Here is a 57,671-nt window from a genome sequence, read left to right on the forward strand (position 1 = left end):
CTCGACCACGCCCGCACAGAGCCTGAACAACACGTCCGGCAACATCGTCGCGGGCAACGACATCAAGCTCAACGTATCGGGCGCGATCACCAACAACCTGCCGCCGCCCGTGCCGGTACACGAGAACTACGGCAAGCACGAGCAATACTCGGGCTGCATGACAGCCGGCGGCTACAAGGAAAGCTACTGCGAGGGCTATGTCGACCAGCAGTCCGGCAGCTCGTCGGTGATCAGCGCGGGCAACAACCTGCAGATCAACGCGGGCAGCCTGACGAACATCGGCAGCCTGATCGCGGCCGGCAACAACGCGACGATCGCCGTCGCAGGCCCCGTCGTGAACGAGGCGCAGGTGCTGAACGCCTACTGGCACTCGCATTGGGTGCAGGAAACCGGCATGTTCAGCAGCGACAAGCGTCACGACATCTGGGCGTGCGGCACGCCGGAGCAGTGCAAGGCGCTGTACGGGAGCGCATACACGAGCACGGGCGGCACCATCGATCCGCCGACGCCGGTCGGCAACATCGCGGCGACGATCCAGGCGCCGAACCTGTCGATCTCGTCGAGCGGACAGATCCAGAACGTGGGCAACGTGATCGGAACGTATGTGTCGTTGACGGGCCAGAAGCTCATCAACGGGATCACGACCGCGAACACCTACACGCCGCGTGTCAATGCGCCGTCGCAGGTCATTTCGCTGAGCCCGGTGGACTTGCCGGGGCTGAACCTGTCGGTGCCTCGTGCCGTCGGTACCGGCAAGCTGCCGACACCTGTCGCGGGCGCTGCGTCGTACGTCGACGCGTCGCTCGGCGGTTCCGTGCTCGGCTCGCTCGGTCCGCAGGACTTGCTGAACAATCTGCCGTCGGCGCTGCAGCCTTCATCGACGCTGTTCTATTACAACCCGCAGGAAGAGGACCTGCTGTTGCAGCAGGCGGCGCTGAAGCAGACCGGCAAGTCGAGCTTCGTCGACGGGCTGACGTACGACAACGAGAAAAACCTGTCCGTGACGGCGCAGGAAAAGATGTACCTGTATCAGAACGCGGTCGACTACTCGAAGGCGCACGACCTGCAATTGGGCGCCGCGCTGACGCAGGAGCAGATCAACACGCTCGACAAGCCGATGCTGTGGTACGTCGAGCAGACGGTGCCGGACCCGTCGTGTCACGCGACGGGAGCGGCGACGTGCCCGACGATTACCGCACTGATGCCGCAGGTGTATCTGCCGCAGGACACGCAGGCAATGTCGGCGGGCGGCAACATCTCCGGTCATGACGTCACGCTCAAGTTCAATCAGGACGGTGACGGCAGCATTCTCAATACCGGAAGCATCACCGCATCGGGGACGCTGAGCGTCGACACGCACACGCTGACGAACCAGGCGAACCAGGTCAACGTCGGTGAAATCTGGCAGAAGGTCGATGGCGGATATCTGAAGACGACCGGGACGGTGGTGCAGCCCGGCGGGTTCATGAGCGCGGCGAACATGGAGTTGAATGTTCAGGCGCTGAATCAGATTGGTGGGGCGCTGCAGAAGCTGGCGGCCGACGGGACGATCGATCAGAGTGGGACCCAGCAGGCGCTTGCGGCGCTTCAACAGCAGCTCGGCGGCAATTTCACGCAAACGGCACTGAGCGACAACCTTCATCAGGATTTCGTGAAGGAGGGCGGCTCGTTCGGGATGACGCAGATCTTCTCGATGGTCGTCGCTGTTGCCGCGGCAATCATGATGCAGCCGGAAATATCCGCTGCGATCGCGTCGATGTCGGGCGCTGCCGAAGCGGCAACCACCGCGGCATTCATGGCGGCACAGCAGGGACTGACAGGTGCTGCCATTACCGCGGCCGCAAGTGCGGCAGGCGGTTCTCTGGCCGTTGGTGGATTGGCCAACACCATGATTGCAGTCGGGTTGAGTTCGTTTGCATCGAGCGCGCTCGGCCAGGTGGTCGCTAGCGGCAAGATTGATTTTGGCGCGAGCCTGAAGAATGGCCTGATCGGAGCCGTGACTGCCGGGCTGACGAACGGCATCACGTTTGACAGCGGTTCGGGCTCGTTCGGGTTCAGCGCGAATGCTGCATTCGAGGGAAGTGCGCCGTCTCTTTCGGCACTGGCCGGTGTGCAGAACACGGGCAATGCGCTGGTGCCGCAAGCGGGCGCCGCATCTGTGTCCCTGCCTGCCGCCGCGTTGGCAATGACGGCGGATGCGACGATTCAGGCGGGGGTGCAGACTCTGATTGGCGGGGGACGTTTCCTCGACAGTTTGCGAGATGGCTTCGTCCGGGATGCTGCAGCAACAGTCGCGTACGGCATTGGTGACACCACCAGTCCTTATTCCATTCAGAACGTCCTCGAACATGCCGTGCTCGGATGCGCATCAGGTGCGGCGACGGGGCAAGGATGCGGCGGCGGTGCTGTAGGTGCTGCGGCGAGTGCGGTAATTTCGCCGCTGCTCGTTTATGGGACGGCGAAGAATGGGGTTGACGGATCGGTACAGCAGGCGTTTGTAAGCGCGTTCGCGACCGCAATCGGCGGACTGGCGGCAGGTGTGGCCGATCAGAATGCCGAGGCGGGCATGGCTGCGGCGCAAAACAATGCCTTGAACAACGATTTGCAGCACGTCGACAAAGTCGTCGAGCTTATCGACAAGCTGAGGTCGAAAAACCAAACACTTGCGTCCGCGTACAGTGCGGACGATTTGCTGAAAGCCGCTGAGAACGTTTATGGCGCGAACGGTGGGCCGAATGGGATGCGCGTATGGGGCAGCCTCGCCGATGCCCAAGCCAACACTGCCGCGCGCGGCACGACCTTCTACAAGGACGCGCAGGGACAATACGTCGAGCAGTGGAAGGTTCCTGTCGGGGCTGAAGATGTTGCGCGAAGCGTGGTGGACAACGCGGCATATTCGTATGGTCCCGGCTACGCGGATGTCACGAAGGACAACCTTGGCCAGTTGATGTCGACGTACATCGCCAAGTTCGGCGCTGACACGTCAAATTTCCAGGGATTGGGTGAAGGTGCTGCCGGCTTGGGGCTGGCAGGGACATTGGGTAAAAAGAATGCGTCTGGCAGCTTCTCGATTATTGACTGGCAAGGCTATCCCAATGGTGTTCCAATGCCAGATGGGCCGTTTCAGTTGCTAGAAGGGGCAGAGTATGCGGCTGCACGCAAGGCAGCGAACGCTGCGAACAGTTCCATTCGTCAAGATCAGGGACTTGTTGGACAGCCGGTCGATGTGCATGAGGTGCAGCCTGTTAAGTTTGGCGGCAGCCCCACTGATCCGGAAAACAAAGTTGTAATTCCTCGAGATCTGCACCGTCAACAGGTTACGCCATGGTGGAATCGGCTGATGAAGGATATTAAGAACTGAGGGGCTGCTACGATAGCCTAGAGATCATGGATAGTAAGCGAATGGTAAATTGGAGCTGGAACGAAGGGGCGTCGGATCAAGCTATTTCAGAATTGATGGCTATGGTCGCGATTTCTCTTCCCGATGACTACTTGGCGTTCCTGAGAAGTCACAACGGAGGAGAGGGATTCATTGAGAGCGAATATCTTATGCTGTGGAAAGCGGAAGATATCGCTACCTTCAATATGGAATATGAGGTTGCTGACTATGCGCCAGGCTTGCTTCTCTTCGGTTCCAATGGTGGTGGTGAGGCGTATGCGTTTGATACTCGGGACAGTTCGATGCGGATTGTCCAGGTTCCATTCATCGGCATGGATCTCGCTGATGCTATACCGATAGCGGACAGCTTTACCACCCTACTGTCGGGGGCGCCACAATGAAATCGCGAAGATACGAGGAGCGTCCATTGGGAATGGAATTATTCGATGTGAAGCCCGTTATCGTTGGTGGAAATCCGAATGATATTTCCAATAAAGTGTGGCTCACGAGGCGGCAGCATATCGAGGCGGTTCGATATTGGAATAGAATTGTACGGGAATTAAAAGAGAGGAGTTAGGCGAAGCGTTGCCGGCCGACGTGTGGTGCACCTGATCTGTTGGCGGATCAGCCACCGATCAACGTACCGTTCTAAGGCGGGCAGCACACACGGAATCAGCGGACCGATCCGGCACGATTTCCGGCATGTAGCTGAAGCCGGTCGGGCGGAAGACCTCCCGTTCATACTTGGTTCTGAAATGGAAAACCTTGTTGAGGCACGTGTGTTCTTTGATCCAGTTCGTACAAGAGAGGTGATGATTGAGGGAACTCTTCCCCGAGTTATGCGCACCGTTTTCCTGGACGGACAACCGATCGGAAACATTGCTGCGCACAACATGTCCGATGTGGTTCGGGCATGGCTGGTGGGCTTGGCTGAGGAGGCTACCCCAGTAATCTCTCGTTCGCTTAGTTGGATTGAAAAGGCAATTGCATTGGATGAGGATTTCGGGGTGAACAGAGATCTTCATCGAGTTACGTTGCATTGGGCGAAAGCGATCGCCGAGTGGATGGATACCGGCTGGAACAGTGCCGAGTGGGAGAGCGCGAGAATCTTCGAAGAGGCCGCCTGGCGCAATGAAGCCCGCCCGTGGCCAATGAACGAGATCGTTCGAGATGGCCTTGATGACTATATGGCGTTCGCCTATCAAACGGGCGACGATGCTATGCCGGACGGTATGGAGGGCTTCGAAAACGGTATCTAGATGTACGAACATTGGGTCAACGACAAGCCTCCCAGTCTTGCGAAGACGCTCAAGCCACGCGAGTATGCCTATGCCCTGTGTCTATATGGCTGCCGTCCCGAGGTCGCTCACGCCAACGCTTACACGCCCGATGCTTTGTTCGAAGCGGGCCGACGTATGCTGAAGGCGAACCTCGAATCGAAATGGTTCGGTGCGGGGCAGTTCATACGCGGTGCGACGTGGCTCAAGATCGTCTACGGGAATCGCGACCCATCGCTGACACCGTTGCAAACCGTCCTGAAAGCATACGATGACATGCCGAACGTAAAACGACCGCATTTTGTCTCGGGCTAGTGAAGAACTCGGAACGAGGTGATAGCGACGAATAGCTCGTCCATAACGACAAGTCATTCGACTTTGCCTCATTTGTTGCTGCCAATCCGTCAGGTCGTGTTTCTGGACTTGACTACGTGAATGCCGTCTATAAGGCTCATGGGCTGGTGTACGACTTCGCCTTTCATTGTGAAAAATTAATCCTCCCGAATTTTAGGATTGTTGGCGGTGGGGTATTTGTTTCTGAATTGTTAAGCGATGAGGAGTGCGAGGGTTTGTTGAGCAAAGGGAGGGCCATTCATGAGATTCAGTTCTGAATAAATCTGCTTGAAATAACCGGGACGTTTGATGACCTTGATACCGGCCAGGCTGCCGAGCTCGCAAAATTGATCGTCGATGGCTGGAATATGAAATTGCAGAGGGAGTTTGGTGATGTGTCGGTGCCGGCACGGGTGATGTGTGATGATGAAATTCGGGAGGTTTTTGTGACGTTCGGATATCAAAAATAGACGGCAGGAAAGTGGTGATTTTCTGAGGAGTGGTTGGGTCGCAATTTCAAGCGGGAAATTGACTTTGCAGATCTCTATCTGACTGTCTGGAAAACCGGTTTTTAAAAAATTCAGTTTGGCTCACTACTCCGCGAGTACTTCGGCTTTTCTTTATCTGAAAGAAGCAATGTGTGGATACTGTGGATACGGCCCTTTGGGCGAACCGATTACATTGATGAAGCATCCTTCTTGGATGCGAGTCGCACCATTTGGTTCGGTCTGCGAGTCGGCGAAGGAGTAACTTCTCCAGTTGCTGAGGAGAACGGTAATGAACGAGCTGTAGAGTTGCCTGAAGCAATGAGCAAATTTTCATGGCAGTTGCTGGTGTAAATGAGGTGACTGGAAAATTGGTGATTGTGCTATTGAAAGAAGACTGAAGGACAGATTTGTGAAAAAAATTCCAACTACCGAGGAAGCGGCTAATCGGTTGAATCATGTCTTGGAGAGGCGTGCGTTCGATATTTCGAGTGGTGTGGTGGATAATTGTATTGCCAATATAGAAGGTGATTTGGGTGATCCATCCGGATGTCTGCGCACGTTAATGAGTTATGCGGAGGCATCGGCAATTTCGGTATGGTTCGAGACCGGCGATATTGCGGCCTTCAAGCAATGGTTCTATGTCCGTGCAAAGCTGGAGTATATTCTCTCGAAGTCGAAATATAATGAGCCTATTGGTGCGTTGGCATACGAACGCAGGGCGATTAATGGTATTTATTATTTGATTTCGGATCACGAGGGGTTGCTTAATTGGTATGGTGGAATTGATTCTGAATTTGACGTAAAGAGAATAAATAACCATAATGTATTTGATTTTTGGATGGAGCAGTTTTTTGTTGCGCTGCGTGGGGATTGGGACGTATTGAGGGAGCGCTGCGAGAGAGCGATTTCAAATCCTCCAAGGGGTGGTAGGGGGAGAAAATTTCTGGTCGATCATAGATTTTATTTGGCACTTGCGGAGGGGGACGTTAATGGGATGGAGGTCGCGCTTGGTGAATTGGTTTCGCCGAAATCAATTTGCAAGCGTGCATCTCTGGATGGAGGATTTTTTGCCGACTTAATTTGTGCTTCAGCGGTTATTTATAGCAAGCTTGCTTGGCGGAATGGTTATAAGGTGGATGTTGATAGTGCATACGTACCAAAGGAGTGGATGTCGGAAATTGGGCCGAAGGCATATGTCGATGAATTCGAGTTTATGTCGAAATATATGATTTGAGCGGGTTTTGTTTTCGTTGATGGATCGTCTGATTTTCAAGATGAATTTGAAACCCAGTTGGTCTTTCAGTATTGTTGATGCCGTTGGCCGCGGAGAGTCAAAGCAAGCGATGCGCATTCCACAACATTTGTCCAACGCATTATCGACAGCTGCGACATTGATGACGACAGAGGGTGAATTCCCGCCTGCCGTCCGAATAGACCTTCTTCAATTGGTCGAAGTGACCTGCCTGATTTCTTCGTGCTATTGCAATCTCGGAGAACGGCCCCGGTTGCTTTAGTTGAACAATGCCGCTGCTTGAACTCGCCGAATCCGGCCACGCTGAACCTAGCCGATGTCAGTATTGCAACCATTAAGCTGGGACCGAGCAGTGCGGCCGGAAACCAAGGGGGCGCATTCATGGCATGTAAGAATTGCAGTGGGATCATTCCGCCTCAGGCTAATGTCATCACCGGGAGGAAATAAAATTGAATCGGGTAAAGATTGAGTTGATGGAACTGAAGGGTGGACGGTATTTCCTCCTGGGAAGGGAATTTTCCGGAGTTGGCTTCGAAATTGCGCAGGATAAGAAGGTGCGTGCGATAGAGTTGGCGAATGGTATCGAGGCGGGGGGGTATCATCCACTTTGCGCTAGCCCTGGTGATCAACTTGACCAGGTTGATCTCACCGGAATGCTGTCTGATTACGAGGTGCCGTTGTATCAGGGGCATCCATTCAGTGGAATCGGATACGAATTTGATGATGGGGCGTGTACGCGGGAAGTCTTTCTGCGGAATGGCATCGTGTATTCAGAGGCCAGGTGGACCGAGGCCGGTCAGATGGTTTATTTTGATATTCCTAATGAGGAGTTTGGCGAGGTTTATGAGTGGTACTCGTCCGGTGAATTGAAGAGTGTAGATGTAACGACCAATTCCGAGTTTTATGGCGGGATGCGCTTTTCCGAGGATGGGGAGCTCGTAATTTTGAGTGCTTGTAATGGCTTTCTGGAAGCCGTTCCGCGGATAGCAGGAAAGGCTCGATTTTTTCCTATTTCTAATATTCATGATATCGAGAGACTGAAGATCTCGAGTGATCTAACTTTATTCGGAGGGGATATTGAAGGTGAATTCTTTTGCTATTTGATGGATGGTGGTGTTTTGAAAAAAGTTTCTGTGCTGAGGTTGATAAATGTAGGAGTGAATTTTTTGAGTTTGATTGATCTTCTGCATTTGCAGGAGTTGCATGTGGATGGGGTTGAGTTAAGAGGAATCAAGCACGGAAATGGCGAGTGCCTTGATGTTGGGTCATTTGTGAAACAGCACGGGTTATCCATTAAGGTTTTTGTGGATGGGCGCGAGGTAATGTGATTTTAATTATCGACGTTTCCTACAGGGGGCAGTGCGCATGCCGCAGGAATAATGATTAAATCATGGGAAAGTAGCGTGGTGGCAGAAAGGCTGACGGCTGCAGTTGACGGACTCTCGAGCTACATCCCCGGAAAATTCTATTTGCGTGAATTGCCGTTTATCATCGAGTTGCTGAGGTATATTGAGCATCCGCTCGAATGTATCGTCGTCGATGGCTATGTGACGCTTGGCGCCGACGAGTATCCAGGCGTCGGTATGCGGTTGTGGCAACACCTTCGTGGCAAGGTTCCGGTGATTGGCGTTGCAAAGACGAAATTCGTGGGAACCCCAAAAACGCAGAAATTTTGCGTGGTGGAAGTTCGAAGCCACTGTTTGTTACTGCTGTCGGAATCGATTTGGAGTCGGCGAAGAGCAATATTATGAAAATGGTCGGGAAATTTAGAATCCCGGATCTGATCAAAGCCACTGATAGACTCTCCCGAGATTCAGTGAACTCGTGATAGCGAGGTTCGACGGCGTTGGCCCGCGGTGCCAAGCACCGACCGCTGTGAGCGACCACCTTCACGACGCATCCGTGAGGATGCTCGGCTCGTCCGGGATCACGCGGATTAACCACATCGCCTGACCCCGCGTCCGGGCGAGAACGGGAATGCTTCGAGCGACAAAGCCCCTAGAAAACTCCCTCGATAAACCACCCTAAAGAAATCCCCCCCACTGCCGTTACCTTCCTCGGTAGCTAAAAAAAAGTATTACCAAAGCCATACAACCAAACCACACGACCAGATAACCGAGGGGGCGCCGGCCGGCGAAGCCGTGCGCAGTATCAGAAGATGGGATGCACCGATTCGATGGGGCGCGCAGGCACCGGGGGCTGGCGCGCGCTGTGTCTTTGCCTTGCCGCGGCATGCCTGCTGCTGCACGCGGTTCTCACCGTTGCGTGCGCGTTCCCGCACGACCACATCTCCACGCTCGTACCCGTCGCGCCGAATATCCGGCAACCGACGCGTCCCTCATCGCGCTTCCCCAACACATCACCCAAGCATTCACCGTCGCTCGAGGAGGCCCACACAACCCACCTGAAAAGTAACGCGATTCGAATCTAGACCACTAAAAAAACGCATCAAAAAAATCGAGGATTGAATTGAACAAGCATTCCCTTTGTCTGCTGACCGCAGCTGCAATTTCGGTATTCGTCGTCGCCGGTTGCGGCGGCGGCGACGGCTCGTCGAACGCAAGCAGCGGCACGCCTTCCAATACCGGCGGCGCCAATAACGCAGCCAGCGCACCGGCCGTCGCGTCCACACCGCTCGCAGCAGCCCCCGCAAGCGCCCCCGTCGCATCGTCGCAGCCGGTGACGGTCGGCGAGGCACTGCCCAGCCTGACGAACCCGCAAGCCGGTTCGACGGCCGCAACGGCGACCGGCCCGATCGGGATCTGGTCGGCATCCGGCAACCTCGGCTATTCGACGATCGCGTTGATCGACCCGCACAACAACCTGAGCACGCTCAATCTGCTCGGATCGTTCGTGATGTCCGACGATTTCACGACCCTGACCGTCAACGGTTCGACGTGGTCGATCGCGCCGGGTATCAACTTTGCAGGAACGAGCGGCACCGTCACGAAGATCGATTCGGGCTCCGGCGCATACAGCCCGCAGCAGACGTTGTCCGGCACGATCAGCCGCAACGGTACGGCGTCGAATTTCACGTGGACCTACAACGCCGCAAACGCGCTTGCCGTCACGCAGGACAGCGTGGTGGGCACGTGGGCGACGACCAACGCATCGTTCGCGATCGCATCGGGCGGTACGCTGACCGGCACGCTGAGCGGTTGCAATTTGAGCGGCACGCTGCTGCTTTCCACGTCTGGCTCGAACCAGAACATGTACGACATGACGGTGACGGCCTCGGCGTCGACGGGCTGCAAGCTTCCGGCCGGCGTTCCGCTGTCGGGCAGCGCCGCGATCATGTTCGTGCCCATCACGGGAACCAACGGCTTCAAGCGCTCGATCCTCTACGTGCTGCGCGCGGCTGATTACAGCTTCATCGCGTACGGTCAGGTGATCAAACAATAAACGCACGGTCGCACCGCACACGGCGCTTCGACGCGCCGCGTGTGGCGGCCCGATGAACACGTTCCGTCAACAACGAAAGCCACTGATCCAATGAAGAACTCATCCAAAGCCACCCTGGTCGGTTGCGGCCTGCTCGTGACGCTGCTGTCCGGCTGCGCCACGTTGCCGAATACCGACATGAAACCCGAGGCGCGTCAGAAGCTGCATTCGATCGCGATGCTCGACGTCACCGAGCCGAAGCGTGTCTCGGTCCTCAATCTCGGCGGCGCGGCGGGCGGGTTCGGCCTGATCGGCGCGCTCGCGCAAGTGGCCGTCAACGCGAGCCATACGAGCACGTACACGGATCACGTGGCGGCCAGCAAGATCGTGTTCGCCCCGGACATCGCGGAAGGCGTGGCGGGCCGCCTCGCCGGCAACGGCTATCAGGTCGTGAAGCTGGACGGCCAGAAGGTGAAGCTCGCCGACGACGGCAAGTCGGACGACTACTCCGCGATCCAGACCGACGCGGATGCGATCATGAACGTGTGGTTTTCGTCGTTCGGCTATATCTCGCCGCCAAGCCAGCCCGACTACATCCCGTGGGTGGTCATCCGCGCGCGCATTCTCGACGCGAAGACGAAGCAGGACCTCTATTACAAGACGTTCGCGTGCGGCTACGACGTCAAGGCGAACAGCGTCCACATCGACAGCGATTTCGCTTACACGTACGGCAGCTTCAGCGATCTCGAGAAGAATTTCGACAAGTCGGTGGAAGGGATCAAGTCGTGCGAGAAGTCGGTCGCGGACATGATAGGCCAGGATCTGGCGCGTACGCCGGCGCCGGCCGCTGCCGCTGCTTCCACTGCTTCGACGGTATTGACGACGACTGCGGCCACCGCGACCGCCGCGGCATCGAAATAACTTTGACGCGCCTGCAGGATCGTCGCGATACGCGTGGCGATTCCGGCAGTGCTTGAAGAAAAAGCGGGAAGGGAAGTGCTGCATGCAGCCGGGCGGTCGTCACGCCGCCCGGCTGCTCGCGAAAGCGACTGGCTTACTTGTCGCCGTCGCCCTTGATCTGCGGCAGTGCCGACGTCTCACCCGGCGTCAGCAGTCCGACTTGCGCATACACGCGCAGCTTGTCGCGCGTATCGGTGATGTCGAGGTTGCGCATCGTCAGCTGGCCGATCCGGTCGCGCGGCGAGAACGTCGACGCCACCTTCTCCATCGACAGGCGTTCCGGCTGATACGTGAGGTTCGGCGACTTCGTGCTCAGGATCGAGTAGTCGTTGCCGCGGCGCAGTTCGATCTTCACTTCGCCGGTGATCGCGCGGGCGACCCAGCGTTGTGCGGTTTCGCGCAGCATGATTGCCTGCGGGTCGAACCAGCGGCCTTGATACAGCAGGCGGCCGAGGCGGCGACCGTTCTCGCGGTACTGCTCGATCGTGTCTTCGTTGTGGATGCCGGTGACGAGACGCTCGTACGCGATGTACAGCAGCGCGAGGCCCGGGGCTTCGTAGATGCCGCGGCTCTTCGCCTCGATGATGCGGTTCTCGATCTGGTCGCTCATGCCGAGGCCGTGGCGGCCGCCGATGCGGTTCGCTTCCAGCAGCAGCTCGACCTGATCCGTGAACTCGACGCCGTTCAGCGCGACCGGCTGGCCGGCTTCGAAGCGCACCGTCACTTCCTCGGCGGCGATCTTCACGTCGTCGCGCCAGAACGCGACGCCCATGATCGGGTTCACGATCTTGATGCCGCTTTCGAGGCTTTCGAGATCCTTCGCTTCGTGCGTCGCGCCGAGCAGGTTCGAATCGGTCGAATACGCCTTCTCGGCCGACATCTTGTACGCGAAGCCGGCCTGGTTCATGAATTCGGACATTTCGGCGCGGCCGCCGAGTTCGTCGATGAACGTCTGGTCGAGCCACGGCTTGTAGATCTTCAGATCCGGGTTCACGAGCAGGCCGTAGCGGTAGAAGCGCTCGATGTCGTTGCCCTTGTATGTGCTGCCGTCGCCCCAGATGTTGACGCCGTCTTCCTTCATCGCGGCGACGAGCATCGTGCCCGTCACGGCGCGGCCGATCGGCGTCGTGTTGAAGTACGTGACGCCGGCGGTCGTGATGTGGAACGCGCCGCTTTGCAGCGCCGCGATGCCTTCGGCGACGAGCTGCGCGCGGCAGTCGATCAGGCGGGCGCCGGCTGCGCCGTATTCGATCGCGCGTTTCGGGATCGCGTCGTAATCGTCTTCGTCGGGCTGGCCGAGGTTCGCCGTGTATGCGTACGGGACGGCGCCCTTCAGTTTCATCCAGTGCAGCGCGGCGCTGGTGTCCAGGCCGCCGGAGAAGGCGATACCGACCTTCTGGCCGGTCGGGAGGCTTTCGAGAATCGTGCTCATAGGAATTACCGTGGATTGAAGCCGGTGGGATCGTATTTCGCGGAATATGCGAGTATCGGCTGTCCGGGAAGTTGGGGCAAGGGCTGATTTTGGTGCGGAACCGTCGTCGCGCCTGTCGCGGCGGGCCTGACGGGCGGTTAACCGGCTGGAGAACGCCGTGCCGGACGGCGTTGCATCGCCGCCGAAACACGCGCCGGCGAGCCGGGCGGCGACGGGATTTCCGGGGCCGGATCGACGGTCGACCCGGGGCGCCGTCACGAGCGCGTCGCCTTGTCGCGTGGAAAGTTATTTGAAAGAAAGGCGCGCGAAGCCGGAATTTCAGATATTCCATGACCGCGCGGTATCGAGCAGCCGCTCGCGCAACTGGTCGACTTCGCCGGCCAGCTTGGCCGTGATCGACACGTAGCCGGACAACTGCGGCGGCGGCGCGTCGTGCGGCGGCTTGGCCGGCCGGCGGCGGGGCGCCAGCCGGCTCGGCGTGCCGAACTTGAGCGCGCGGCTCGCGCCGACCAGCGTGTCGCGGATGCGTCGGTGCACGCCCTTCATCTCGACGCGCATGTATTCGCGGGCCGCCGCGTCGTCGTCGGCCGGCAGCGCGCTCGACAGGATCTCCAGATAACCGATGCACAGGCGCAGGCTGCGCTGGATCGCCTCGAGCTGCGTCATCGATGTCTCGCATTCCTTCGACACCGACGGCATCAGCGAGCGCAACTGCACGAGCAGCGCGCTCAGCGCGGCCATTTCCTTCAGGTGCGCGTCGTCGCTCACGTGGCGGTCGCCCGCGAGCCGTGCATGCACGGCCGCGCACGCGCGCAGCGCGTCGGCGAGCTTGTAGCGCCACGAGTAGGTTGCGTAGAGCGGCAGCGCGAACGAGAACGCCAGCGCGATCGCGATGCCGACCAGCACGTTCACCGCGCGCCACAGGCCGTCGACGATCTCGTTGTCGCCGTGGCCGGCGACGATCACCATCGTGATCGCCGACAGCAGCGCGATGTAGCCGGCCTTGCCGATCGCGTGATACGCGCAGATACCGCAGCCGACGGCCATCAGCAGGTAGATCGCGAACGGCGCGTGCAGGAACGAGTAGAGGAGGATCAGCCCGAGCCCCGCGAGCGCGCCGATCGACGTGCCGAGCGCGCGCTCGGCCGCCTTCTTGCGGATGTTGCCGTGGTGCTGCAGCCCGCCGACGACGATCAGCACGGTGATCGTCGACCATTCGCCATGCGGCACGTTCAGCCCGGTGGACAGCGCGATCGAAACGAGAATCGCGAGCGCGACGCGCGCCGCGTGGATCAGCTTCGCGTGCCGGTAGCGGCGATACGGGTCGAGCAGCGGGCGGAGCGCGTGGCGTACGAGCGGCGGCAGGCGGGTCGGGAGCGGGGCGGTCATGACGGAGCGGGAGTGGCGGGAACGCGCACGGCGGCGTGCGCGGGCCGGCGCCGCGCCGCATGCGCAGCAGACGTAACGCTAGCCGAACGCGCGCGGGCTGTCCACGCCGGGCCGCCGGGCCGGGCGGCGGGCGGCCGCATCAGGTCACGCGGCAGGTCGGAGCGGATCGCGTCAAGCGTCTGCCGCGCTCGATTGCGCGTCCAGCACGCGGTTGCGGCCGCTGGATTTCGCGCGGTACAGCGCTTCGTCGGCGCGCCGCAGCAGCGCGGCCGCGTTCATCCGGCCATCGGCGGCGGTGGCCGTGCCGATGCTGGCCGTGACGCGCCCGTACGGGCTCTTCACGTGTTCGATGTCGAGCCCCGCGATCGCGCGCCGGACGCCTTCGGCGACGGTTGCCGCGCCCGGCGCGTCGGTGTCGGGCAGCGTGACGACGAATTCCTCGCCGCCGTAGCGCGCGACGTGGTCGCTGTCGCGGCGCAGGTTGCGCGTCAGCGATTGCGCGACCTGGCGCAGCACGTCGTCGCCGGCCGGATGGCCGTAGTAGTCGTTGAACGCCTTGAAGTGGTCGACGTCGACGAACAGCACGGACAACGGGCGGCCGCTGCGCGACGCGCGCTGCGTCTCCTTCGCGAGCACCGTGTCGAACGTGCCGCGATTGTCGAGGCCCGTCAGCGAATCGGTGTGCGCGAGCCGGTACAGCTTCGATTCGGCGTCCTGCCGGCGCTTCAGCTCGCGCGACAGCGCGAGCGAGCCCCACGCGATGAACGCCGTGAACAGGCCCATCAGCACGACGGTCCAGATCGCGCGGTGGTGCCACGACGCGTAGACGTCGATCTCGGCCGGCGCGACGTCGACGATCAGCGGCAGGCCGGCGAGATGCTTGTAAACATAGATGCGCCGCACGCCGTCGACGGCGCCGACCCCGGTCAGCTCGCCATGGCGGCTGCGCTGCGCGTCGATGAACAGCGGCGAATCGTGCAGGTCGAGGCCGACCACCCGCGTGTCGTAAGGCAGGCGCGACACGAGCGTGCCGTTGTCCTCGACGATCGCCGCGCTGCCGTGCCGGCCGACCGCGATGCCGTCGAGCAGCGCGCGGAAATAGTCGATGCTGAGCGTGCCGACGACGATTCCGCCGAACGTGCCGTCGGGCCGGTTGATCCGGCGGCTCAGCGCGATGGTCAGCGCGCCACCGCGCAGCCGCGACGCGTACGGCCGGCTGATGTAGAGGCCGGGGGCGAGCCGGTCGCGATGCACGGCGAAATAGTCGCGGTCGGCGAAATTGCCTTGCCGCGCGGGCGAATCGGTCGAATCGATCGTGATATTGCCGTGCGCATCCATCACGAAAATCGAGCCGAGATAGGCGCCGGTCGCCGCGCGGTCGAACAGCAGCCGATGGCGCTGACGCGGCGGCAATGTCGTCAGTTCGGGATCGGCCATGCCGTCGACGACGTTTTGCAGCGACAAATCGTAGAGTTCGATATTGCGCGCGATATCGCGTTCGATCAGCAGCATCAGGTTGCGCGCATTTTCGACCGCATGGTCATACGCGTCGCGTCGCGCCTCGATTAATAGCGACGTGGAAAGTCCCCAACTGAACATCAGCAGGACGATGCCCGCCACGAGTACGCCGCGGGGCGACAGAATGCGTGCCACGAGCGACGCGGTATGGCGGCGCAGCGTGGCGGGCAGCGGGAATGACTTCATCCTCGGGGGAGCGGGCGGCGGCTACTCGCATCGTTGGCGGTTCCGCGCGCGGATTATTTCGAATTAGGCGTCATTATCCCGCGAATTCGGGCATTTCGTGTGCACATGCAAAAGATGCATGTGGAGAGCGCGATTCGGCAGCGATTACGCATCGTTACCGCATGGTGCGCCGGCGGCTTGATTTGAATCAGTTAACAGTGTCGGTCTTTTGTCTGATTAATCGCATAATCATCAGTCGAATTTGCCTATTGCCGCGATATTCGGCGGATCGGGACAGTATGAAGTGCCGGCTCGCGAGAAATGAAAACCGAATGACCCGACGGCAATCGTGGTTTTTGCGACGGTAAGCAAAACGACGCCGGCCAGTGCGGCAACCCGCTGATTCCGCGAAATCTCCGGCGTGGCGGCGGCCGGCGCAACCTCGGCTGCCCCCTATCGAATCAGGTAGAATCCGCGCTTCGCCGCAGGCGCCCGCCGCGCAACGCGTATCGGGGCCGCATCGAATGCATCGCAGGACGCGCACCGCGCTCCGATTCCGCATGCGCCGGCTACGGATGCCGGCCCGCTCAACGTTCGTCTCGTTTATGTCCGCCATTCCGAATTCCGACCCACCCGGTTCGTCCGCGAACCCACCCAAGCTTCATCGCGCGCTGAAGGCGCGCCACCTGACGATGATCGCCATCGGCGGCTCGATCGGCACGGGCCTGTTCGTCGCGTCCGGCGCATCGATCTCGCAGGCCGGCCCCGGCGGCGCGATGGTCGCGTACATGCTGATCGGCCTGATGGTCTACTTCCTGATGACGAGCCTCGGCGAGATGGCCGCGTTCATGCCGGTGTCGGGCTCGTTCGCGACCTACGGCGCGAAATACGTGGACGAAGGCTTCGGCTTCGCGCTCGGCTGGAACTACTGGTACAACTGGGCGGTGACCATCGCGGTGGAACTCGTCGCCGCGCAACTCGTGATGCACTACTGGTTTCCGGACGTGCCGGGCGTATGGTGGAGCGCGGCGTTCCTCGCCGTGATGTTCCTGCTCAATGCGCTCACCGTGCGCGGTTTCGGCGAAGCCGAATACTGGTTCGCGCTGATCAAGGTCGTCACGGTCGTCGCGTTCATCGGCGTCGGGCTGCTGATGATCTTCGGCATTCTGAAGGGTGCGCCGGCGAACGGCTGGGGCAACCTGACGATCGGCGACGCGCCGTTCGCGGGCGGGCTGCCGGCGCTGATGGGTGTCGCGATGATCGCGGGCTTCTCGTTCCAGGGCACCGAGCTGATCGGCGTCGCGGCCGGCGAATCGGAGCATCCGCGCACGACGATCCCGCGCGCGGTGCGCCAGGTGTTCTGGCGGATCCTGCTGTTCTACGTGTTCGCGATCTTCGTGATCGGCGTGCTGATTCCGTATACCGACCCGAACCTGCTGAAGACGGACGTGACCGACATCGGCGTGAGCCCGTTCACGCTCGTGTTCCGCCACGCGGGGCTCGCGTTCGCGGCCGGCGTGATGAACGCGGTGATCCTCACGGCCGTGCTGTCGGCCGGCAACTCGGGCATGTATGCATCCACGCGGATGCTCTACAACCTCGCCACCGAAGGCCGCGCGCCGAAGGTGTTCGCGAAGCTGTCGCCGGGCGGCGTGCCGCGCAACGCGCTGTATGCGACCACCGCCGTCGGCGCGCTGTGCTTCTTCACGTCGCTGTACGGCGACAAGACCGTGTACCTGTGGCTGCTGAACACGTCGGGGATGACGGGCTTCATCGCGTGGCTCGGCATCGCGGTCAGCCACTACCGGTTCCGCAAGGGCTACGTGAAGCAGGGTTATTCGCTCGACCAGTTGCCGTACCAGTCGAAGTGGTTCCCGTTCGGCCCGCTGTTCGCGTTCGTGCTGTGCCTCGTGATCGCGCTCGGCCAGGATTACCAGGCGCTCCTCGCGAACCGGATCGACTGGGCCGGCGTGACCGCGACCTACGTCGGCATTCCGCTGTTCGTCGTCGTGTGGCTCGGCTTCCGGTTCCTGAAGAAGAGCCGGTTCGTGCGCTACGAGGACATGGAGATCGCGCCGTGGATCGCCGCGAATCGCGGCGCGCGGCGGCAGCCGGTGGCGAACCGCGAAACCGTGGGCTGACGCCGGCGCGGCAGGTTGCCGCGTGACGGGCGACGAAACGGGAAGCCGCGCGCTTCCCGTTTTTTTTGCCCGGCTTTTGCCTGCGCGGGGTCAAAGCCGGTTATATTGCCCGACCCTACCGGGCCGTGGCCCGGCCGGCGCGACAGGCGCGGCGCGGATCGGCATCCGGCGCGCGCGGCGCGCGGCGGCCGGCGAGACGCCCGGCGTTTTCATCGCTCCAGCCGGGCCGGCATGGCCCTGCAGAGCGCGCAACCCAGAGGAATTCATGAGCGCATCACCCGCCGAGCGGAAGGCCGGACCCGTTTCCATCGTGCGAATCGAAGCCGCGATCAACGCGTGGCGCGAAGTGTATCCGCCGGCGCCGGACGGCGAGGACGGCTACGCGCTCGACGCCGGCAGCAACTGCCTGGCCGAGCTGTACGGCACGATGATCTGCTATCAGTTGCCCGACGTACCGCTCGACTCGCTGAGCCACGAGCAGCGCGACGCGCTGTATGCGACCGAGGTGTGACGCGGTCGGCACGATGCCGCGGCGCGGCGTCGGTGAACGAACGGGAAGCCTCGCGGCTTCCCGTTTTGCTTTGCGCGGCCCCGGACGTCGCCGCGAGCACGACGCTGCTCGAGCCGGGATCGGCGCCGGCTGAGGTATCGTGACGGGATCGGGAAGCAGGCGATCGAGGAGGCCGGTACGGATGGCCGGCGAGGGCGACCGTTGCGGGCGCTGTCCGCGCGGTGCCGGATGAGCGTCCGTTGCCTGTCCCGGGAGGATTCGAACATGGAGTTGAGACACCTCCGCTACTTCGTCGCGGTGGCCGAAGAGCGGAATTTCACGCGGGCGGCGGAACGGCTGCATATCGCGCAGCCGCCGCTGAGCCGGCAAATCCAGCAGCTCGAGGAGGCGCTCGGCGTGCCGCTGTTCGAGCGCACCGCGCGGCCGCTGAAGCTGACCGATGCCGGGCGCTTCTTCTATTCGCATGCGGTGCAGCTGCTCGCGCAGACGACCGAACTCGAATCGATGACGAAGCGCGTCGGCAAGATCGAGCGCAGCATGTCGGTCGGTTTCGTCGGCTCGACGCTGTACGGGATGCTGCCGAAGATCATCCGGCGCTTTCGCAGCGAATATCCGGCCGTCGAGCTGAGCCTGCACGAGATGTCGACGATGGACCAGATCAAGGCGCTGAAGGAAGGGCGCATCGACGTCGGGTTTGGACGCATCCGCCATGAGGATCCGAGCGTGCGGCGCGTCGTGCTGCGCGAGGAGCGGATGATCGTCGCGCTGCCGGTCGGCCACGTGCTCGACAGCGCGAAGCCCGTGCTGTCGTTGCACGATCTCGTCAACGACACGCTGATCATCTTTCCGAAGGCGCCGCGCCCGAGCTACGCGGACCAGGTGCTCGCGGCTTTCCACGATCGGGCATTGCAACCGCGCAAGATCTACGAGACGCGTGAACTGCAGATCGCGCTCGGCCTCGTCGCGATGGGCGAGGGCGTGTCGGTCGTGCCGCACAGCGTGTACGGGCTCAAGCGCGACGACATCAGCTACAAGCCGCTCGACGATCCGAACCTCGTGTCGCCGATCATCATGAGCATGCGGATGCTCGACGAATCGGAGGACATCCGCGCGATGCAGGCGCTGATCTACCGGCTGTACGACGAAGCGCAGATGGAGTACCTGCCGCCGCAGCCCGAGTGAGCGCGGGGGCAAAAGGGGGCTTAGGCTTGCTTGACGCCGCGCGCGCCGGCAGGCCGCCATGCCCGGATTCGATGCGGCCGCCGCCGCGCGGCCGCTTTCATGCAGACGATCGACACATGACCGATATCGTGACCGAGGAGATAACCGTCGAGACGCCGCAAGGGCGTCTCTTTGCGAAACGCTGGCGTGCGGGGCCGGCGCGGCATGCGGCCGCGCCGATCGTGCTGCTGCACGATTCGCTCGGCTGCGTCGATCTGTGGCGCGACTTCCCCGCGCAGCTCGCGAGCGCGACGCAACGCGACGTGATCGCATACGACCGCCTCGGTTTCGGCCGTTCGGACCGTCATCCGGGCAAGCTCGGCACGACGTTCGTGCGCGACGAGGCCGATCACGCGTTCGCCGCGGTACTGGAACGGCTCGGCGTCGATGCGTTCGTCGCGTTCGGGCACAGCGTCGGCGGCGGGATGGCGGTCGGCTGTGCGGCCGCGCATCCGGCGCGTTGCCGCGCGCTCGTCACGGTCGCCGCGCAGGCGTTCGTCGAGGATCGCACGCTGGCCGGCATTCGCGACGCGGGGCGGCAGTTCGACGAGCCTGGGCAGCTCGACCGGCTCGCGCGCTATCACGGCGACAAGGCCGAATGGGTGCTGCACGCGTGGGTCGACACGTGGCTGTCGCCGGCGTTCCGCGACTGGAATCTCGACGACGATCTGCCGCACGTGCAGTGCGCGACGCTCGCGATTCACGGCGAGGACGACGAATACGGGTCCGACGTGCATCCGAAGCGGATCGCCGCGCGCGTCGCGGGGCCGTCGTCGTTCCTGTTGCTCGCGCGTTGCGGACACATGCCGCATCGCGAGCGGACCGATGACGTGCTGGCCGCCGTCGCGACGTTCCTGCGCGACGCGGGCGCCTGAGCGCGCTCGACGTCGCCAGCGGGCGTATGCCCGCCGGCCGTCAGAACGAAAGCTGGATCGCGAGGTCGATCGCCAGCAGCCCGATCGACAGACCGATGCCGAGAATCACGTTCGGCAGCCGGTGCTCGAAATCGCGATGATCCTTGCGCATCGCCGCGCCGAGCAGGAAGATCGCCTCGACGACGATTTGCAGGCCGACGAACAGCAGCATCAGCAGATACTCGTAGCCCATCTGCTTGAACGCGACGAATTGCATCCCGTGATCGCGGATCCACTGGCCGACGCGCAGCAGTTCGTAGACGAACAGCAACGCAGGGAACAGGTAACTGATGAAGTAGGTCGGCGCGGTGGCGTGCCGGAGTTCGAGGTGGAAGTGCTGATGCGTGGTAGCCATCACAACCCTCCTTGCAATGCATGATTGCGGTCGAGACGGCGGCGCGTGTCGCGTGCAAACTACGGGATTGCCCGATGCACAATGCGCAACCGTACCGCATCAGCATACTGCTGCGCGGGAAATTTGGCATGCAAAGTGTGCGTTCGTTGTAACAATGTGTGTGCGACGTGCGACGCGCTGGCTACGTCCCGCGCCCGCTGCGCTGCATTGGCTGGCTTACGCGATGCCCTTCCGGGCGCTTGTGCGTGCGTCGCCGTTTCGCTTGCGCGCCTTCGATAAACAGCTTCGCGAGTGACTGAAACTCCCGTTTCGAACGGCGCGAGACGAAGGCGAGCGCGACGGCGCTCGGTGCGCGCCTCGCGCAGGAGGATGGGTTGACGCGGGCCGTCAGTGCGATCGAACGCTGGGGACGATCGCGCGCGACGTGAGCCGGCCTGCGGGGATCAGAAATGCCCGGTGAACCGGTAGCGGCTGCCTGGGTGCCACAGGTTGGCGACCGACGCGACCAGCCCCTGCGACCACGTACGCCGATGCAGCAGCAGGCACGGCTCGCGGTCGTCCATCGTCAGGTGGCGGCGCGTGTCGGCATCGGGCATCGCGGCCTCGATCCGGTATTCGACGCGCTGCAACGGCGCGACGCGCGTCAGGTACTGGTTCGGCGTCGTCGTCGTGAAGTCCTGTAATGCGTATTCGGGCGCGCAGGCCGGATTGACCCAGCGCTCCTCGAGTTGCACGGGCGTGTCGTTCTCGAAGTGCAGCACGCGCGAATGAAAGATCGGGCTGCCGGTGTCGAGCTGCAGTTCGTCGGCGAGCTTCGCGTCGGCGACGGCCGCGCCGACCAGCAGCACCTGCGCGCGATAGCCGTGGCCGCGCGCGGCGACTTCGTCGGAGATGCTGCGGATCGCGACGAGCGTCGATTCGTATTTCGGCGACGCGACGTACGTGCCGGAGCCGCGCGTGCGCGTGAGCACCTGTTCGGCCGTCAGCTCGCGCAGTGCGCGGTTCACGGTCATCCGTGCGACGTTGAATTCGCGCGCGAGCTCGTTCTCCGACGGCACCTGGTCGCCTTCCGCCCATTCGCCGGCATGAATGCGCGCGAGGATGAAGTCCTTGATTTCCTGATAGATCGGTGTGGTCATGGGATCACGATTCAGAGTCGGCAGCGGGCCGCCGCCGAATGCCGATCCGGCGCGCGCCCGGCGCCGAGTGTACCGGTTTCGCGGGCGCGCCGGCCCGGATTCCCCGAATGATCCCTGTTCGGCCGGTGCGCGTCCATGCGGGATTGCACAGAGCGGCCGGCCTTCGACAGCCCGTGCGCGGTCAGAACCGATGGCGGATGCCGACCGTCGCGACCACCTGCGTGCGCGTCGACGAAGCCGCGAGCCCCGTGACGTTCGCGAACCCGAGCGTCGCGCCCGACGGCACGCCGAACGCGTGCTGGTACACGGTTTCCGCATACACGTCGGTGCACTTGCTCAGCGCGTAGTCGGTCATCAGCGTCACCTGGTGCCACTTCGGCCGGTGGCTGCCGGTGGCGTCGTCGTAGCGGCCGTCGGTGAACGTATACGTCGTACTGGCGGCCGAGCGCCAGCGCGCCGTACCGGTCGCTCTGCAGGCCGACGTAAGCACGGCGGCCGAACATCGTGTTTCGATAGGACTGCGTTCCGTTGTTCAGGTTGAATCGCGAGTGACGCCTGCGACCGCGCGACTGCGAATTCGATGCACGCGCATCCGGTACGGCTGTCGATCGTGGCCGTGTAGCCGTTGAGCGCGGCGCCGACGGCCTGATGCAACTGGCGCCGCACGATCGCGAGGTTGTCCGATTCGACGTGGATCGACAGCAGCACGAGCGTGTCCGTGGAGGAGCGGCGTCGCGCGCGATCGGGCAGCAGATCGCATGCAGCGGCAAGTTCGGTTCTGGTCGGTGTCATGTGCTCATCCCCGGCCACGTCGTGCTCCGCACCGCGGAGATTTCGTCTTGGACGGCGGCCGTGCTCCACGATGGGTCGCCGCGATAGAGCGTACCCCGGAAGACGTTGCTGACTGGCGAGCGGCGCAAGCGGTGAGCGCATGGTGTCGCGCCGTCGCAAACTGGAACGCTTAATGCTTGTCTCGGGTGATCCTTTCGATGAAGGAGCACCGCGATGAGCACGCCGGCCACCACCGCTTTTTCCCATGTGAAGCCGCAGGACACCGCCTATCAAGGCGAGGGCCTGCGCGACTTCTTCCTGTACCGCGATCTCGGCATCGCCGCCGCGACGAACGGCAAGGTCGTCGCGCAAGTCGTCAGGGCCAATCATGCACCGGTGGCGGGCACCGGCTGGCACCGTCACGAGGCCGAGTTCCATATCGTGATCATGCTGAAGGGCTGGGCGCGCTTCATGTACGGCGACCAGGAAACGCTGGTGGCGGCCGGAGACTGCGTGCACCAGGCGCCGGGGATCGTCCACTACCTGTTCGACTACTCGCCGGACATGGAGTATCTGGAGATCGTCGGGCCTGCCGACTTCAAATCGATCGACGTCGACGGGCCGTGCGCGGTGCCGGAGCCGACGCCGTGGGGCGAGGCCGGGGCGTAGCGTGCCGGTCGGGTGTGCGTTTTCGACGAACCGCCTTCGGGCGGTTTTTTATGGTCCGCCGAGATCCGCGACCGACCTTCCGCTTGCGTCTATTGATTCGAATTCCAAACGGTCACGAAGCTGAAGAACCCGAAAGAAAAGAAAGAGGTTCGTCAGCTTCTACCGTCGATCGACGATGCGATGTCAAAGATCGTCAATTGCACGTCGGCGCGGTGCACGGCCTGCCGACGACCGGCGTTAAGGAGGTACCAGCCGGAGCACCGGCTGACTATCCGGGAGAGTTTCACCATGAACCGCATCGCGAAGATCCTGACGGCAACCGCACTGGCTTGCGCCGTGCTCGTGCCGGCACTGGCCGAAGCGCATCCGCACCGCGTGTGCCACTTCGATCACCACCACCACCACCGCGTGTGCCGCTGGGTGCGGTAACCGTCGCGGTTCCCGGGGAATGCCCCGGACGCTTTCGTCATTCAGGCAAATCAGGAGAGGACCATGAAAAAAACAATGTTGATCGCGGCGCTGGTCGCCGGCATGGGTATGTCGGTCGGTGCGTTCGCGCAGGTTCCGGCCAGCGCGCCGGCCGGCACGACCGGCCTGTGCAAGGACGGCTCGTTCTACTCCGGCGCTTCGAAGAAGGGCGCGTGTGCAGGCCACAAGGGCGTGAAGACGTGGTACGGCGCATCGGCCGCTGCCGCGGCGAGCGCACCGGCCGCAACGGCGGCCACGGCGGCTTCCGCCGCGCCGGCATCGGACACGGTCCCGGCGAAGAGCGCTGCCGCGACGACCGCCGCCGCGCCGGGCGGCGGCGCGGGCAAGGTGTGGGCGAACGACACCACGAAGGTCTATCACTGCTCGACCGACAAGTACTACGGCAAGACGAAGCACGGCAGCTACATGTCGGAAGCCGACGCGAAGGCGAAGGGCTACCACGCGTCGCACGGCAAGGCTTGCTCGTAACGAGCCGGCCCGGCGCGCGAGCGGTTTGCTCGCGCGCCATCCGGATGCAGCAGCACACGTCGCCCCGCCACTCCGGCGGGGCGATTCACTGTGTCGCTACCCGCGTTCAGTGCGCGTGATCCGATTGCGCTTCGGTCGCCGCATCGATCCCGGCCGTGCGCGCATCGAGCAGCGCGCGCAGCGTGACGTAATGGGTGCCGCTTGTGTCGCCTTCCGCATCCGCGGTGCGATCGTACGGCTCGTTGTCGTGAATCGTCGCGCGTACGATCGGATAAATCTGCGCCTCCCATCGGCTGCCGTTGAACACGCCGTAGTGCCCCACGCCCGTTTGGACGTGATGCGTCTTCAGGTACGACGGTAACCCCGAACACAGTTCCTGCGCAGCCACCGTCTGGCCCACTGCGCAGATATCGTCCTTCTCGCCTTCGACCGTCAACAGCGCGGTGCGATGAATCGCCGCCGGTTCGACGAGCCTGTCGCCGACCGTCAGTTCGCCGCGTGCGAGCGCGTACTGCTGAAACACTTTCTCGACCGTTTCCAGATAGAACTCCGCGGTGAGGTCGGCCGTTGCGAAATATTCGTCGTAGAAATGCCGCAACGTATCGGCTTTCGCGGGATCGCCTTTCGCGCGTTCGTAGTACAGATCGGCGAACGACGCCGCATGCCGGTCCGGGTTCATCGACATGAACGCGCCCACCTGCACGAAGCCCGGATACACGCACCGTTGCGCGCCGACGAAGCCCGTCGGCACCACGCTGATCAGGTTGTGCGCGAACCACTCGATCGGCTGGCTCGTCGCGAGTTCGTTGACCTTTGTCGGATTCACGCGGCAGTCGATCGGGCCGGCCATCAGCGTCAGGCTCGCGGGTTGTGCCGGATCGCCGCCGGCCGCCATCAGCGAGACTGCCGCGAGCGACGCGACGGTCGGCTGGCAGATCGCGAGCACGTGCGCGTCCGGGCCGATGTGGCGAATGAAGTCGATCACGTGCGTGACGTATTCGTCGAAACCGAAACGTCCGGCCGCCAGCGGGATGTCGCGCGGGTTGTGCCAGTCGGTGATGTACACGTCGTGATCGGCCAGCATCGTGCGCACCGTGCCGCGCAGCAGCGTCGCGAAATGCCCGGACATCGGCGCGACGATCAGCACGCGCGGCTGGCGCGCGACCGGCCGCGCCTTGCGGAAATGCAGCAGCGTCGCGAACGGCGTGGCCGTGGCCGCTTCCTCGACGATCGGCACCGTTTCGCCGTCGACGACGACCGACGCGATTCCGAACGGCGGCCGTCGGTGCGAGAACGCGCAGCATTCGAGCAGCTCGCACAGCGCGTCGACCATGCGGCCCGTCGGTGTCGACGTCGCCGGCGGCCACAGCGACATCGTCGCGCGCGTCGCGGCCGCCCATGCACGCGCCGGGCGCAGGCATTCCGCAGACCATTGATAAAACGGATAGGCAAGCAGATTCATGACCGTCGCTCGTGACGCCGCATTGCAAGGAACGAGGCAAGCCGTATGCCAGCATGCGGCTGGCACGCGCGTTGCAGCGGTTCGAGGGCGCGGTGGCGCGCGCGGTACGTGATGACCAGGGCGAAGGCAATGCGTCGCCTTGCTGGCCGGGCGCGCGACACGTGCCGCGATGCCGTGCGACGTTGCGCCAGTTCGGCGTACGGGCCGCACAGGCGTGGTGCGCGGTCCGACGGCGCGTCCGTTTACGGTGCAGGGGCACGAATGACATTCAGCAGGGGAGCGACATGGAATCCAATGCACGGACGACGCTGACCATCAGCAGCCGCAATTACTCGTCGTGGTCGATGCGCGGGTGGTTGCTCGCGAAGCTGAGCGGCCTCGCGTTCGAGACGATCAGCGTGCCGATCGACGCCACGTCGCGCGCCGAGCTGCTGCTGCTGTCGCCGTCGATCCTCGTGCCATGCCTGACGCACGACGGCAACGCGGTGTGGGACACGCTCGCAATCGCCGAATACCTGAACGAGATCCGCCCGCAGGCGCGGCTGCTGCCTGACGAGCGCCACGCACGCGCGCATTGCCGGTCGATCTGCGGCGAGATGCATTCCGGCTTCAGCGCATTGCGATCCGCGCTGCCGATGAACCTGCGCGGGCATTTCCCCGGCTTCCGGATCTGGTCGCGCGCGCAGCACGACATCGAGCGGATCGTGACCATCTGGCGCGAGTGCCTGATGGAGTACGGCGGCCCCTGGCTGTTCGGTGCCGAGATCGGCATCGCCGATGCGATGTATGCGCCGGTCGTCACACGCTTCCTGACCTACGACGTGAAGCTCGAATCGGACGTCGCCGAGTACTGCATGCGCGTGCTGGCGCATCCGTTCGTTGCCGAGTGGATCGACGCGGCGAAGGCCGAGCACGAGGACATCGACGAACTCGACATGGAGTTCTGACGCGCGTGCTCGCGGCACGCCTTCAATTTCACTACAGGTGCAAGCGACGAAACGAACGATCGATGGACCCGCGCAACTCGCAAACGTTTCACCTTGATTTTGGTTCAAAACGAGCACGAATGCCCTAAAGGGCGTTGCGCCCGCTGACGTTAAACAAGTCACGGGGATGACTCGCGATCGCATGCTTAAGACGTGCGACGCGCAGTCCGCAACAACCAGCGCAGCAGGGGGATCGACTTGTGAATCGTCAGCAATCGTGGACGCGTACCGCCGCGCCCGGGGAAATCATTTACTCGGAGGGCTTCGCGGGCGAGCCCGTCATCTTCCTCATTACCGACGGCAAGGTCGAGCTGTCCACGCGCTGCGACGACACGCGCGTGATCGTCGCGACGCTCGGCCGCGGCGAGTTCTTCGGCGAATCGGCGCTGCTCGCCGCCGAACCGCGTGCGCATACCGCGAAGGCGCTGTCGTTCTGTCAACTCACGGTCGTGCCGGCCGGCATCCTCGATGAAGAAATCGAGCGTGTGTCCGCGCTGCTGCGTCATATCGTGCGAACGATGATCCGCCGCGTGAAGCGCAAGGACGACCAGTTGGCGACCTATACGCATGCGGACTTCATGCCGGGCGTGCTGTCGTATGCGCACGTGCTGTCGCTGATGGCGGGCGCCGACGCGCGCGAATCGGGCGACACGTGGGCGCGCCGGCCGATGCAGGCACGTGCGGCCGAAACCTCCGTGCCGCTCGCCGAAGTGATCCGCAAATGCCGCGCGATTGCCGGCCATTCTCGGCCTCACGTGCTCGCGATGCTGCGGCGCATGGAGAAGCTCAACCTCGTCACGATCGAAGCCGCGCAGGGTGACGGCGCCGGCGGCGCAACCGACTACGCGACTTCGGCGGACGCGCGCCAGGTCGTCACGTTCGACGCAGCACGTGTGATCGATCGCGCGCAGCAGGTTGCCGATCACGATCTCGACGTATCGATCAACAGCGAGCTCGAACTCATCGAACTGGCCGATCTCGCATCGCTGATTGGCGTCGACAAGACGCTGCTGCTCAACAAGCTGTCTAACGGCGAGATCGCGGAAGAAGTGTTCGCGTTCCGCAAATCGAAGGTGCTCAACTACGTCGAACAGAAAGGCGTTGCGTACTTCTCGCGCCGCAACGGGCGCCGCGGCGGCGACGTGCGCACGCTCGAGGATCTCGTGTGGATCGACCAGCGCACGCTGTTCGACGTGATCAGCGCGTTCGATACCTACGACCTCGCGAAGCTGATCGCGAACCTCGACGATCGCGCGGTGGCCGACAAGCTGTTTTCCGTGATGACCGAGGCGCGGCGCAACGAGGTGTCGTGGGTGATGCGTCGCGAACTCAAGCTCGACCCGATCGAGATCGAGGACATCGAACAGCGCGTGCTGGAGGCCGTGCGCGCGGCGAAGGCGCCTGCGGCGGGTGCGGTGCCCGTCGCGGCGACACTGTCGTCGGACGCGTGATACGGGGGGCGTATGGATCTGTTGACCCTGGTCGGTGTGGTGCTGGGCGGCGCGGCGATCGTGTTCGGGTTCGCGCTGGAAGGCGGGCATTTCTCGATGCTGTTTCAAGTCGAGGCGCTCGTGATCGTGCTCGGCGGCACGCTCGGCGCGGTGATGATCCAGAACACGTGGGCGCGCTTCTTCGACGCGGTGAAGCAGTTGCGGCTCGCGTTCGTGCGGGCGCGCGAAGTCGATCGCAAGAACCTGTCCGACCTGCTCGAATGGGGCGACCGCGCGAAGCTCGACGGGCTGCTCGCGTTCGAATCGATGGACGTGAGCGGCATTCATCCGTTCGCGCGGCGCGGGCTCGAACTGCTGGCGAACGGCGTGTCGACCGCGGTGGTCGAAGATGCGTTGCAGCGCGAACTGGATGCGTACGAACGCAGCCGTCTCGCCGCCGTGCGCGTGTGGCAGCAGGCCGGCGGCTATGCGCCGACCTTCGGCATCCTCGGCTCGGTGCTCGGGCTCGTGCAGGTGACGAGTCATATTCTGGAGCCGGCGCAGCTCGGGCCGGGGATCGCGATGGCGTTCGTCGCGACGCTGTACGGGCTCGCGTTCGCGAACCTCGTGTTCCTGCCGCTGTACGGCAAGCTGCGCGCGCAGATCGATAGCGAGATGCGGTTTCGTAAGCTGTATCTCGACGGCCTGCTCGCGATCTCGCGCAAGGAGTCGCCGCATACGATCGAGACGCGGTTGACCGGCGATGTGCGCGGGCGGGCGGTGGAGTCGCTGGCGTGATTGACGAACCCTGATTCCAGATAGCATGACGGCTCGAACTGACGGCGCATCCGCCGCCGATCGCGACAATCACGAACTCGAAGGCGCGCAGTCGGGGCGCTGGCTGATTTCGTACGCGGATCTCATCACGACGCTGATGGTGCTGTTTCTCGCGCTGTATGTGCTGCAGCTCGCGAAATACAACGCGCTCGATGCGCGGTATCAAACGCTTGCGCGGCAGGCTGGGGGTGCGGTGACTGCTTCCGTCGATGCCGCCAAGTCCGACTCTGCGCCGCCGTGGCTCGCGTTGCTCGATTCGTTGAAGTCGAATGGGCGCATTTCGCTGGTGAAGGCGCCGCACGGCGTCGAGATCGGCATCGACGCGAAGATCCTGTTCAACGTCGGCGATGCACGCTTGCTGCCCGATTCGTCGCCGGTGCTGAACCAGATCGCGCAAGCATTGAGCGAGCATGCGACGGGCGACATCCTCGTCGAAGGCCACACGGACAGCGTGCCGATCGCAAACGCGAAATATGAATCGAACTGGGAGCTTTCGTCGGCGCGCGCAGGGAGTGTGGTGCGCTACCTGACCGAGCGTGGTGTCGCGCCGCATCGGCTGGCGGCGATCGGGCGGGCGAATACGCAGCCGCTCGTCGCGGGGGACGATGTGGCTTCAAGGGCGAGGAACCGGCGCGTCACGATCTTCGTTGCCTACTGATCAGCGTGTTGTATTTTCGTTGTTCCTTGTGCATAGAAGTGGCCGCATATTCTCGCTCTTTAACAACATAACGAATCTCGAATGATCGCTATCTGAAATTTGCGATGCGATTCTGCGCCCGCCTGCCGATAACCCAATCTGGCTCAGACCGAGCGGTTATCGAGGGTTCCCCATGCACTTCTGGCGCAAGCTTTCCATTCAGAACAAGCTGATTCTCAGCATGACGAGTTGCCTGCTCGTGTTCGTCGCGATTTCGAGCGGGCTCAGCGTCCGGCTGATCGGCAACGCGGTGCGCGATCGCGTCGTCCGCGAGGAACTGCCGACCGCCGTGAACGGCATCCGCGCCGACGTGCAGCGCCAGATGGCCGGCCCGATCGCCGCGTCGCGCATTCTCGCGCGCGATGCGTTCCTGCTGCAATGGGAAGCCGACGGCGAACCCGACGCCGGCACGCGCAACTGGATCCAGCTTGCGAAGAACGTGAAGGACGAGCAGAAGGCCGCGTCCGTGCAGTGGGTGTCGGTGAAGAGCGGCAACTACTACAACGAAGCCGGCTTGCAGCGGAAGGTGACCGACAAGGATCAGTGGCTGACCAGCTTCCTGTCGTCTGGCAAGGCGTACGACGTGAACATGGATCGCGAGGTGACCGTCGGCGGCTACATGATGTTCATCAACAGCCGCGTGGAACTCGACGGCGTGCCGGTCGGTGCGGCGAGCATGAGCCTGTCCGTCGATGCGCTCGCGAAGGGTATTTCGGCTTACCGGATCGGCGAGACCGGGTTTGCGTACCTCGTGCGCCCCGACGGCGCGATCATGATGCATCGCGATGCGTCGCTGATCGACGGCAAGCATTTTCTGAAGGATGAGCCGGGGCTGCCGGGCGATGCGTCGTCGACGTTGCTTGCGGGCAAGCCGTATGCGTACCTCAGCTACGAGGGTGATGGTGGCGCGCGTTTCATCGCGACGTCGTTCATTCCGGAGCTGAATGCGTATGTGGTTGTTCAGGTGCCGGAGGCTGAATTGCTAGGGCCGGTGACGCGGGCGATTCGTAGTGCGGCGTTGGTCGCGGCGGTGGTGGGGCTCGGGGTTGCGTTGCTCGTGATCTGGCTAGTGGGACGCGCGATTGCCGCGCCGATTAGGCGTGCGGCTACGCTGCTGTCGGAGATCGCCAGCGGTCAGGGCGATTTGACGCGCCGGATGGCGGTCGAGAGCGAGGACGAGATCGGGCAGTTGTCGGATGCGTTCAATCGGTTCGTGTCGTCGTTGTCGACGCTCGTTCATCGGATTCGTGCGGCTTCGGCTTCGATCGCGACCGGGTCGGCGCAGATTGCCTCGGGGAACGCGGATCTCAGCGAACGCACCGAAGGGCAGTCGAGCAACCTGGAGCGGACGGCTTCGTCGATGGAAGAGATCACGGCCGTGGTGCGCAACAACACTGAGACGGCGACGACGGCCGCGAAGATGATCAATGGTGCGGCGGATATGGCGGCGCGGGGTGGGCAGGTGGTGGGCGAGGTCGTGGCGACGATGGAGCAGATCAGCGATGCGTCGCAGCGGATCTCCGAAATCATCGTGATGATCGACAGTATCTCGTTTCAGACGAATATTCTGGCGTTGAATGCGGCGGTTGAGGCGGCGCGGGCGGGGGAGCAGGGGCGTGGGTTTGCTGTGGTCGCTTCGGAGGTGCGGAATCTGGCGCAGCGTAGTGCGCAAGCGGCGAAGGAGATTAAATCGCTGATCGAGCATAGCGCGGGGACGGTGGGTGCCGGGTCGCGGCTCGTTAGGGAGGCGGGGAAGGTGATGAGTGATGTGGTATCGCAGGTTCAAGGCGTTAGCGCGATGATGAGCGAGATTGCTGAGGCTAGCCTGGAGCAAAGTGCCGGGATCGATCAGATTGGGGATGCGGTGCAGTCTTTGGACCAAATGACGCAGCAGAATGCGGCCTTGGTCGAGGAAAGCGCGGCGGCCGCGGAGAGTTTGAAGCAGCAGGCGGCGGAATTGACCAAGCTGGTTTCGGCTTTTAAGGTGGATGAGTAAAGGCTGATTTGGGGTTTAGGAGTTGTACGTTTCCGAGGACGGCTACCGTGGGGTCACGGTGGCCGTTTTGCATTCGGGTTTGGTCTTGGCGATGTCAGACAAGAATAAAACGCATTTTCAAACTGAAAGTCGAGGGTGGCGGTGGTCGGCCCCACAGCGCTCACGGCTACAAACGCCGGCCACGGTCCGTCGAGCCTAGCTGGATTGCGATAATATCGACGCGAGACTCACTGCCTGATTGGCCACAGAATTCCGCCGCAAGTCACAAGCTTTGGGAATGCCATCTTGAATAAGTCAGCGTTGAAACTTACGAAACCGCGTGTTCCGTTGTTGCGGGCAGGTACCACATACACGCTTGTAATGCATGTCGGAGCTGCGCTTGCGATGACCATGCTTTGGTCAAGTTTCGCAAGCGCAGCTCCGCAGTCCATTCTACGTTTTGCATTGCCTGGTGGAGCAGCAGTGCGCTATAGCAACGCTGCGAATCCTCAAGATCCATTGCCCCGTCGGACCTGGAAGAAAGCGGTCTTCTCCTTTCCGAACGGAATGACGTTTGGCTTGCTGCCGCGAGCAGGTGAATCGAGCGCCGGCGGCGGAACGCAGATGGAGCCTCCCAACAAATGGGATATCTCACCTTCTGGTCAATATGTAATCGTTATGCGAAACGATCAGGGAACAGTGTTCATGGGGCAAGGGCAACCGGAAACGGTGCTGAACCGGGAGTACTGTTCCATGATAGAGATAAAAACGGGCTGTATTACGGCTGAGCAAACCGGAGAGATTTGCGGAGCGGGATGGCAACCAAATCAAGGCGCCCAGTGGGGAACAGATGCTCAAACTTCTATGATGCTCACGCGAGATCGTCCTTCGGCAAGTAATAAGTTGACCTCCATCAATGCAGGACAGCCCGCACATTTGCTGATGCGCGATGCTTCGGGGGCTGACAATCTCTTGCGGTGTGACCCACTTTCATCGACCAATCGCGAGTCCTATCGAAAAATCGCCGCAGCTCTAAAGGCGGAAGGGGCCCGCTTCGATGCGCAACTGATCGAGACGACGCTTTCGAAAGGCTCTGCCCCCTCTCTAGGTATGCCGGTAGCGCAGGAAGCGGATGCTGAAGGCCCGCCCGCCGCGGTTTCGGTCGCAAAAGCGACTCTTTTCATGTCCCCCGACGACGCGACCGCAAGTCGAGCCTATCTCGTCCAGAATGATGTCGTAACTGTACTGAAGCAGTCTCCTACTGGCTGGGCCTACGTGGATTACGTTAGCGCATCCGGTAAGCATTTGCGTCGTTGGATCAAAGCCGATCAGATCTCGATCAACCAATGATGCAAGTCACCAAGCCCCTGTACTTGTCGTCGAAGAGTACGACGATCAAAACGACGCGTACCTTCTAATATGGCGGCGTGCCTCGGACGGGCTCTACTCGACTGAGTACCTCGTCAAACGGACGGAGCATTTCGACCCACAGTACTCATTGTCCTTCTGGGGCAACGTCGCGGGGCAAGGAGTTTTTGGGTCTATTTGCGACGCGAGGGCTCATGCGTCGGCGATTGCGGTGGCATATCAGCAGAAACATTCCGACGCGTAGGTATGGTCTGCGAAACCTTCGCGTTACTTCGATCAGCGCGCGAACGTCCGGTTTCCGGCCCCCAATCGGGCGAGGCTAATATCGCAGAAAGGTCGAGCACGGCCTTGATGAAGTGACGGCCAAGCAATGTCAGACCTGATCTGACGCTGACTGAGAGATCCGGTCTTGACTTACGCACCTGACGAATTCGTAGCATACGTCTTGTTTTGCACACGCCCTATGCCTAACGGCCAGTCCCCCTCATTTCCCCATTTCTGAGATGCCAGCCCGACTACACTGGTCATGAAGCCTTGCTTCTCACCATCGGAAGCTGAACGCAGCCCTCTCCGCACCGATGGTCGAAAGAAAGCCGTCTTGCCCAACAAGACCGAGCGAAGAGGGGAGAAAGAAGGGGAAACCCGAGAGACCAAAGAAGCGCGGGCCGCATGGGCGGCAACCCATACGACCCGCTGACCACCACCAACTCGCACAAGGAGTCGGAAATGGCTGACGCCAATACTAAGCCACGTCGTAGAAAGAACAAACCCGTCAACATGCAGAAGACGTTTGAGCTGGTCCTTCGCAACTACCCGGACCTTCCCAAACGAGGCTGGCCGTACCTGCCCTGGATGAAGGCGATCGACATTGATTTCAAGATCTTCGGATTCAAGCCTGGCGACCGCGTATACCTGAACGTCAACTACGTGAGTCGGCAGATCACGATCACGCCGGACTACAGCCAGTTGGCGCTGCGAGAGCAGCCGTACCACGATCCTGACCGGGGACCGTCGCCGTTGTAACACCTGCAAGGGCCGCTTGATGCGGCTCTAGCGAGTGGAATGCGGGCGTTGCATGAACACGACTGACCGCCGGGGCACCACCGCCCCGGCCATTGCCGCGAACGCCGCGATTCACACCTCTAGCGATCTTCAACAACTGTCACGACCGCAAGGCCAGTGAGGCCGCACCGCGCCTGCCGAAATAGCCGTATGGCGTCAAATCACCGCCCGCCGACACGCCGCTTCACAACCGTCCCTCGCTGCAACACATACTCGACCCGCGCGCCTTCATCGGCCACGACGCCAATATCCTCAAGCGGATTCCCATCCAGCACGACGAGATCGGCGATCGCCCCAACCGCAACGACCCCAAGTTCCCCCGTCATATTCACAATCTCCGCCGCCACCATAGTCGCCGACCTGAGCGCCTCCAGATTCCCCAGCACCTCCGCCCGAATCCGGAATTCCCCAGACTGAAACGCATGCATCTCGCCGAGCAGATCCGATCCGAACCCCATCTTCACGCCGGCCTTCGCATAGATCTCAAGCGACTCGCGCCCTTTCTGCTGCACGGAAGCCACCTTCGCGATGGAATCCGCCGGCATCCCAAACTCCGCCCCATGCTTAGCCAACGCGTCATAAGTCACCAGCGTCGGCACCACAAACGCCCCCCGCTCATGCATGAGCGCCGCAGCCGCCTCATCCACAAGATTCCCATGCTCGATCGTCCGCACGCCGCACCTCACAGCCCGCGCAATCGCCCGCCCCGTATACGCATGCGCCATCACATAAGTATTCGCGGCCTCAGCCTCATCGACGATCGCCCGAATTTCATCCTCCGAATACTGCGTGTTCGCAATCGGATCGGTCGGCGAAGCCACGCCGCCTGACGCCATGATCTTGATCTGCGTCGCGCCTTTCTGAATCTCCTCGCGCACGGCGAGCCGCACGCCTTCGACACCATCGACGACCCTTGCAATCGCCCCCGTCCTGAAACAGCAGGAGCAGGGCTCCAGCAAATCGCCACGCGGCCGGAAATCCCCATGCCCGCCGGTCTGCGACAACGCCTTCCCCGACGGAAAAATCCGCGGCCCCGGAATCAGCCCCGTCTCGACCGCCTGCATCAAGCTCCAATCCGCGCCCCCCGCATCCCGCACGCTGGTAAACCCCCGCGCCAACATCGCATCGAGAATCGGCAGCGACCGAATCGCCGCGAGAATATTCGGCTGCGTCGCATTCACACCAAGGTTCGCATTCGACGCCAGCACATGCACATGGCAATCGATGAACCCCGGCATCACGGTCTTGCCGCGCACGTCGATCACCTGCGCATTCGGCAAATCCACCGGCCGATCGGTGACTTCGACGATTCGCGCGCCTTCGATCACGACATGATGATGTTCGAGCAACACGCCTCGTTCGAGGTCGAGCACGTTGCCGCCTTGAAGCACGGTAATGGTCATGGGAGAAATATCCTTATCGAGTCGTTGCGGCCGCACGCTTCGCATCTTTCACGAAGCGCGTGCCGACGAAACTGACGGCCGCCGCGAGCATCACGTAGAACGCGGGCGCCATGTTGCTGCCGGTGCGGGCGATGAGCCACGTGATCAGGAACGGCGCGAACCCGCCGAAGATCGTCACCGCGAAGTTGTACGCAACGGATAACCCGGTCGACAGCACCTTGGTCGGAAACAGCTCCGCGAACGCCGCGAGGATCGGCCCCGTATAGGCCGCGATCAGCACGCCGAACACGGCCTGGAACACGATCAGCGACGCGAACCCGGGCGCATGGTTGATCCACGAGAACATCGGCCACGCGAGCACGAGGATCGCGAGCGCCGCGCCGGACAGGAACACGCGCCGTCCCCACGCGTCGGCGAGGCGTCCGACGATCGGCGAGCAGCACATGATCATCAGCCCGCCGACCATGCCGGCCGTAAAGCCGGTCGACTGCGGCAGATGCAGCGTGCGCACGGAATAGGTCGGCATGTAGAACAGCAGCACGTAGGTGCAGACGGTCCACAGGATCACCATCGAGAAACTCGCGAACGTCTCGCGCGGATACGTGTGCAGCACTTCCTTCAGCGGCGAGCTTTCCTTCGCCTGCGATTCGACGGCGCTGAACGCGGGCGTCTCGTCGATATGGCTGCGAATGAAGTAGCCGACCGGCCCGACGATGATCCCGAGCAGGAACGGCAGCCGCCAGCCCCAGCTATGCAGCGCCTGCGTGTCGAGCGACGTCGTGACGAACGTGCCGGTCGCCGCACCGAGCAGCACCGCGAAGCCGATGCTCGACTGGATCCAGCTCGAGTAATACGCGCGCTTCTCCGGCGGCGCGTATTCGGTGAGGAACGCGGTGGCGCCGCCCATCTCGCCGCCGGCCGAGAAGCCTTGCAGCAGCCGCGCGACGACGATCAGGAGCGGCGCGGCGATGCCGGCCTGTTCGTAGGTCGGCGCGATGCCGATCAGCGCGGTGCCGGCCGCCATCAGCAAAATCGTGAGCGACAGCGCGGCCTTGCGTCCGACCTTGTCGGCATAGACGCCGAGCACGATGCCGCCCACCGGGCGCATGAAGAAGCCCACGCCGAACGTCGCGACGGTGAGCAGCACGGACGTCAGTTCGTTGCCGGTCGGGAAGAACAGCTTCGCGATGATCACCGCGAAGAAGCTGTAGACGGTGAAGTCGAACCATTCGAGGCCGTTACCGATCACGGTCGCGACGATGGCGCGGCGGCGCTGTTGTACCGCCGCATCGACGGAAGGCGCGGCGCGCGGGGAAAGCGTTCCTTGCATGGTCTCTTCCTTTGTCAGAAGTCCGAAGACGGGACGGCTGCCCCGCGTGAATCCCATGCTAAGGAGAGCCGCATTTTTTTCTGAAACGAAAGATTCGCATGCCTGCATGCGCTGTACGCATGCGTCGCGCCCGCGGTAGTCAGGGCGCGGTCTGCTTCTCAGCCTGTTCGAACAGCCAGCGGGTGAACAGGCGGGCGGCCTGGTTCTGCGCGCGGTCGTTCGGCGAGATCACGTAATAGCCGCCGCCGTGGCTCGCGGACGCTTCCGTCACGCGCACGAGCAGGCCGGCTTCGATGCATGCGTCGATCATGTAGCGCCAGCCGAGCGACACGCCCTGGCCGAGAATCGTCATCTGCACGATCTGCGGATAGGAGTTGATCGTGATGTCTTGCGGTTGGGCCTTCTGCCGGTCGACGTCGTTCATGTCGAACCATTCGGACCACGACATCCATTGGCGCTGGCCGTCTTCGAGGCGCAGCAGTGTTTCGTTCGCGAGATCGGCCGGGTCGAGCGTGCGGCCGGCCAGATAGCCGGGCGCGCAGACGGGGAACACTTCCTCGTCGAACAGCCGGCGTGCGGCGTATTCGGCCGGCGCCTGCTGGCGCACGTAGTAGACGCCCACGTCGAATTCCGCGGGCGACATCGATGCCAGGCCGTCGCGCACGATCAGGCGCAGCTTGATGTTCGGATACGTGGCGCGGAAGTTCGGTAGCCGCGGCGTGAGCCACAGCAGCGCGACGCCGGACGAGCACGCGATCGTCAGTTCGAGATCGCCGTACGGCTTCATCACGTCGTGCGTGGCTTGCGCGCATTGCGTGAGCAGATGGTGGACTTGTGCCGCGTATTGTTCGCCGGCGATCGTCAGCCGCAGCGAACGGTGTTCGCGCACGAACAGCGAGCGGCCGAGAAATTCCTCGAGCTGCTGGATCTGGCGGCTGATCGCGCTTTGGGTCAGATGCAGTTCGGCGGCGGCTTTCGTGAAACTCGCGTGCCGCACGGCGGCTTCGAACGCGATGAGGCACTGAAGAGGCGGCAGGGGCGTGATGCGCATGGCGGGCAGGGAGTCGAGGGCGCTGCCTCCATGATACGGGCGGGGTCGACGAAAATCCCGATCCGCGAAGGGCGCAGTGGATTCGCCGTATTCATTCGTGCGAAGATTGGGCGAAACAGCACCCGACACGTACCCGAGAACGACGTGACCCTATCAAACCCTGAGAGCAACGTGAAAGCCGTCCACCCACCCTGGATGCCCGTCGCGCTGGCCGAACTCGGCATCCGCCGCCACCCGCCGGGCAGCATCAACCCGCGCATCGTCGAGTACAACAACCAGACGAACCTGGTCGGCTACGACGACAAGATTTCCTGGTGCTCGTCGTTCGTGAACTGGTGCATGGCGCACGCCGGATTCCGCGGCACCGGCTCGGCGCTCGCACGCTCGTGGCTCGAATGGGGCAAACCGCTGGAGCGCCCGGTCTACGGCTGCATCGCGATCCTGACGCGCGACGATCCGACGAGCTGGAAAGGGCACGTCGGTTTCTACCTGCGTCACGACGATGAGCACGTCCACTTGTTCGGCGGCAACCAGTTGGAAGAGGTTCGCGAACTCGCGTATCCGCTGAACGAAGTGATCGGCTACCGCTGGCCGGCCACCGAGTGATTCGTGGCTGTAACACACGAAAAATCCAAAATGCGGACGTTCCCGCCATTGCCAATCCGTCGAACACACCACATTGACCCACCTGGAGCCCCGTCGGCGAGTCCCCCCACGAGATAAGGGGCTCGCGCGTGGACGTACCTCAAATCTATGCGCTTGAGTTCACCGTGCTGGCGAAGCATTTGACTGTAGAATCGCGCCAGAGAGCTTGTGTCATACTACTGACAATAAAGTAAGCAAAAAGTAATAAAGGGATGGAAATGGATGCGCAAGACATCGTGAGGGCGATGCAGGGCGGATTGCTTCAGCAAGATCGGCTGCTGAAACTCGACACGCCCTTTGGGGAAAATGTATTGCTACCCCAGCGCACTGTGGGCTGGTCTCGGATCGGCCGACATTTCGACTTTGCGGTCGACGTCCTGTCGACACGAGGCGATCTCAAGCTGAAAGACCTGATCGGTCAATCTGTTACCCTCTGGATTCAGCAGGCAGATCGGTCCTATCAGCCACGAAACGGTTACGTCTATGCCGCCCGAAGACTGGGATCAGAGGGTGGGCTGACCAGCTACCAGATCAGCTTTGCATCATGGATGCATTTCCTGAAATTTCGCCGCGATCAGCGTATCTGGCAGGACAAGCCTGTTGATGAAATCCTCCGGGATGTATTCAACGCGCATCCGCAGGCGAAAGGCCGATTTGAATTTGCGCTGTCCAGGCAGCTTCCGCCGAGGTCGTACTGTACTCAATACGAAGATGATTGGAATTTCGTCCACCGGTTGATGGAAGAGGAAGGACTGTTCAGCATCTGGAAGCAGGCCGACGATGGTAACTCGCATACACTCACTATCACGGATCACCTAGATACGTGTGAACCCCTCGCCGCGCGGTCGGTTCAGTTCTCTCGATACGGTACTAACAGCGAGGTTGACGCGCTGGTTCACTGGTCCGGCTTGCGAACCCTCCATAGCGCGGCCCTGACCACTCGCACATTCGACTATAAGTATCCGTCGCCGCTTGCGAATCCGAAGGGCACCAATATCCCGACCGTGTCACATCAGCTGCCGGAGCAGTTGGAGGTGTATGAGTATACCGGCCCCTATACGTATCTTGATCAAGAGCGTGGCGATCATCTCACCAAGGTGCGCATGGAGGAGTGGGAATCACGCGAAAAGCGGTTTTACGGCACGGGGGGACTGCGCGGTATCGATGCTGGGCGATGGTTTGAGCTTGTTGGCCATCCGGAGCATGACCGGGAGTCGAGCGAGCGCAGTCAATTCGCAGTCGTCGAAGTAATATGGCTGATCGAGAACAACCTGCCGGGATCGAGCCATCACGGGAACCTTCCTCACAGCCTGAATGGGCGTTTGGCTAAAGCGAAAGCTACCTTCGACGGGCAACCGACCGCTGGGATTACTCATTTCGATGGGGGCGAGGGTTTCTTCTTGGTTGAAATCGAGGCACAACGTAAATCGGTGCCCTTCCGTAGCCCGTACGAACACCATAAACCCGTCATGCAGATGCAGACGGCGACGGTTGTCGGTCCGCAAGGTCGTCGCGTTTATACGGATGAGTTGGGCCGAGTAAAGGTTCAGTTTCATTGGGATCGGATCGGTCAGCGTGACGAGCGTAGTTCCTGCTGGGTCCGGGTGAGCCACCCTTGGGCAGGCGAGGGATTTGGGATGATCCATGTTCCTCGAATCGGCGACGAAGTCGTAGTGTCGTTTTTGGACGGGGCACCGGATCGCCCCCTCATTACAGGTCGCGTGTCGAACGGAAATAACTTCGTGCAGTGGAAACTGCCAGATAACCAGGCGTTATCGGGGCTGCGTTCCAGAGATCTCGAGGGAACGCAGGCGAATCAAGTTGTAGCCGACGACACACCAGGAAAACTGCAGGTTCAAGTATCGAGCGACTACGAGCAGTCACGCCTCGTAGTTGGCTACAACACACGCATTGACGGCAACGCGGGGCGAAACGAAGCTCGCGGCACAGGGTGGGAGCTGGCAACGGATTCCTGGGGCGTGTTGCGCGCGAACCGAGGCATGCTGGTGACGACCGAGGCGCGTGCGGGTGCAACGGCCGCCGCGAAAGATATGAGCGAGACCGTTGACCGACTCGGAAAGGCGCAGCAACTGCATGACGCGCTGACGAAGATCGCGCAGCAGAGCGAGGCGCAGGATGCGGACGGCCATCAGGCCGACATCGTCAATACCATTGCGGCACAGAACGAACAAATTCGCGGTACGGGCGCTGGCAGCAACAACGAGTTTCCGGAGTTGTCGGAACCGCATCTGGTGATCGACGGCAAGGCGGGTATCGAGATCACCACACCAGCGACCGTGCATGTGGCGTCTCAGCAGGCCGCGATCACAACAGAAGGTCATATTGGTATTGCGAGTGGACGCAGCCTTTTCGCGACGGTGCGAGACACGCTTCGTTTGTTTGCGCAGACTGGCCCTATGCATCTTGTCTCGGCTGCGGGCGACATCGTATTGAACGCGCTGACGAAGTCAATTGTGGCGCGAGCACAGAAGCAGATCCTGCTGGAAAGTGAGGAGATTCTGCTGCGTGCTCACAAATTCCGCGTCGAGGTAAACGGCAGCTTCCTGAATATGGATGCGAGCGGGGTGGTGAGCGGAACAACAGGAAAATTTACCGCGTACGCAGCTTCTCATGATTTGCCAGGCCCGAAGGACCAGATGGTCGATTTATCTCCGAAGAAGATCTGTGTCGAATGCATGCTTAAGGCAGCTCGGGGCGGAGCGGCCCTGGTACCCCGTTAATCCGTAGACTTACCCATGATGACAGACCGACTTTCCCGTTTGGGGCGACGTGCGATCCAGGCCGTCGCCTTTGCTGCCATTTTTGGCCTTGGAGCATGCGATAAGCATCCCGGCGCTATGGCACAGCCGCTTGACCTGTCGAGCCTGCCGAAGCACTACGATACGCTGGGTGTGGGCGCCTCGACCCTCAACTACTCCCCTTGGTACATCCATAAGTGGGGATTTGAGGGGCCGGAGGGGGCGGGGGTAAGCGGCGGTGGCCCCAACGTATTACCCGCTGAAGCAGACAATAAGCCGTCCGGTGGCGGCGGTGATATGTGCTGCAGCGACATCCCCTCTGTATGGCAGCCGGACCTGAGGCTGACGGTGCGCTGGTTGGTTGACAAGAAGCAGGACGGAAAGACACCGGGGTACTGGTACAAGGCGGAAAACGTTCGGATCCCGAAATACGGAAAAATTATGGGCGGCCTATGGGCGGTCTTTTTGCCGGATGACCGGGTCCGTATCATGGTTGCCGACGGCCAGAAAGGTGACTTAAACGACCCCGGCATACGTCCTCCAGACACCGATCCGTACATCGCGCACGGGGTTTTGGATCAAGAATGGAATCGGTTGTACCGGAATGGAGGAGGCGCGAAATGAGCCTCAGATGGGCGGATCCGATGCCTCAGGGCGGGCGTATAGCAGGTAGTATCACGGCGTTGAGAAAAGGGCGTGCGTTGGTGTGCGATGCTCTAATGTCTTGCCCTCAGACACTTCATATCACGCTGTTCTTTGACGGCACGAACAATAACGACGAACAGACAAATCCGTTCCGGGATTCGCTTGTTCACACACATTCCAATGTTGCGCGTCTGTATAACGCGGCACTGGACCGATCAGAAGAAGGGATATTTCGCTTCTATATTGCGGGTGTGGGTACACCGTTCAAGAGTATTGGTGAGCAGACGTACTCGACTTCCGGCAAGTCAATGGCATCCGGTTTTGGAAGTCGATGCGTGTGGGGCTACACGAGAGTACTGAATGCTATATATCGGGCTATTGCTACGGACAAGACGCGAAATCTGATTCCGGATAGCGACGTCCAAAGAGTTTGTACAGAAGTGGCCGATGGTCACAAACTCCCGCTGGTTGGCTATACCGATCGATTGGGTCTCGCCCACAAGCAGGCGATCGACGAGGGGCGATATCCGCACACGATCAAGCAGATCTGGATCAACGTAATTGGATTCTCGCGGGGGGCGGCATGTGCACGCGTATTCGTCAACAAGCTGATGAATGAATGGGCACGGGACGGGCGGATTGGATACCAGACTGGCAAATATGCTCTGAATTACAAGGTTAACTTCGTCGGTCTTTTCGATACAGTTGCCTCCGTTGGCCCTCCCGACTCGACTCGTGCGACCGTGGACTTTGGCACGTTTGATGGGCACTTCGCGTTCGCTAACGACGGTCGGCTCGATATTCCTAAGGATGTGCGATTCTGTTATCACGCGTTCTCGGTGCACGAGCAGCGTATGAGTTTTCCGCTTGATTCAATCCGTAACGGAGACAGCTACGGCGGCGGCATCCGTGACGAGGTAGCTTATCCGGGCGTCCATTCGGACGTGGGTGGCGGCTATGCGCCGTGCGAACAGGGTAAAGGAGGAGCCGCAGCGAAAGCTGGGGACGACAGCTATAAGCTTAGCCAGATCCCGCTGCACGATATGTATCTTAAGGCCGCCTCGTACGGTGTGCCACTGATGGATAGCGATGCGATAAGTAAACGTGCCGATCTGGTTGCCGACTTTTCTCTCGACCAGTCGGTGATCGATGCATTTAACGCTTGGCGAAAGACCGTCGAGAATGTTAACAGTGTGGAGGACGCGCTGAAGGTCGGATTGGGCCAGATGTTGGCGTGGCGTACGCTGCGCGCAGACATTGGTAATCCACAGCGCTATGTTACGGGGCAGTCGTTCTTCAAGCGCGCGCACGAAGACAAGATGACGCCGCACAAGGTACAGCAGGCGGTTTCTAAGGCGTCGGAAAACGATCCGACCATGAGTAAGCTCAGGTCGCAATCTCAACTGCTCCAGGCAAACGCCCTGTCAATGGGAGCGGGATACGCGTCGTATATGAGCTCTCAAAAGGGACAGGCAACGGCGCTGAAGGAGGCCATGGACCGGCGCAACGAACAGTTATGCGGTGCAATTGCTCATCCCGGTGTCGCTAACCCCAAACCTGCCCGTCCGGGCGAGGGGCCGCTCGATGTTGCGACCAACGATCAGACCGACCTTCGGCAGGGCGCGGAGGAAATGCGGCTGCTTCTCGGCTACCTGTATCCAGACCAGTGCGAACGGTGGAAAGTGAAGCGCACGGATCATCGCCCAATAGTGACCCGCGGTGGTGATGTGATCAAGGTACCACCGACATTTGTCGTCGAACATGATCAGCCCGGGAGTGATTCCCCCTGCGTGACGCTTGCGTATAGCGGAATACTGCTCAACACGGTCTGGTCGACGCTCGTGCAGAATTATCGCGTCCAGGACGACGTTATGGCTGCGCCATTACCTGGCGTGGAATCATTCCTACGCCAACATACATCTCCCGACGCCGTGAACAAGTTACCCACAGGGGCCATCACTCTATTTGATGACTACGTACACGATAGCCGCTGCTGGTTCCGGGTGCCGTATTTTCACGAGTACGCGCCAGGAGGGTACGGTTTCCCACGAGTCGTGTTTGTTGGCGGAGATAAGCGCAAGGCATATCTCGGCCTTGCGTCAAACGCTTCGCAGCTGGACTTGGGTAATGGCAGAACCCAAGCTGGGTGGGCTTGAGGCGGATTGGAAAGCAAGCCGATAAACAGGATTTCAGATGGAACTACAAGCTACACCCTCGCAAGCGCGCCTGATGGGGCTGGTCGACGCGGCGGTATGTCCGCCGAAAGTGGTGCCTTTGCTGCAGCGTGCTGGCGTACCGTTTCTCTCCGTTTTCGCGGGTCTGCCTGAAGAGGAACTCGGGCCGGCTTCATTATTTTTGGTCTCGGTAGATGACACGGAGGCGGATTGGTTTGTAGAACTCGATCAGCTCGACCGTCATAGTCCATGCCTGTCCTTGATCTTCAGCCGGGTTGAGATGGACGCGCTCGTCACGCATCTGCAAGCATTCCTGTTTGCGGATATTGGCGACAACATGACCGCGATGGTGCGATTCTTTGATCCGCGTAACACAACGGCCGTTTTGAACACATGGGGTGAGCAGATTCGCGGCATGTTCATGAGCCCTATCGAGCAATGGATGTACCGGGGGCGTCACAGGGAGTGGCAGCACATTCGAAACGAATCAATGGCAAGCGCGAGGATCTGCCGTTCCGTCATGGTTCAGCTCGAGCCGGCGGACGTCAATGCCCTCACGGCGCACACGGAGCCCGACGAGATTCTGGCTTCACTGATCGAGTCCGGCGATGTCGACGGAGAGCGTACCTACCTTGACCGCTTCGAGGATTTTATTCCTCGTTACCTCGGTGCGGTGCAGTGGGGGATCCGCGAGCCGGGGGATCGCCTTTCTTTCTGTCAGCATACCTATATGTACGGGCAGGATTTCGATCGGCATCGGTTTGTTCATGATTTGCTGATTCAGCGTCAGCGGTCTGATGAGTCGTTTAGTGTCGCTATTACTGGCGTCCCGGAAAGTGTATGGGCCGAGATTGAGCGGATGGGTCCGCACGACGCCGGGAACGCTTCTCGGCCCGTTACGTTATAGGGAGTACGTATGGCATTGCAGATGATCGTGGTCGGTGATGCGACCTCACATGGCGGACGAGTGATCACTGGATCGGAAACACATAGCATCGATGGCAAAAAGATTGCGCGTTTGCACGATCTGGTGGACTGTCCGGAAAAATATCCGGACGGACGACCACATGGAGTCAACAAGATAATCGAGGCGCATCCGACGGTAACGATCGATGGTCAACGCGTTGCGTTGCACGGCCATCATACCGAGTGTGGGTGCACGTTAATTGGCAGTATGACTGCTCGTGTGGGCGACTGAACGATGCGTAGGTTCACGTCGGTCGTGTCGAGGTGTGCGATTCACGGACATCGTTTCACTTCTAAGGGCGCCGTTTTCGTTGTGTGGTGGAGCTCGCAGCTCCGTTAGGAGACGAGAGCTCCACCATGCGCCGCTGATGTTCAGCGAGGGCCTTGTCGACGCGCCATTCGCGGTGCCGAATTCGCTCTTTCGTTTTGTCGAAGGCACTTTCCATCTCCTCCGCGAGAGGTGTGATTTCGGTCAGATCCGCGCGCGATATGATCGACGGGTGTCTGGCCACTAAGCGAGCCGTGCGGGCGCCGCCGGTTGTAGTCGAACTTCCACTCCTCCATTCGTTGATCGATCGCATTCTCGGTCGGCGAATGATGCGACCTGAATTCGTTGATGTCAGTGAGCTATGATCGCTTGACTTTGCCATTGAGGTGTAGCGAGCGTGGCGGAATAGGTTGGAATATGATGCAATCGCTCGTCAAACGGCGCCGCACCGACTCAGCGAAGAACTCGCCGCCTCGGTCTGGATACGCTGGATCGGGAACGGCCTTCCTCGATGACGCGATCAAGAAAGAGCAGCGTATTTCGGGCAATTCTACGTGGGTAATCCCCAGTACCCGGAACCGCGAGCTGTCGTCAATTGGCGTGTACTGGTACGCGCCTTGAGCGATCGATACGCTTCAACGACAAGGCGGTCTTGCATATCGACCGACGCGCCGCGCCCCGCGACCGCCTCACTCCGTCAGCAGTTCAGCGCCGCGGCGCGACGAGATGCCGACCAACTGCTCGGCGGGCTGCGGCCGCGCGAACAGGAAACCTTGCCCCTTGTGGCAGCCGATCTCCTGCAGGAAGGCCAATTGCTTGGCCGTCTCGATCCCCTCCATCACGACGTCGAGCCCCAGCGCACGCCCCATCGCCACGATCGCGCGCACGATCGCGTCGTCCGTGCTGCCCGAGCCGCAGTTCGTGAGGAACGACCGGTCGATCTTCAGCGTATCGACGGGTAGATCCTTCAGATACACCAGCGACGAATAGCCCGTGCCGAAATCGTCGATCGCCAGGCTGATCCCGCGCGTCGCCAGCTCGCGCAGCAGGATGCCGATTTCCTCGCGGGTGTTCATCGCCATGCTTTCGAGCAACTCGAGCTGCAGGTATTCGGCCGGCAATGCGGTTTCGCTGAGAATGGTCGTCAGGTCGCTGAGGAAGTGGTCGGTAAAGCACTGCCGTGCCGATACGTTCACCGACACCCGCCCGAACTCGAAGCCCTCGTCGAGCCAGCGGCGCGCCTGTCGGCAGGCTTCGTGCAGCACCCATCTGCCGATCGGGACGATCAGCGCGGATCGCTCCGCCAGCCCGATGAAGTCACCCGGCGGCACCAGGCCGCGGTGTGGATGCAGCCAGCGCAGCAACGCTTCCACGCCGACGATCCGGCCGCTCGCCAGATCGTATTGCGGCTGGTAGAACAGGCGGAATTCGTTCTGCTCGAGCGCGCGATGCAACTCGCCGAGCGTCTCCAGTTGCTCGATCGCCGACGACGTCATCTTGCTCTCGAAGAACTGGAACACGTTCCTGCCGCGGCTCTTCGCGCCGTACATGGCCTGGTCCGCGAGCAGGATCAAATCCTCCGCCTCGGCGCCGTCGTCCGGATAGATGCTGATGCCGATGCTGGGCGTCACGAAGATCTCGCGACCGCCGATATCGATCGCCCGTCCCACTTCGTCCAGCAGCGTGCGCGCGACGCGTCCCACGTCGCGAACGTCGTCGATCTCCTCGAGCACGAGCGCGAATTCGTCGCCGCCCATGCGCGCCACCGTGTCGTTCGCGCGGACGTTGGCGACGATGCGCTCGGCGACCATCTTCAGCACCTCGTCGCCGGCGTTGTGGCCGAGCGTATCGTTGATCAGCTTGAAGCGGTCGAGATCGAGGTACATCACCGCGACCTTGCGACCGAACCGCTTCGCATGGCCGATCGCGTGCGCGAGCCGTTCCTCGAACAGCATCCGGTTCGCGAGGTTGGTGAGCACGTCGTGCGTGGCGAGATAGCCCAGCCGTTCCTCCGCCTGGCGCCGCTGCGTGATGTCGGAAAAGATCGCCGCGTAGTGAGAGATCTCGCCTTTGCTGTCGCGAATGCTGGTGATCGTCAGGTATTCGAGAAACAGTTCGCCGGTCTTGCGGCGATTCCAGATTTCGCCTTGCCAGTGGCCATCGGTCGTGAGCGAATGCCACAGCTGCTTGTAGAAATCAGGCGTCTGGCGCCCGGAACTCAGCAAGCCCGGGTTGCGCCCGATCACTTCGTCCTCGCTGTATCCGGTCAGGCGCGTGAACGCCTGGTTGACGCGCTCGATCCGCGCGTGCCGGTCGGTCACCATGATGCCTTCGAGCGCCGATTCGAACACGCGATCCGCCATGCGCAGGTTGAAGCGCGCGAGCCCCAGCGCTTCGTCGCGCTCGCGCAAGGCGCTGCGCAGCTCGTTCGCGTATTCGTGCTCGATGCTCTGCAGCACGTCCGCGAAGCAGAGCAGCCCGGTCAGTCTGCCATCGTCGCCGCGGATGCCGACATGCCGCATGTTGTGTTCGGTCATGAAGCGCTGCGCCGCATACAGGCTTTGCCTGGCGGTCAGCATCTGCAGCGGCCTGCTCGCATGGGCGCCGACCGCGCCTTGGGCGCCGCCCGCGCCTTGGGCGCCGCCGTCTGCCAGCAGCCGGACGATGTCGCGTTCGGTCAGGATGCCGTGCTCGCCGTCGTCGTAGCCGACGAGGATCGCATCGAGCCGTTGCGCGCGCATCCGTGCGATGACGTCGTGCAGCCCGGCCTGCTCGGGCACCACGACGGGCGGATGGACGCGGATCGACTCGATCGGCTTCAGGTGCAGGAAAAATTCCGGGCCCTGGTTCACGACGACGTCGGTTTGCGTCAGCACGCCGATCGCGGCGCCATCCCGTACCACCACGAAGTGCCGCACGCCCGACTGCTTGAACTTCAGCGCGGCTTCACCGAGTGGCGTGTCGGCCTCGAGCGTCAGCACCGGATGGCTCATCACCTCGCTGACCGGCCGATCGAGTTCGTCCGGATTGCCGCCGGCCGACAGGGCATCATGCTCGGTCCAGATCCCGACGACCTGTTCCGCCTTCATCACGACGATCGAGCTGCAACGTTCGGCGAACATGCGTCGCGCGGCCTCCCGCACCGGCGTGGCGGGCGCGCAGGACAGAATCTGGCGCGCGACGAGGCGCGCGATCGGAACATCGTAGCTGTTCGGGTACATTCTCTAACCAAGACGAAAATTTCTCGGCGGCGCGCTTCGATCCGGCCACCTTCGGGCGCGCCCGTGGTGGCCGGCAAGGCATGATGTTGCTTGCCTCGGCGGGGGCGCACGCATCGAACTCGACCGCGCGGCATCGACCCGTCGCTCGAGGTGCCGTGGCGACGAACGCGGCACGTTTGCCCCGGGATCGCGATCGATGCCCGGTTGTCCGGCGAAACCGCACGCCGGCGCACCGCCCTCGCACGGGCCGCCGCCCTGTGTTAACGGCAGATTCGGCGAAGAGTTGAGTGCGAGGACAACATTCGTGCCGTACGTCGGCAAGTCGAGCGGCTGCGGGCTGCCGAGACTGACGGCGTAACCATCGCGCCGCCCGTTGCGACGCTCACTGAGGGCGGCATGCGGGTAGCCCGCGCACCTGATCGTCGTACCACGTGGCGGCAGCGAGCCAGAGCGTGGTCAGGTCGTTCGGGGCGAAGATCGGCATTGCATCGCACGCTGCGCGGATGGCGTCGAAGTCCCCCGATTCCGCTGCCTCGCTGGAGTTCAGGAGCCAACCCAGTTCGCCATGCCGTTCGAGCAGTGCCCGCCTGATATCGGCGTGAATCGGCGTCGTCGTCACGACGTCCTCGATCGTGCTGCCGAACAGCACATGAACCAGTGAGAACACGCCCGCGATGAACGCGGTAGCGGCAAACCGGTCGTCATCGGGCCGCAGCCGGCCCGCGGCCAGTTCCATGAATCGTGCCCGCGCGCCGCATAGCTGGGCCAGCGGATCGGAGCGCAACGCATCCAGACGCTCGTCGGCAAACAGGAGCAACTGGGTCCATCGCGTAATCTGCCGCGTGCCGACCAGCATGATCGCTTCACGCAGTGACGAAACGGGCTGGCTGAGCCCCACCGCGCTCGAATTGAGCAGCATCAGAAGTGGGATGACGAGATTCGGAATTCGCTTGAGTTCGGCTTCGAGTGCCACGATCTCGGGTTCGCCGCCCAGGAGCACGAGCAGGCGCAGCAGCGCGTCGCGCGATGGCGTGACGCGTCGCGACGTCAGCACCTGCGGTTTCGCAAAGTAGTAGCCTTGAAACAGTTCGAAGCCCGCTTGCATGGCGGTGTCATGGTCCTCCGGCGTTTCGATTTTCTCGGCGACCGACATCTTCCCGTGCTGCCTGACGGTGCCGATCAGTTCGGCAAGGTGCGCGTGCGGGCATTCGAGAAAATCGATCTTGACGATATCGACGTAAGGCAGAAATTCGAGCAGGCGCGGGGAAACCAGGGAAACATCGTCCAGCGCGAGCCGATAGCCCGCGCGCCGCAGTTCGCTACAGCGCTTGCCGAGCGCCTCGTCGAACGTCACGGTTTCGAGGATTTCGAGGACGAACCGTTCATGCGGCAACAACCAGACGATGTCGGACATCAGCACGGTCCGATCGATGTTCACATAGCCCGTGCGGTCGCCCAATGCGGCGGTGAGGCCGATATCGCCGATGAGTCTGCCGATGACCTGCGCGGTGGCGGCGGTGTCATCCGTGATTTGGGCGCGATTGGCTGTCCCGGAGCGGAACAATAGTTCGAATGCGATCAACGCTCCGCTTCGGTCCAGAATCGGTTGCCGCCCGAGGTAGACGTATTCCGGTGCGGCGGCTTTGCCGCCCGACTCCGGTTGATCGCCGGCGGGATGGGGCGAAGGTGCGCTCGTATTCAATCTTGAACGTTCCTTTGAGTTGAGGTCTCGCGGATGCCAGGCGGGTATCCGTCGCATCCGGGGAGTGCGTTGCGCCGATGACTGACGTCGTCGCCGGCCTCTTCAACGCCCACGAAGATGCGCGCGGCCCTTCCGGGTCGGCGCCGCCCCTCGCAGTTTGCTCCTTTTGTCAGTTTACTCGCGACACGGGTGGTCGCCTAGGAAGTTGTCCAGTCCTCCGCCGGGGCGGGTTGTCCCACGGGGGCGGGCGGCGGGGCGGGCCGAATCGGGGCTGACTGGGCCTGGCGGGCGCGTCGGGGCGGCCGACTTCGGCATCGCGTGCGGTGGTCGGCCTGAACCTCGCGGATCAGCTCCTCGATTTCCTTGGACGCCGCCGACGAGCGCTGGGCCAGCGAGCGTATTTCCGACGCGACCACCGCGAAGCCGCGTCCCTGCTCACCGGCCCGCGCGGCGTCGACGGCCGTATTCAGCGCGAGGATATGGGTCTGGAAGGCGACCCCGTCGATTCACGGCGGCGGTCAGATCGTTACCGGCGATCCGGTTCGCGATCTCGGCGGCGCGGGAAGGCTCACCGCCCAGCGAGCGCAAGATGCCGCGGTCGAGCAGCAGCGCGACAACCGACCAACGCCCCGCTGACCTGCATGCCCCGACGGTTAGTTTTTCGCCACAGCCTCGGTTTCCGTCGTCGGCCCGTCGGCCGCATCGTTTCGGCTCCACCCACCTCCAAGCGACCGATACAACGCCACCGCCGCCAGCGCATGTTCGCGCTTGACCTGGTTGAGCGAATCCGAATCCCGCAGATAGACCTCCTGCGCTGACAGCACGTCCAGAAAGTCCGTCGCGCCGCTCTTATAAAGCTGATTCGCCAGCCCGAGCGCTTTATCGGAAGCCGCCAATGCACTATCGAGTCGCCGCGTCGCCTCATCGGAGCTGACGAGATTCGCGCGCGCATCCTCGACTTCCCGTAACGCTTGCAGCATCGTCTGCCGCAACCCGAGTTCCGACTCGCGCATCCGGCTTTCGCTCTGCGAGATATCGGCGGTAATGCGTCCCGCATTGAAGATCGGGCTCGTCGCACTCAGCGCCGCGCTGAACAGGTTATCGGTCAACGTCGGCAACCCGAGATACGAAGCCGCGAGAATCCCGTCCGTCAGGTTCAACGAAAACTTCGGATACCGTTCGGCCTTCGCCACGCCCACTTGCGCGGCACGCCGCTCGACTCGAGCGTAGGCCGTCAGCACATCGGGCCGCCGCAACAATGCTTGCGAAGGCAACGTCCCCGGCGCGCCGACCGGCGGCGCCGGAATCTCCCCGGCCTGCGCCAGCAAAAGCCGATCGACCGATTCCGGCGTCCGCCCCGAATACACGGCGATCAGATTCAACTGATGCGAGATCTGCGCCTGCGTCGGCGGAATCCTCGCTTCGAGCGCATCGAGCTGGTTCTGCGCGCGCGTCACGTCGAGTTCCGTCGACAACCCGAACGCCTGCCGCTTGCGCGTGAGTTCGAGCGCATGCTGCCGGATCTTCGCGTTGTCCTGAAGGATCTTCAATTCCTGCTGCGCCCAGCGCAGATCGACATACGCGGATGCCGCGTCGGCCGCGAGCGCGAGTCGCATCGCATCTTCCGCGTGCTTTTGCCCGACCAGCTCCGCTTGCGCGGCAAGCAGATCGAGCCGTTCGCCGCCGAACACATCGGGCGACCAGCTCAGCGCGAGCCCCGCGCCGGCCTGCCGCACATAGCCGAGCGGCGGCGGCGTGTTCTGCCGTGCGTCGGCCGCATGCGCGGTCGCATCGAGTTCGGGCAGCAGCACCGCGCGCTTCTGCACGGTCAGCGCCTGCGCCTGCTTCACGCGTTCGGCGGCGGCTTGCAGATCGAGGTTGCCGTCGAGCACGGTGGCGATCAGCCGGTCGAGCACGGGATCGTGGAACTGCGACCACCAGGCGGCGGCGTCGATGTCCGCGCGCGGCACGTCGGTATCCCACGCGGTGGGCGCGAGCGTCTGAACCGATTCGTTCAGCGCCGGATGCTGCGCGGGCTGCACCGCACACCCGGCGGCGAATGCGCTGACGGCCAGCGCGACGAGTAGCTTCTTCATGATGACGGTCCCTGGGCCTCAGTGCGCGTCCGGCGGCGGCGCGTTCAACGTGATGGGTTTGGAAAACACGACGGCAAGCAGCGCGACGACGAAGCACAGCGACAGCGCGTAATACGCATCCGCATAGGTGAGCGTCAGCGCTTCGCGATAGATCAGCCGATGCAGGTTCGCGAGCCCGGCCTGCGCGGTATTCAGCGTATTGCCGGCGACCGAACCCCAGTACGCGGCCTGGCGATCGAGCAGCGACGCGACTTGCGGTTCGCCGGCGCTCACGTGCTCGTTCAGCCGCAGATAATGAAAATTCAGCCGGTCGTTGAGCATCGTCGCGCTCACCGCGATACCGATCGCGCCGCCGAGGTTACGCATCAGGTTGAACAACCCGCTCGCCGATTTCAGCCGCGACTGCGGCAGCGAGCCGAGCGCCATCGTCACGATCGGCGGCACGCTGAATTGCTGGCCGATGCCGCGCAGCGCCTGCGGCAGCAGCAGTTCCCGCCAGCCCCAGTCGTGCGTGATCGGCGTGTACAGGTAGCAGCCGAGGCCGAAGCAGATCAGCCCGAACACGAGCAGCACACGCATGCTGACGTAGCGCGCGGCGAACGCATACGCGCACAGCGCGATCAACTGGAACGCGCCGACCGACAGCAGCGCGATGCCGATCTGCAGCGAGCTGAACGCACGCACCTGCGCGAGAAACAGCGGCGTGAGGAACACGGTCACGAAGATCCCGATGCCGGTCACGAACGACAGCAGGCTGCCGATCCCGAAATTGCGCACGGCAAGTGCGCGCAGATCGACGATCGGGTCTTTGGCGGTCAGCGCATGGACGATGAACAGGAAGCCGCAGATGCCGGAGATCCACGCGCAGATCACGATTGCATCGTCGCCGAACCAGTTCTTGCGCGGGCCTTCTTCCAGCACGTATTCGAGGCAGCCGAGGAAGCCCGACATCAGCACGATGCCGAGATAGTCGCCGCGCTTGATGAGGCTGAGATCGGGCGCGTCGATATGCACGTAGCGCGGCACGAGCGCGGCCACCGCGATACCGGGCACGAGGTTCAGGTAGAACAGCCAGTGCCACGACCATTGGTCGGTGATCCAGCCGCCGATCACGGGCCCGATCGCCGGCGCGAGCGACGCGAGCGCGCCGATGGTCGTCGACGCGATCAGCCGCTGCTTGCCGGGGAACAGCACGAACGCGGTGGTGAACACGGTCGGGATCATCGCGGCGCCGAGCGCGCCCTGCATCCCGCGGAACAGGATCATCGAGTTGATGTCCCACGCGAGCCCGCACAGCATGCTGGTGATCGTGAACCCGACGGCCGATGCGACGAACAGCCAGCGCGTCGACATCACCTTCGACAGCCAGCCCGACATCGGGATCACGATGATCTCGGCGATCAGGTACGCGGTCTGCACCCACGACAGTTCGTCCTGGCTCGCGGACAGCCCGCCGCCGATGTCGCGCAGCGACGACGCGACGATCTGGATGTCGAGCGTCGCCATGAAGAAGCCGACGCACATCAGCGCGAACGCGAACACGCGCTGCCTGGTCGGTTGCGACGCGGGGTCGCCGGAAAACGCGGTGGTCATCGTCGGCTCCCGCTCAGTTCGCGTGGTCGGTATGCACGGTCACGACCGCGGAGAGCCCGGGGCGCAGCACGTGCTCGATGCCCGGCTGCGGATCGAGATGCACGCGCACGGGCACGCGCTGGACGATCTTCGTGAAGTTGCCGGTCGCGTTCTCGGGCGGCAGCACGCTGAAGGTCGCGCCGGTCGCGGGGGCGAGGCTGTCGACGCGGCCATGCAGCTTCGTGCTCGACGCATCGAGCGCGACGTCGACGCGGTCGCCCGCGCGCATCTTGCGAAGCTGGTCTTCCTTGAAGTTCGCATCGACCCACAGGCCGGACGCCGGCACGACCGTCAGCAGCGGCACGCCGACGTTCGCGAGCATCCCGACGCGGCCCGTGCGGTTGCCGACGTAGCCGTCGACCGGCGCGCGGATCGTCGTGTATTCGACGTTGAGCGCCGCGACGCGCTGCGCGGCGAGCGCGGTATTCACGCGGGCCCGCGCATCGGCGAGCTGCGCGGCGAGCACGTCGAGCTGCCGCTTCGACGCGAGCAGCGCCGCGTCGCTGCGTTCGACGGCCGCGCCCGCCTTCGAATAATCGGCATCCGCGCGCTCGACGATCTGGTTCGATACGGCGTCCGATTTCACGAGTTCGCGGTAACGCACGCGGTCCGATGCGGCACGCGTCAGTTCGGCGGACGACGCATTCTTGTCCGCCGCGTGCTGGCCGATCACCGCGTATTGCAGTTGCTGCTTCGCTTCGAGCTCGGCCACGGCGGAGCGCGCGCTGTCGACTTCGGCGCTGGCCTGCGCGAGCTTCGCGTCGTAGTCGCGCGCATCGAGCTGCACGAGCACGTCGCCGGCCTTCACGCGCTGGTTGTCGGTGACGAGGATCTTGTCGACGAAGCCGTCGACCTTCGGCGCGAGCACCGTCACGTCGCCGCCGACATACGCGTCGTCGGTGCTTTCCTGAAAGCGCAGCACGAACAGCCAATCGAGCGCCGCGGCCGCGACCACGACGACGACGGCGCCCACCGCGATGCGCATCCACGGCACGCGGCGTTGTTGCGTCGCGGGCCGCTCGGTTGTGGCTGCTTCCCGTGACGAGGCAGCGGCTTGGGTCGTATCCATCGATTCACCTATGTATATGCACTAATCAAAACGATCGACGACGTCGTGTCGATCGGGAAAAGGGTTAGCGTTCCGGCAGGTTGTGCGTGATCCGGAACAATTCGTCTCTGAGGCGGGCCGCCTGCGCCGACCCGAAGCATCGCTCGAACGCTTCCTGGGCGGCGAGCCAGTGCACGTGCGCGTCGGCCACCTTCGTTTCGCCGTGCGCGGTCAGCGCGAACGTCTGACCGCGGCATGGCGGCTCGATCCGCCCCGTCACCAGCGCCGCGCCGACGAGCGGTTTGAGCGCGCGCAGCAGCGCGGTGCGTTCGATCACCAGCACGTTCGACAGCGCCGCCATCGTCAGGCCGGGCCGCTCGCGCAGCAGCGCGAGGATGCTGTACTGCGACGGCGTGACGCCCGCGCGCGACAGGTAACGCTCGTAGAACTGCGAGATTCGCCGGGCGGCTTGCCGGACCGCGAAGCAATCGTCATCGGTGAGCGTGGTCTTGTGCATGTGCACATGTTAGGAGGCGGGGCGGCGCGAAGCGAGGGGCGGGACAGGATCAGATTGGTGTCGGGGCTGTACCAATCGGCGTCGGAAAGGCGCGTTCGCGCCCCGTCACGCCGCCGCCGGAACGATCCAGCCTTCGCGGTCGCAGTACGCGGCCGTGTAGTCGATGAACGCCTTCACCTTCGCGGGCAGCAGCGCGCGGTTCGCGTACGCGAGCTTGATTTCGACGAACGCATCGACGAGATCGGCGTCTTCCAGCAACTGCACGAGCGCGCCCGACGCGAGTTGGGCCTCGACGAGCGTCTTCGGGACGACGCCGATGCCGAAGTCGTGCATCACCATTTCGCGGTTGAAGACAGGGCTGTTCGACGAGATGTCGAAACGGAACGGCACGGTGAGCATGTCGCCGTCGACGCGGAACGACAGCGCCGGCCGGCGCAGCGACGGCGAGATCGGCACGAACGGATGATCGGCGAGGTCGGCCGGCGTCTCGGGGCGCGCATGCGTTCGCAGATACGCAGGCGTCGCGACGATCACGACCGGAATGCGCTCGACCAGCCGTACGACGGTCGATTCGCTCGTCAGCATGTACGGCACGACGATGCCGATGTCGTAGCCTTCGCCGACCAGGTCGACCGGGCGCTCGGTCAGCGTGACGTCGAGGCGCACGTTCGGATGCGCGCGCTTGAAGCCGGCGATCAGCGGCACGAGCCGGTTCAGCGCGGCCGTCGTATGCGCGACGAGGCGCAGCAGGCCTTCGGGCTCGCGCGTGTGCGTCTGGGCTTCCACTTCCAGCGCGTCGAGCTCGTCGAGCACGGCCGCGCACCGCTCGTAGATGCGCTCGGCCGTTTCGGTCAGCGACACCTGGCGCGTCGTCCGGTGCAGCAGCCGGCTGCCGAAACGCGCCTCCAGATCCGCGACCGCGCGCGAGACGACCGGCCGCGCGAGGCCGTGCATGTCGGCGGCGCGCGTGAAGCTGCGCATCTCCACCACCGAGCGGAAGATGCGCAGCTTGTCGATGTAGTCCATGTCCGTCTCCTTGACGCGATGGCCGGCCCCAGGCCATGTTACGGCGCAGTGTACATTGACTTTATGCATATGCACATATAGATTCGACGACATGAACGACATCCCGATTTCCGAGGCGTGCAACTGCCTCGCGCTGCGTCAGGCGGCGCGCTTCGTCACGCAACTGTACGAACGCCATCTGGCCCCGGTCGGCGTCACGCCGGCCCAGTTCTCGATCATGGTGAACCTCAAACGCCGGCCTGGCCTGCTGATGAGCGAACTCGCCGATGCGCTCGTGATGGATCGCACGACCCTGCTGCGTGCGCTGAAGCCGTTGCAGCGCGACGATTTCGTCGCGACGGCGGCATCCGAGCACGATGCGCGCGCGCATGCGCTGCACCTCACGAAGCTCGGCGAGCGCACGTTCGCGCGGGCGTTGGTCGCGTGGCAGGCCGCGCAGGACGAATTCGACACGCAGTTCGGCCGCGATCGCGCGAAGGCGTTGCGCGCGGAGCTGTTCAGCCTGACCGCGGAACGTTAGGCGCGGGGCGGACGGTTCGGTGGGGTGATCAATTGGTGCGGAATTCAAGCCATTGACTGCCGATAAAGCGGGATTTTTAGGGAGAATTGGTTTTTATGATGTCCGGTTTCGTCTAAAACTGGACAGTTTTTATTTCCAGTTGTAAAGTCCTCTGACGGAATTCACGAGCCGGCGCGGCCGCCGGCACGCGTCACGAGGAGCAACCGATGCTGCAGTTGAGTGACCGCGACGACGCCATGTTGCGCGGGGATTTCGGGGACGGCGTCGCGCGTGCGATGCGGATCGTCGCCCGCACCGCGCAAGTGATGTCCGCGCCGCACCTGATCGACATTACGTCCGCCCATATCGACGGCTGTCTGTATCACGGCCAGACGAGCCTCGACTTCGTCGACTATTTCGTCGACACGGGTGCGAAGGTCGCGGTGCCGACCACGTTGAACGTCGGCTCGCTCGACCTGATCCATCCCGAGCTGTACCACGGCGACCGCACGATCCAGCGCGATGCGCAGCGCCTGATGGACGCGCATCTGCAACTCGGCTGCGAATCGAGCTTCACGTGCGCGCCGTATCAACTGAAGCATCGTCCCGCGCTGGGCGAG

General features: G+C 62.3%; 48 protein-coding genes and 2 pseudogenes (2 of these 50 cut by a window edge). 31 read left to right on the forward strand and 19 right to left on the reverse strand.

The genetic code is table 11. The annotated features are described in order from the left end of the window. From QZM72_RS14620 to QZM72_RS14660, 9 genes are all read left to right on the forward strand, one after another. On the forward strand, positions 1–3,361 hold the final stretch of the coding sequence (locus QZM72_RS14620; RefSeq protein ID WP_301738475.1) for a filamentous hemagglutinin N-terminal domain-containing protein. 8,495 nt of this gene lie to the left of the window's left edge; 3,361 of the gene's 11,856 nt are visible here — the last part of the coding sequence; its start codon lies beyond the left edge, outside the window; it ends in the stop codon at positions 3,359–3,361. 26 nt (positions 3,362–3,387) lie between these two features. Continuing rightward, complete coding sequence (locus tag QZM72_RS14625) at positions 3,388–3,780, forward strand: SMI1/KNR4 family protein (protein WP_089469180.1); 393 nt, start codon at positions 3,388–3,390, stop codon at positions 3,778–3,780. Between the two features lie 354 nt (positions 3,781–4,134). After that, complete coding sequence (locus tag QZM72_RS14630) at positions 4,135–4,638, forward strand: hypothetical protein (protein ID WP_256979706.1); 504 nt, start codon at positions 4,135–4,137, stop codon at positions 4,636–4,638. After that, on the forward strand, positions 4,639–4,971 hold the full coding sequence (locus tag QZM72_RS14635; protein WP_256979707.1) for a hypothetical protein: 333 nt from the start codon (positions 4,639–4,641) through the stop codon (positions 4,969–4,971). It abuts the gene before it with no gap. A gap of 915 nt (positions 4,972–5,886) precedes the next feature. Further along, positions 5,887–6,711: an Imm49 family immunity protein gene (locus QZM72_RS14640; protein WP_301738476.1), complete on the forward strand. Its 825-nt coding sequence runs from the start codon at positions 5,887–5,889 to the stop codon at positions 6,709–6,711. Positions 6,712–7,202: 491 nt separating this feature from the next. Continuing rightward, a complete protein-coding gene (locus QZM72_RS14645) occupies positions 7,203–8,057 on the forward strand; it encodes a hypothetical protein (RefSeq protein ID WP_144030133.1) in 855 nt (284 codons plus the stop codon). A gap of 48 nt (positions 8,058–8,105) precedes the next feature. After that, entirely contained in the window at positions 8,106–8,480 is a 375-nt protein-coding gene (locus tag QZM72_RS14650) for an endonuclease V (protein WP_256979722.1), read from the forward strand. A 718-nt stretch (positions 8,481–9,198) separates the two neighbouring features. After that, positions 9,199–10,131, forward strand: a complete 933-nt coding sequence (locus QZM72_RS14655) for a hypothetical protein (protein ID WP_301738477.1) — start codon at positions 9,199–9,201, stop codon at positions 10,129–10,131. A gap of 90 nt (positions 10,132–10,221) precedes the next feature. Next, a complete protein-coding gene (locus tag QZM72_RS14660; protein WP_301738478.1) occupies positions 10,222–11,031 on the forward strand; it encodes a hypothetical protein in 810 nt (269 codons plus the stop codon). A gap of 133 nt (positions 11,032–11,164) precedes the next feature. Here QZM72_RS14660 and argG read toward each other — a convergent pair whose 3' ends face one another. From argG to QZM72_RS14675, 3 genes are all read right to left on the reverse strand, one after another. Next, positions 11,165–12,502: an argininosuccinate synthase gene (gene argG / locus QZM72_RS14665; protein WP_301738479.1), complete on the reverse strand. Its 1,338-nt coding sequence runs from the start codon at positions 12,500–12,502 to the stop codon at positions 11,165–11,167. A 318-nt stretch (positions 12,503–12,820) separates the two neighbouring features. Beyond that, a complete protein-coding gene (locus tag QZM72_RS14670; protein WP_301738480.1) occupies positions 12,821–13,891 on the reverse strand; it encodes an FUSC family protein in 1,071 nt (356 codons plus the stop codon). A 171-nt stretch (positions 13,892–14,062) separates the two neighbouring features. Then, the gene (locus QZM72_RS14675; protein WP_089469188.1) at positions 14,063–15,595 is read right to left on the reverse strand and encodes a sensor domain-containing diguanylate cyclase; all 1,533 of its coding nucleotides are present in this window, start codon (positions 15,593–15,595) and stop codon (positions 14,063–14,065) included. Between the two features lie 584 nt (positions 15,596–16,179). On the opposite strand from QZM72_RS14675, the gene QZM72_RS14680 reads away from it, so the two are divergent. The 4 genes from QZM72_RS14680 to QZM72_RS14695 all read left to right on the forward strand — a co-directional run bounded on the left by QZM72_RS14680 (position 16,180) and on the right by QZM72_RS14695 (position 20,322). Next, on the forward strand, positions 16,180–17,715 hold the full coding sequence (locus QZM72_RS14680; protein WP_301738482.1) for an amino acid permease: 1,536 nt from the start codon (positions 16,180–16,182) through the stop codon (positions 17,713–17,715). A 265-nt stretch (positions 17,716–17,980) separates the two neighbouring features. Then, the gene (locus tag QZM72_RS14685; protein WP_012338561.1) at positions 17,981–18,226 is read left to right on the forward strand and encodes a DUF3717 domain-containing protein; all 246 of its coding nucleotides are present in this window, start codon (positions 17,981–17,983) and stop codon (positions 18,224–18,226) included. A 264-nt stretch (positions 18,227–18,490) separates the two neighbouring features. Further along, a complete protein-coding gene (locus QZM72_RS14690; RefSeq protein WP_089469190.1) occupies positions 18,491–19,408 on the forward strand; it encodes a LysR family transcriptional regulator in 918 nt (305 codons plus the stop codon). A 116-nt stretch (positions 19,409–19,524) separates the two neighbouring features. Beyond that, a complete protein-coding gene (locus tag QZM72_RS14695) occupies positions 19,525–20,322 on the forward strand; it encodes an alpha/beta fold hydrolase (RefSeq protein WP_301738483.1) in 798 nt (265 codons plus the stop codon). A gap of 40 nt (positions 20,323–20,362) precedes the next feature. Here QZM72_RS14695 and QZM72_RS14700 read toward each other — a convergent pair whose 3' ends face one another. The 3 genes from QZM72_RS14700 to QZM72_RS14710 all read right to left on the reverse strand — a co-directional run bounded on the left by QZM72_RS14700 (position 20,363) and on the right by QZM72_RS14710 (position 22,345). Beyond that, positions 20,363–20,716, reverse strand: a complete 354-nt coding sequence (locus tag QZM72_RS14700) for a hypothetical protein (protein ID WP_301738484.1) — start codon at positions 20,714–20,716, stop codon at positions 20,363–20,365. Between the two features lie 443 nt (positions 20,717–21,159). Beyond that, positions 21,160–21,855 carry a histidine utilization repressor gene (hutC, locus tag QZM72_RS14705; RefSeq protein WP_069618629.1) on the reverse strand — a complete coding sequence of 232 codons (696 nt, stop codon included), beginning with the start codon at positions 21,853–21,855 and terminating at the stop codon, positions 21,160–21,162. Between the two features lie 181 nt (positions 21,856–22,036). Continuing rightward, positions 22,037–22,345, reverse strand: coding sequence for a hypothetical protein (locus QZM72_RS14710; protein WP_301738485.1), 309 nt, complete (start codon positions 22,343–22,345; stop codon positions 22,037–22,039). A 515-nt stretch (positions 22,346–22,860) separates the two neighbouring features. Between QZM72_RS14710 and QZM72_RS14715 the strand changes: the two genes are divergently transcribed. The 3 genes from QZM72_RS14715 (at position 22,861) to QZM72_RS14725 (ending at position 24,252) form a co-directional block, all read left to right on the forward strand. Continuing rightward, positions 22,861–23,295, forward strand: a complete 435-nt coding sequence (locus QZM72_RS14715; RefSeq protein WP_301738486.1) for a cupin domain-containing protein — start codon at positions 22,861–22,863, stop codon at positions 23,293–23,295. Positions 23,296–23,583: 288 nt separating this feature from the next. After that, positions 23,584–23,724 (forward strand): HHHH-motif protein, encoded by a 141-nt coding sequence (locus QZM72_RS14720; protein WP_301738488.1) that lies wholly within the window; start codon positions 23,584–23,586, stop codon positions 23,722–23,724. A 63-nt stretch (positions 23,725–23,787) separates the two neighbouring features. Then, on the forward strand, positions 23,788–24,252 hold the full coding sequence (locus tag QZM72_RS14725; RefSeq protein ID WP_301738489.1) for a hypothetical protein: 465 nt from the start codon (positions 23,788–23,790) through the stop codon (positions 24,250–24,252). A gap of 106 nt (positions 24,253–24,358) precedes the next feature. On the opposite strand, the gene QZM72_RS14730 is transcribed toward QZM72_RS14725, so the two are convergent. After that, positions 24,359–25,714, reverse strand: a complete 1,356-nt coding sequence (locus QZM72_RS14730) for a polyhydroxyalkanoate depolymerase (protein ID WP_301738490.1) — start codon at positions 25,712–25,714, stop codon at positions 24,359–24,361. A gap of 284 nt (positions 25,715–25,998) precedes the next feature. On the opposite strand from QZM72_RS14730, the gene QZM72_RS14735 reads away from it, so the two are divergent. The 7 genes from QZM72_RS14735 to QZM72_RS14765 all read left to right on the forward strand — a co-directional run bounded on the left by QZM72_RS14735 (position 25,999) and on the right by QZM72_RS14765 (position 34,030). After that, positions 25,999–26,661, forward strand: coding sequence for a glutathione S-transferase family protein (locus QZM72_RS14735; protein WP_301738492.1), 663 nt, complete (start codon positions 25,999–26,001; stop codon positions 26,659–26,661). Positions 26,662–26,900: 239 nt separating this feature from the next. Continuing rightward, positions 26,901–28,151 (forward strand): Crp/Fnr family transcriptional regulator, encoded by a 1,251-nt coding sequence (locus QZM72_RS14740; RefSeq protein WP_301738493.1) that lies wholly within the window; start codon positions 26,901–26,903, stop codon positions 28,149–28,151. A gap of 12 nt (positions 28,152–28,163) precedes the next feature. Continuing rightward, positions 28,164–28,928, forward strand: coding sequence for a flagellar motor protein (locus QZM72_RS14745; RefSeq protein ID WP_301738494.1), 765 nt, complete (start codon positions 28,164–28,166; stop codon positions 28,926–28,928). A 25-nt stretch (positions 28,929–28,953) separates the two neighbouring features. Further along, positions 28,954–29,625 (forward strand): OmpA family protein, encoded by a 672-nt coding sequence (locus QZM72_RS14750; protein WP_301738495.1) that lies wholly within the window; start codon positions 28,954–28,956, stop codon positions 29,623–29,625. 172 nt (positions 29,626–29,797) lie between these two features. After that, a complete protein-coding gene (locus QZM72_RS14755) occupies positions 29,798–31,660 on the forward strand; it encodes a methyl-accepting chemotaxis protein (protein ID WP_301738497.1) in 1,863 nt (620 codons plus the stop codon). Positions 31,661–32,044: 384 nt separating this feature from the next. Beyond that, positions 32,045–32,989 (forward strand): hypothetical protein, encoded by a 945-nt coding sequence (locus QZM72_RS14760; protein ID WP_301738498.1) that lies wholly within the window; start codon positions 32,045–32,047, stop codon positions 32,987–32,989. A 744-nt stretch (positions 32,990–33,733) separates the two neighbouring features. Then, complete coding sequence (locus QZM72_RS14765; RefSeq protein ID WP_077177931.1) at positions 33,734–34,030, forward strand: hypothetical protein; 297 nt, start codon at positions 33,734–33,736, stop codon at positions 34,028–34,030. 200 nt (positions 34,031–34,230) lie between these two features. Here the strand turns inward: QZM72_RS14765 and QZM72_RS14770 are convergent, their stop codons facing one another. The 3 genes from QZM72_RS14770 to QZM72_RS14780 form a co-directional block, all read right to left on the reverse strand. Further along, positions 34,231–35,472: an amidohydrolase family protein gene (locus QZM72_RS14770; protein WP_301738499.1), complete on the reverse strand. Its 1,242-nt coding sequence runs from the start codon at positions 35,470–35,472 to the stop codon at positions 34,231–34,233. A gap of 13 nt (positions 35,473–35,485) precedes the next feature. Continuing rightward, on the reverse strand, positions 35,486–36,802 hold the full coding sequence (locus tag QZM72_RS14775; protein WP_175976844.1) for an MFS transporter: 1,317 nt from the start codon (positions 36,800–36,802) through the stop codon (positions 35,486–35,488). A gap of 139 nt (positions 36,803–36,941) precedes the next feature. After that, on the reverse strand, positions 36,942–37,853 hold the full coding sequence (locus QZM72_RS14780) for a LysR substrate-binding domain-containing protein (protein ID WP_301738500.1): 912 nt from the start codon (positions 37,851–37,853) through the stop codon (positions 36,942–36,944). Between the two features lie 195 nt (positions 37,854–38,048). Here QZM72_RS14780 and QZM72_RS14785 point away from each other — a divergent pair, with 195 nt between their 5' ends. The 6 genes from QZM72_RS14785 (at position 38,049) to QZM72_RS14810 (ending at position 45,274) form a co-directional block, all read left to right on the forward strand. Beyond that, the gene (locus tag QZM72_RS14785; protein ID WP_027782440.1) at positions 38,049–38,459 is read left to right on the forward strand and encodes a TIGR02594 family protein; all 411 of its coding nucleotides are present in this window, start codon (positions 38,049–38,051) and stop codon (positions 38,457–38,459) included. Positions 38,460–38,716: 257 nt separating this feature from the next. Then, positions 38,717–41,239, forward strand: a complete 2,523-nt coding sequence (locus QZM72_RS14790; protein WP_301738501.1) for a type VI secretion system Vgr family protein — start codon at positions 38,717–38,719, stop codon at positions 41,237–41,239. A gap of 15 nt (positions 41,240–41,254) precedes the next feature. Further along, positions 41,255–41,881 (forward strand): DUF3304 domain-containing protein, encoded by a 627-nt coding sequence (locus tag QZM72_RS14795; protein ID WP_301738502.1) that lies wholly within the window; start codon positions 41,255–41,257, stop codon positions 41,879–41,881. Beyond that, positions 41,878–44,058, forward strand: a complete 2,181-nt coding sequence (locus tag QZM72_RS14800; RefSeq protein ID WP_301738504.1) for a DUF2235 domain-containing protein — start codon at positions 41,878–41,880, stop codon at positions 44,056–44,058. The genes QZM72_RS14795 and QZM72_RS14800 overlap by 4 nt, the downstream gene beginning before the upstream one ends. 37 nt (positions 44,059–44,095) lie before the next feature. Then, positions 44,096–44,983: a DUF4123 domain-containing protein gene (locus tag QZM72_RS14805; protein WP_301738505.1), complete on the forward strand. Its 888-nt coding sequence runs from the start codon at positions 44,096–44,098 to the stop codon at positions 44,981–44,983. 9 nt (positions 44,984–44,992) lie between these two features. Continuing rightward, positions 44,993–45,274: a PAAR domain-containing protein gene (locus QZM72_RS14810; protein WP_077179869.1), complete on the forward strand. Its 282-nt coding sequence runs from the start codon at positions 44,993–44,995 to the stop codon at positions 45,272–45,274. A gap of 61 nt (positions 45,275–45,335) precedes the next feature. Here QZM72_RS14810 and QZM72_RS14815 read toward each other — a convergent pair. The 9 genes and pseudogenes from QZM72_RS14815 to QZM72_RS14855 form a co-directional block, all read right to left on the reverse strand. Beyond that, positions 45,336–45,945: pseudogene (locus tag QZM72_RS14815) on the reverse strand (integrase core domain-containing protein); the annotation flags it as partial. Positions 45,946–45,999: 54 nt separating this feature from the next. Then, positions 46,000–48,531, reverse strand: coding sequence for an EAL domain-containing protein (locus QZM72_RS14820; RefSeq protein ID WP_301738506.1), 2,532 nt, complete (start codon positions 48,529–48,531; stop codon positions 46,000–46,002). Positions 48,532–48,913: 382 nt separating this feature from the next. After that, positions 48,914–50,233, reverse strand: a complete 1,320-nt coding sequence (locus QZM72_RS14825; RefSeq protein WP_301738507.1) for an EAL and HDOD domain-containing protein — start codon at positions 50,231–50,233, stop codon at positions 48,914–48,916. 344 nt (positions 50,234–50,577) lie between these two features. Beyond that, positions 50,578–50,739: pseudogene (locus QZM72_RS14830) on the reverse strand (methyl-accepting chemotaxis protein); the annotation flags it as partial. 147 nt (positions 50,740–50,886) lie between these two features. Then, positions 50,887–52,329 (reverse strand): efflux transporter outer membrane subunit, encoded by a 1,443-nt coding sequence (locus QZM72_RS14835; RefSeq protein ID WP_301738508.1) that lies wholly within the window; start codon positions 52,327–52,329, stop codon positions 50,887–50,889. An 18-nt stretch (positions 52,330–52,347) separates the two neighbouring features. Beyond that, entirely contained in the window at positions 52,348–53,922 is a 1,575-nt protein-coding gene (locus tag QZM72_RS14840; protein ID WP_089469215.1) for a DHA2 family efflux MFS transporter permease subunit, read from the reverse strand. 13 nt (positions 53,923–53,935) lie between these two features. Continuing rightward, a complete protein-coding gene (locus QZM72_RS14845; protein WP_301738509.1) occupies positions 53,936–55,030 on the reverse strand; it encodes an HlyD family secretion protein in 1,095 nt (364 codons plus the stop codon). A 64-nt stretch (positions 55,031–55,094) separates the two neighbouring features. After that, positions 55,095–55,526, reverse strand: a complete 432-nt coding sequence (locus tag QZM72_RS14850; RefSeq protein WP_089469217.1) for a MarR family winged helix-turn-helix transcriptional regulator — start codon at positions 55,524–55,526, stop codon at positions 55,095–55,097. 105 nt (positions 55,527–55,631) lie between these two features. Further along, positions 55,632–56,552 carry a LysR family transcriptional regulator gene (locus QZM72_RS14855; RefSeq protein ID WP_089469218.1) on the reverse strand — a complete coding sequence of 307 codons (921 nt, stop codon included), beginning with the start codon at positions 56,550–56,552 and terminating at the stop codon, positions 55,632–55,634. Positions 56,553–56,643: 91 nt separating this feature from the next. Here QZM72_RS14855 and QZM72_RS14860 point away from each other — a divergent pair, with 91 nt between their 5' ends. Both QZM72_RS14860 and QZM72_RS14865 read left to right on the forward strand, forming a co-directional pair. Then, a complete protein-coding gene (locus QZM72_RS14860) occupies positions 56,644–57,072 on the forward strand; it encodes a MarR family winged helix-turn-helix transcriptional regulator (RefSeq protein ID WP_301738510.1) in 429 nt (142 codons plus the stop codon). Between the two features lie 206 nt (positions 57,073–57,278). After that, positions 57,279–57,671, forward strand: partial view of an aconitase X gene (locus QZM72_RS14865; RefSeq protein ID WP_089469220.1) — the 5' end (the start) only. Its footprint extends 855 nt past the window's final position; the window shows 393 of its 1,248 coding nt (coding positions 1–393); it begins with the start codon at positions 57,279–57,281; the stop codon falls past the right edge of the window.

The organism is Burkholderia sp. AU45388, from assembly GCF_030481585.1.
Lineage (GTDB): Bacteria > Pseudomonadota > Gammaproteobacteria > Burkholderiales > Burkholderiaceae > Burkholderia > Burkholderia sola.

Excerpts from the sequence above, each read along its gene's own strand:
- QZM72_RS14625 (WP_089469180.1), top strand. The coding sequence starts at position 3,388 with ATGGATAGTAAGCGAATGGTAAATTGGAGCTGGAACGAAGGGGCGTCG.
- QZM72_RS14630 (WP_256979706.1), top strand. The coding sequence starts at position 4,135 with ATGGAAAACCTTGTTGAGGCACGTGTGTTCTTTGATCCAGTTCGTACA.
- QZM72_RS14635 (WP_256979707.1), top strand. The coding sequence starts at position 4,639 with ATGTACGAACATTGGGTCAACGACAAGCCTCCCAGTCTTGCGAAGACG.
- QZM72_RS14645 (WP_144030133.1), top strand. The coding sequence starts at position 7,203 with ATGGAACTGAAGGGTGGACGGTATTTCCTCCTGGGAAGGGAATTTTCC.
- QZM72_RS14660 (WP_301738478.1), top strand. The coding sequence starts at position 10,222 with ATGAAGAACTCATCCAAAGCCACCCTGGTCGGTTGCGGCCTGCTCGTG.
- argG (WP_301738479.1), bottom strand. The coding sequence starts at position 12,502 with ATGAGCACGATTCTCGAAAGCCTCCCGACCGGCCAGAAGGTCGGTATC.
- QZM72_RS14670 (WP_301738480.1), bottom strand. The coding sequence starts at position 13,891 with ATGACCGCCCCGCTCCCGACCCGCCTGCCGCCGCTCGTACGCCACGCG.
- QZM72_RS14675 (WP_089469188.1), bottom strand. The coding sequence starts at position 15,595 with ATGAAGTCATTCCCGCTGCCCGCCACGCTGCGCCGCCATACCGCGTCG.
- QZM72_RS14680 (WP_301738482.1), top strand. The coding sequence starts at position 16,180 with ATGTCCGCCATTCCGAATTCCGACCCACCCGGTTCGTCCGCGAACCCA.
- QZM72_RS14685 (WP_012338561.1), top strand. The coding sequence starts at position 17,981 with ATGAGCGCATCACCCGCCGAGCGGAAGGCCGGACCCGTTTCCATCGTG.
- QZM72_RS14690 (WP_089469190.1), top strand. The coding sequence starts at position 18,491 with ATGGAGTTGAGACACCTCCGCTACTTCGTCGCGGTGGCCGAAGAGCGG.
- QZM72_RS14695 (WP_301738483.1), top strand. The coding sequence starts at position 19,525 with ATGACCGATATCGTGACCGAGGAGATAACCGTCGAGACGCCGCAAGGG.
- QZM72_RS14700 (WP_301738484.1), bottom strand. The coding sequence starts at position 20,716 with ATGGCTACCACGCATCAGCACTTCCACCTCGAACTCCGGCACGCCACC.
- hutC (WP_069618629.1), bottom strand. The coding sequence starts at position 21,855 with ATGACCACACCGATCTATCAGGAAATCAAGGACTTCATCCTCGCGCGC.
- QZM72_RS14715 (WP_301738486.1), top strand. The coding sequence starts at position 22,861 with ATGAGCACGCCGGCCACCACCGCTTTTTCCCATGTGAAGCCGCAGGAC.
- QZM72_RS14720 (WP_301738488.1), top strand. The coding sequence starts at position 23,584 with ATGAACCGCATCGCGAAGATCCTGACGGCAACCGCACTGGCTTGCGCC.
- QZM72_RS14725 (WP_301738489.1), top strand. The coding sequence starts at position 23,788 with ATGAAAAAAACAATGTTGATCGCGGCGCTGGTCGCCGGCATGGGTATG.
- QZM72_RS14730 (WP_301738490.1), bottom strand. The coding sequence starts at position 25,714 with ATGAATCTGCTTGCCTATCCGTTTTATCAATGGTCTGCGGAATGCCTG.
- QZM72_RS14735 (WP_301738492.1), top strand. The coding sequence starts at position 25,999 with ATGGAATCCAATGCACGGACGACGCTGACCATCAGCAGCCGCAATTAC.
- QZM72_RS14745 (WP_301738494.1), top strand. The coding sequence starts at position 28,164 with ATGGATCTGTTGACCCTGGTCGGTGTGGTGCTGGGCGGCGCGGCGATC.
- QZM72_RS14750 (WP_301738495.1), top strand. The coding sequence starts at position 28,954 with ATGACGGCTCGAACTGACGGCGCATCCGCCGCCGATCGCGACAATCAC.
- QZM72_RS14755 (WP_301738497.1), top strand. The coding sequence starts at position 29,798 with ATGCACTTCTGGCGCAAGCTTTCCATTCAGAACAAGCTGATTCTCAGC.
- QZM72_RS14760 (WP_301738498.1), top strand. The coding sequence starts at position 32,045 with ATGACCATGCTTTGGTCAAGTTTCGCAAGCGCAGCTCCGCAGTCCATT.
- QZM72_RS14765 (WP_077177931.1), top strand. The coding sequence starts at position 33,734 with ATGGCTGACGCCAATACTAAGCCACGTCGTAGAAAGAACAAACCCGTC.
- QZM72_RS14770 (WP_301738499.1), bottom strand. The coding sequence starts at position 35,472 with ATGACCATTACCGTGCTTCAAGGCGGCAACGTGCTCGACCTCGAACGA.
- QZM72_RS14775 (WP_175976844.1), bottom strand. The coding sequence starts at position 36,802 with ATGCAAGGAACGCTTTCCCCGCGCGCCGCGCCTTCCGTCGATGCGGCG.
- QZM72_RS14780 (WP_301738500.1), bottom strand. The coding sequence starts at position 37,853 with ATGCGCATCACGCCCCTGCCGCCTCTTCAGTGCCTCATCGCGTTCGAA.
- QZM72_RS14785 (WP_027782440.1), top strand. The coding sequence starts at position 38,049 with ATGCCCGTCGCGCTGGCCGAACTCGGCATCCGCCGCCACCCGCCGGGC.
- QZM72_RS14790 (WP_301738501.1), top strand. The coding sequence starts at position 38,717 with ATGGATGCGCAAGACATCGTGAGGGCGATGCAGGGCGGATTGCTTCAG.
- QZM72_RS14795 (WP_301738502.1), top strand. The coding sequence starts at position 41,255 with ATGATGACAGACCGACTTTCCCGTTTGGGGCGACGTGCGATCCAGGCC.
- QZM72_RS14800 (WP_301738504.1), top strand. The coding sequence starts at position 41,878 with ATGAGCCTCAGATGGGCGGATCCGATGCCTCAGGGCGGGCGTATAGCA.
- QZM72_RS14805 (WP_301738505.1), top strand. The coding sequence starts at position 44,096 with ATGGAACTACAAGCTACACCCTCGCAAGCGCGCCTGATGGGGCTGGTC.
- QZM72_RS14810 (WP_077179869.1), top strand. The coding sequence starts at position 44,993 with ATGGCATTGCAGATGATCGTGGTCGGTGATGCGACCTCACATGGCGGA.
- QZM72_RS14820 (WP_301738506.1), bottom strand. The coding sequence starts at position 48,531 with ATGTACCCGAACAGCTACGATGTTCCGATCGCGCGCCTCGTCGCGCGC.
- QZM72_RS14835 (WP_301738508.1), bottom strand. The coding sequence starts at position 52,329 with ATGAAGAAGCTACTCGTCGCGCTGGCCGTCAGCGCATTCGCCGCCGGG.
- QZM72_RS14840 (WP_089469215.1), bottom strand. The coding sequence starts at position 53,922 with ATGACCACCGCGTTTTCCGGCGACCCCGCGTCGCAACCGACCAGGCAG.
- QZM72_RS14845 (WP_301738509.1), bottom strand. The coding sequence starts at position 55,030 with ATGGATACGACCCAAGCCGCTGCCTCGTCACGGGAAGCAGCCACAACC.
- QZM72_RS14850 (WP_089469217.1), bottom strand. The coding sequence starts at position 55,526 with ATGCACAAGACCACGCTCACCGATGACGATTGCTTCGCGGTCCGGCAA.
- QZM72_RS14855 (WP_089469218.1), bottom strand. The coding sequence starts at position 56,552 with ATGGACTACATCGACAAGCTGCGCATCTTCCGCTCGGTGGTGGAGATG.
- QZM72_RS14860 (WP_301738510.1), top strand. The coding sequence starts at position 56,644 with ATGAACGACATCCCGATTTCCGAGGCGTGCAACTGCCTCGCGCTGCGT.